Origin of the sequence: Ilumatobacter sp. (assembly GCF_046290335.1) — a bacterium.
In the GTDB taxonomy this organism is placed as follows: domain Bacteria; phylum Actinomycetota; class Acidimicrobiia; order Acidimicrobiales; family Ilumatobacteraceae; genus Ilumatobacter_A.
Genome location: NZ_JBKAGH010000002.1, coordinates 689088 through 745858 on the forward strand (window position 1 = coordinate 689088; position 56771 = coordinate 745858).

The window sequence follows — 56771 nt, forward strand, 5'->3', positions numbered from 1 at the left end:
ATACGGCCTTCTCCTTCGTGCTGACCTCGTCGACCTCGACGCCGAGCCACCTCATCCACGTCGCCACGATCGGCGAGGCTACAACGGCATCCAGAAAACGCCGGAAGGACCCGCAAACTGACCGCACCAGCCACCACGCCCTCGAAAACACGCATATCTACGCTCGACCCAAGAGTCGTGGACCGATCGAGAACGGCACTTCGCGCTTGGCTGCGGTCGCTCAGTATCGCGCGTCCTCGATCCGGCCTTCGTGGGCAGTCCCGGCGAGTGTTCCGCCGAACAGTCGGTGGCAGCTACAGACGCCGTGGGCGGGCATGGCCCGTGCTGCAGGCGTGTCGAGTGGTCAAGCCACGGGCGTTGCATGGGCATCGATGCGAAGTGCTGGGATCTGGTTCCAACCGGGCGGTACAACACCGGCTACATGCATGTTGCTGGACTCAGGAACGGCGTCGTTCCCTGCGCAAGAGGGAGCGGAGTGTCTCGGCGTTCGCGTAGCCGACCCGCAGCGCGATCTCGGCGGAGTTGAGGTCGGTGGTTGCCGAGAGATGCCGAGCCCGTTCGATGCGAAGACGTTGGACGAAGCCCAGCGGAGTGAGGTTGAGCGCCGAACGAACTCGTCGTTCGAGGGTGCGCCGGCTGGTGCCGAGCGACTGCGCGACGAACGCGACGTCGAGCGGTTCGTCAAGGCGGGCGCGCACGAAGCGTTCGAACTCGACGACGATCGGGTCATCGTGGCGGAGGTGGTCGTAGGCGACGAAGGCCGCCTGCGACGGGCGCTCGTCGATGAGGAGCAGCTTGGCGACGTGCTGGGCCAGGTCGGGGCTGACCGTTCGCACGAGTGAGAGTGCGAGGTCGATGTGGGCGAAGGCCGCGCCGGCGGTGACGAGGTTTCCGTCGACCACGACCATGGTGTCGAGATCGAGGTCGACGGTCGGATAGCGCTTTCGGAACTCCGGCCCCAGGAACCAGCTGGTCGTCGCCCGCCGATGGTGCATACGTCCGGTCTCGGCGACGGTGAACACACCGGTACACGCCGCCGCGATCTGGGTGGTCGCGTCGTCGAGACGCTCGAGTGACTCGATGACCGACCGGGCACCTCGGCTCTGCAAGGCGTCGTTGGTGGCGGCGGCGGTGAGGGTTCCAAGCGCAGGGACGACGACCACGTCGAAGTCGCCGGACTCCGACAGCGGGTGGTCCACCGACAGGGTCATCGATGTCGTCGTGGCCACCCGCCGCTTCGGTCCGACGATGGCGAGCTCGATCGGGTCGATACGCGGATCGACATCGCCGCGGGCTCCGTCAGCCACCCGCACGATGTCGATCACCGACGCGACCGCCGAACCAAAGCAACCGTCGAGAACGATCAGTCCGATCCGCATGGCGTGAACGGTAGCAATACCGTCGTATACGCCACTCGCCATCGGCCCTGGACCGTCGTACGTTGGACTTGTCACACCAGCAACCCCGAACCGAGGAGACCACCATGTCCACACCCGCATCACTCCCGTACGCCTTCGTCGCCAAGATCGTCGCGGCCGACGGCCAGCACGACGCGCTCGGCGATCTGCTCGCAGGCGCCGTCGAACTCGCCAACGAAGAGGAAGGCACCATGGTCTGGTTCGCGGTCAGGACCCACCCCGACACCTTCTGGATCTTCGACGCGTTTGCCGACGAGGCCGCACGCGACGCCCACGCCAACGGCGCCATCGTCGAAGCCCTGATGGCGAACCAGCAGCTCCTCGGCGCAGAGCCCGAGATCATGCCGGCCGACGTCCTCGCTTCCAAACTCCCGTAGCCCTCCACCGCTCGAGGCGGTCGAGCCCCGCCGAACGGCAGGGCCGATCGAGCGGAAATGACCGCTCGATCGCACGCATGCACTTGCGTCAAACGCGTCTCGAACGTGCCGTTCGAATGCACGCATAACGTTCACCGCCGGCCCCCGCCGAGACCACTCGATAGCGGCACTTATGTGGGTAATCGGTGTCAAGGGGAATCTGAGATTTCTGGCGGTTGAGGTCACGGCTGCTCGGTGCGGGCGCGTTCGAGGAGCGTGTCGAACAGGTCGACTCGGTGGTGCTGGTCGCGTTCGGCGGCATGGTCGCGTTGGGTTTCGAGGACCGGAACGAACGACGTGTTGGTCGAGAAGTAGGCGCAGGATTCGCAGATCGATTCGAACTGGCAGTCGAGCTGGGAGGGCCGGTTGCAGTGGCCGTTGCCGAGCAGTTTCTGGTCGAACTCGGCAGCGAGGTGCGCCATCGCGGCGGTGCCGCCTGGCGCTGATCTGAGCCCGTTCGGTTTGGTGTAGAGGGCGTCGACTTCGCTGGTGACGCGGTCGTAGGCGTCGGCGACGGTGCGGTCCGCGATGCGCGCGTAGACGAGCGTCATCCGCAACGTCTTGTGGCCGAGCATGGCTGCGATTGCTTCGAGGCTCATCCCGCGGTTGATGGCCTGAGTCGCGAGCGTGTGGCGGAGTTGGTGGGGGTGGACGTGGCCGATTCCGGCGGCCTTGGCGACGCGTCGGACCATGCGCGAAACGATGTGCCTGTCGAGGCGGCGTCCGTTGAACACGATGAGTCGGTCGAGGTCGTCGGACCGGCTCCGGGCGTGGTGGTCGAGTTGCTCGACGAGTTGTGGGTGGAGTGGGACGTAGCGGTCGTTGTGTAGTTTGCCGATCGGGACGCGCAGCCAGTGGCGGCCGCTCATCTCGACGACGGCGTCGGCGGTGAGTTCGCAGAACTCGCCGACTCGCAGGCCAGTTCGGGCGAGCATCTCGATCACCAACCGTCGGACCGGATCAGCGTCGGCCGCCGCGCGCATCAGCTTCGCGGCGTCGGGATCGGACAGGAATTTGGGGAGTGGGTCGTCGGGTGTGGGGAGGTCTCCGTTGAAGATCAACACCCGTTTGGGGGCGTCTGGGTAGTCCCATTCCGACACGCGTTCGAAGAACGTTCGCAGCGTGCCGAGCGTGATCCTGATCGTCGTTGGTGACAGTGTGCGCCCGGTGTCGTTCTGGCTGAGCCGGGTGCCGAGGTGACGTTTGAACCCCTCGACATGCACGCGCTCGACGTCGACAAGGCGAACGATCTCCGGGAACTCGCCGGTCACGAAACCGGCGAACTGGCGCAGCATGCGATCCGCGGCGCGCACGCTCGCGGGACGAAGCGAAACCGCGATCTGAGCGAGGTAGCGCTGCATCGTCCCAGCGAGAACGGGTGCAACAGCGGCGATCTCGGGCCAGTCGATGTGTCGAGCCCGTGGCCTTCCCGGCCCGACAGTGACCTCGCCCGCCGCGACAACGTGGGCGACTGCGGCGCTCATTTGCCGATCCCGTCGGCTGCGGCGAGGAACATGTCGGCGTCGATCAACGCAGACGCTTTGTCGTATTCCTCGGCGAGCCAGCCGTTCGCGAGGTGAATGTAGAGGCGGGTCGTGTCGAGCGATCGGTGACCGGCCTGAGCCTGCAACGCCTCCAACTCCATCCCGGCTTCGCGCAGTCGGGTGAAGCACGTGTGGCGAAGTTCGTGGCACGTGACCCGCCGGACGCCGGAGCGTTGGCGGACCGACTTGAACACCTGGCCGAGCCCGTCGTCGGAGAGTGGCCGTCCGCGCCGTTGGCCTTTCAACACAACGAACAACCGGTCCGTGTTCGAGTCGGTCGGGCGCTCCGCTCGGAGGTAGTCGCCGACCGTCGCGAAGAACCTCGCCGAGATCGGGATCTGTCGTTGGTGACCGCCCTTGCCCTCGACAATGAACACCTGTCGACGTGCTCCGTCCAAGTCTGCGAGGCGCAGACCGAGGACCTCGCAGCGGCGTAGTCCGCCGAGCACCATTGCTTCGATCATCGCCCGATCCCGCCACCTTCGACACGCTTCGAGCAGCGCGTCGACCTCGCTCGGCTCCGCCACACGCGGCAACGTTCGCGGTGTTCGGATCAACGGCACACCGCGCTGGCCGCGATCACGAGAGCGCCGTGTCGACAGGCCGCGCGGGACCGGGTTCTGATCGACGTCACCGCGCACGATCAGGTAGGAGAACATCGATGACAACGACGACAGGCGGCGTTGGATCGTGCGCGCCGACAACCCCGACTCGCCATCAACCAGTCGCACGACCGTGTCGTCACCCGACGCGCGTTGGGCGGTGATGAACGCCAACACATCCGCCGTTGTCACCTCGGCCGGCTCGACCGGAACGAGCGTGAAGAACACCTTCAGATCGAACCCGGCAGCGAGCACCGTGTTCGGCCGGCACCTCACTGAAAGGAACTCGAGATACCGGTCGACGACCGGGTGACCGAGGCGAACCTCGACCCCTCCGTCGGCGCGATCGGCGCGTTGAAATTCAGGTGACCAAGACATGGGATGGGTTCCTTTCGAGCCCCGGCGGGGCAGTCACCCAGAGTCCCTCACCACCACTGAAAGCGGCGAGGATTACCCACATATCCTCACATCTTCCGCACCCCGATGCGCTCATAATGCCAACCGGCTGAGCGTCAAGGGGCACCAGCTGTCGCCGGTGATTCGCTTCTGACCAACTGACCAACTGACCAAGCAGGCGCTCTCAGGGCGTCGCGAGGGAATCTTCGTCACGGAGGTAGGCGAGCAGCTTCTCTCGCGCAGCGTCGACGGAGGCGACGAGGTCGTCGTCGCCGCATGCCTCGGCGTACTCCTCTTCTTTCTGACGGAAGGGGAACTCCGAAACCGGGTTGTCGAGAACTTGACCGGCTGCGGCAGTCGTCCGAGCAACCAGCGCGAAGTCGTCGACCTCGACCGCCAAGTCGATCAGCATGAGTGCGTAGTTAGTGATGACCGTGGTCATTGCAACCACGACGCCTTCGCTCTGCGGCCAGCCGTCGAAACCCTTCTGTGCTCGGAACAGTGGGCCTTCCATCAAGTCCAGGCCAGCCGAGAGCACCCTGCGCGCGTCGTTGGAACCCAGCTCGTGAGCGCTGTGTAAACGGTGCTCGAGCAGGTCAACATCGCTGACCACCAATCGGCTCAGCTCAAAGAACCGGGCCGCCGGGCCGGTTGCCGGCAGAAGGTCCTCGCCGTTCGAGCCGACTCCGAGTCGACGGCGCAACGTGGACACGCGGTTCTCGACGGTCTTGCGCTCGCGATTCGGCGCAATGGCTTCATGGACCAATCCGAGGTCGACCGAGGCATGGCCTCGCAGGCACGCAAGCACACCGAGCAGCTCGGTGTCGTTGGCGCTGAGGTCGATGCCCTCGGTCCGAACGTTGCCCATGACCCGGAGCAGAACGTCGAACGTTGGAGCCACGTACTCGAACTCGGGCACTTCATCGTCGACGTCGATCTCGTCAGCCAGTTCCACATCAGCGACATCGAGCGGCTCCACTTCGACGCTGTGATCTGCGGCTGCTTCCGTCTCGGCAAGCATCACGGACATGATCTGCGACGGCTTCATCGGCTCGCTCTCGGCGTTGAGCGCATGATCCAACATCACTGCAGCTTCTGCCGCAGCTTGCAGCGACACCATTGGTGCGGTCAGTGCCACGTGCGACCACACGGCCTTCGATGCGTCATCGATGACGATCTGCTCGTTCGCATTCGCATGACCGCCGACCACGACGACCGCAACGCCCATCGACGGCACGCAGATGTCGACCAACTCGTCCAACAGAACCCGATCGCAGTCGGCGACCGAGCCGGCGTTCACGATGAAGACGATCGGATCGTGGCGTCCGTCGTCCTCGGCCAGTTCAGACCGGGCCGACACCATCGAGGCCGCGCCGGACGCGGCCATTGCATCGACGTGCTCGCGCGTTGTTCGAACTGCACGTTGCAGCGTCGTGTCCTGCCACACCCGGTCACACACCTCGGTCCCGTCGACGTGGAGCCCGATCAGGCACAGATCCATCGGGACACCCAAGGGGTAGGTGGCCAACTCGAGCGCCATCGACCGGGCGAGGCCCATGGCAGCGTCGGTGTCACCGCTGATCGCAACACTCGCAGCCGTCTCCAAGTCCAACAGCACTTCCTGGTCGCCGTCGTCGTCGCTGCGCCTGCCAATCGTGACCAACGCTGGCGTCAACAACTGCCGCGACGCCACCGGGTCATCGTCGAACCGATGAGTCCACGAGTGGGAGCCATCGATCGTCGACCAACCCTTCGGCGGCAGCGGAGCGGGTGAAGCGAACAGCACCTCGACTCGGTCTTCTCCGATCTGCACAGCGCGCACGGCAGGCGGATCTGACTGCTCAGCGGCATACGGCGTCAGGCTCTGCATGAGACCACGCAATGTCGTCAGATGGGCAATCGACTCAGGGGATCGCGTGATGGCCAGCTCGGTCCCCGATGCCACCGATGGCGGATCAGTGATCCGCTCGCCGGGCCCCAACCGGGCCAAGCGACGTAGACGGAACCGGCGGACCGCCAGACCGAGACCGGCGAGCAGTAGCGAACCGGCAGCGACATTGGCCCACACTGACCGGTGCCACTCGTTGACAACATCGGCACCGTCAATCGCTACCTCGCCAGACCTCGAAACAACGACGGCGGGGGTCACCGAAGTAGCAGGGACATCGGTCGGCACCGGTGCAAGCGGACTATCCGTAGGCGGTGGGAACGACCTGGACTCGACCTCGGACGCATCGACCTCAGCCTCGGCGACCGGCTCCACGACATCCACCGCAACAGCCTCAAAGTCTTCGACAGGCGCATCCCCGAACTCGGGGATCACCTCATCGACGACGTCTGGAACCTCGATCGGCGCGCGCGGCGCAGGCGGTGTCACCTGGTCGGTGATCAGCATTCCGTCTTCGTCCATGGGTGGCAGAACCAGTTGCATGCCAATCGCGATTTCGCTTGGGTTGTCCAGCTGATTGAGTTCCGAGACCGTCCACACCATGTCGGCGTTCACAGCCCCGTACTGCACCTCGATGATCTCCCACAGCGTGTCGCCTCGAGCCGTCGTGTAGGTCGTCCACGAGGCATCGGTCGCAACCGGAGGTGGCGGGGTTTGCGAGCCCAATGGGGGGAACTTCAGCTGCTGCCCAGGAAAGATCAGGTTCGCGTCAGCAAGGTCGTTGACGTCAGCCAGCCAGTCCACTGTCGTCCGGTCGGTTACCTCGCCGTACTGGACGCGAGCGAGCTTCACCAGCGTGTCGCCGCGCTTCACGGTCACTACGACGACGTCGGCGTCCTCGACGCCTGAGACCGCGCCTTCTACGTCGATCGTCGACTGTTCACTCGTCGAGTCGATCGACTGTGCCGTCGTGTTCGTGGGGACAGATCCGGTTGCGCTCACAAGACCGCCCGCAGACAGCGACACCAACGACGCCGTCATTGCGGTCGCTGCCGACGCTTCAACCAGCCGCTTGCGAATGATCGGCACCGCGCACGCATGGCTCGTCCTCGACAAGAGTCGCGACACCGACACCAGACGTGCCGCTGCTGCGGCCTCGCTTGCCAAGACGAGCAGCGACACAGCGACGACGTAGCCGGCCAGCACGATGCCGATCCATCTTGCGACCTCGACGAACGCGTCGATTGGTTCGGTCCCGTCCAGCCAGGTCCCGACTTGCGGGAAATCGAGTGGGCTGATCGACCACCGGCCTGCCACGACGAATGCCGCGAGGAACGCTGCGCTCACCGCCAGCCAGATCAGCGCTCGTGTGAAGCTCCGTGACTCGTTCATTCCGACAGCACTCCAACGAACTCGTCAACGTCATAGTCGATCGCCGGCGACGGAAAATCGAGCGGCCCGAGCGGGAAGGTCTCGGCCGGGAAACCGTCATAAGTCAGAGTCCACGTGCCAGCCCACGTCGAGACGAATTCGACTGCGTACGTCCCCTTCGTCTGCGGTTGCCATGTCACCGCTGGATCCTCTTCGGACCCGCAGGCGGTTCGCTGGAATCCATCCTCGGCGGTGCCTCCGATGTTCCAGGCCATACCGACCGGATCGACGGTCGCTGCTGCGGTCCAGCCTCGCAACGTCAGCCCGACCGGTGTCTGGCCGGGGTCGGCGCACCAGAACCAGGTGTCGAGTCCGGTGATCCCGCCGAACGCGACACGAGGGTTCAGCTCCGTCTCGAATGTCAACACCGGTTCGGCCGCATTCCGGAACTCCTCCTCGGTCGGCGGGGGTGGTGGCGGATCCGGCACAGGGTCGCCCGGGTACACGCACACGAAGTCGAAGATCACGGTTTCGTTGGTGTCGATCCGTATCAGGATGATGTTGTAGTAGACGCCGAGCTCCGTCGTTGTCGTCTCTGTGCCATCGGCAGCGACTGATGTAGACGTCCGAGGAGTGCAGAAGAAGTCGACGAATGCAGGTCCTGGACCGCCGCGAGCGTCCGTGGTTCCCCAGGAGTACCGCTCCCAACGGAACACAACCGATCCGGTTCCAATGTTGACGGTCGTGTCGCCGGCGTCTGGCCCTTCAATCGTGATTTCGATCCGACACTTCTTGACCTTGGTGATCGGGTCGATGACGCACACAGCGTCTTGCGCCTGCGCGGGACTCGCGACTCCGCCGATCACTGTCGCGAGCACCAACGAGAGGCAGGTGACTGCTAGCCCAAGAGTCCTTCGGCTCATTGCTGCGTCACGATCCGCCACGGCAAACCAGGCTCGTTGTTCCGCACCAAGTTCATCTGCCCGTCGACTGGGTCGTTCGGGTTCTCGACGACCAGCTGTGTCACGACGTCGCCATTCGAATCAACGATGGCGCCCAGATTCTCGCCCACCGGAGCGATGGTGTAGCGGATCACGACTGCAGCTGATTCCTCGAGCGTTTCTTCGTCGAACCCGACGATCTCGAAGTCAGTGACGTCGTTCGCCGATTCGCCCTCTGTTCGTTCTCCTCTGTCGATGAAGTCACTCATCTGCGCTGTGTAGAGCTCTTCGCAGGGGCTCTCTACTGCGCAGATGCCCGGGATTGCATCGAGGTTCGGGTCGGCGTACATGGCAACGATCCGGCGACTGAGTTCTTCGATCACAAACTCGAAGTCGTCGAGCGCCACCTCTGTTGGTGCCTCACCAGTCGTCGTCGGGGCTTCCGTCGTGGGCGCGGCTGCGGTTGTCGTGGTTGTTGTCTCGGCGACCGTCGATGATGTCGCCGTCGTGGACGACGTGGTGGTGTTGGCCGTTGCGGTGATCGGCGGAGACGACGCCACGGTCGTGTCTGATGCTTCGCTTCCACTGCAAGCAACGACTGTCATCGCAGCGATTGCTCCGAGCAGTACAACTCGTTGGGGTTGGATCATGGGGAGTCCTCTCTCGGCGTGCCTGTTGCGGTCACGCGAATGATCAGTGGTCCGTCGCCTTGGTCGAAGATCGAAATGAAGCTGTCGTTGACTTGCGCTTCGAGCACCACGGTCACTTCGTCAGCTGTGGCGTCGACTGATGAGTTGGCGATGTCAATGTCGAGATTCTGATTCTCGATGCTCTGCAGTGCTCGCTCGCGGGCGAGCACTGGATCGAGTTGGAGCACTCCGGTGCTGCGGAAGACGTCTTCGTCGAGTGCTGTTGCACCGGCTTGGGCTGCTTGGTCGGCGGCTCCTGCGAGTCCGCGCCGTTCGCTGAAGGGGACGTAGATCGCGAGGACGAGGAAGCCGAGCATGCCGATCATCACGGTCAGGCCCATGATCCACACCGTTACTGAGCCTTTGTCGGTTGGGCGCGGTGCGTTGCTCATAGCGTGTCCAGGCTTCGGTAGTCGTCGATTCGCGCCGTGGATGAGGCGGACCAGTCCACGGCTCCGGTTGTCCCGATTCCGGGGATCACGATCGCTGGGACGACGACGGTGACGGTGACGGTGATCTCGCATCCCCGGCACCATTCGCCGGTGACCGACATCGTCAGGTCCTGGTCGAGGTTCGTTGCCGCCCGATCCACCGCTTGTTGGGCGGCCTCGACACCGCTGGCTGCGTCGGACGCTCCGACGATCAGCGTTGCTGCTTCTTTCGCCGACGATCGTGCGGCGGTTTGGGACTCGGGCCATTGCGGGATGAGAAGGACGAGCATCGAGATCGGAATCAGGATGAACGCGACACCGAGGACCAGTTCGATCTCTGCTGACCCTCGGTCGTGTTTCGCGTTGCTCATTGGTCTTCCTTGGCTGCCGAGGCCGAGAAGCTGCCGTTGTAGTTCGCGAGTGAGGAGAGCCATCCGTTGAAGCTCACGTCGGCAGTGACAATGATCGATGTTCCGGCATCTGCGCAAGTGACGGTGACACCGTCGCGCATTCCGGGGATGAGGTCATCCAGCACCTCATCGACTCGTGTCTGGCATGCCGACGGCCCGCCGATCGCTCCCGCTCTCGCGCCTTCGTCGAGGGCGGATTGCACGACGCTCTTGCCGTAGTAGTGCACGCTGATGTTGGCGAGCTGAATGAACAACAGGAGCGCGAACGACACGGCAATGACGACCGACACCGTGATGGTGCCGGCGTCATCGCCACGCTCTCTCTGTTGGTCGGTCATCGGGTTCGATCAGAGACCGACAGCTGAGCGGATTGATCCGACGACGTCCTGGCCGAAGACCTGCAGCAGGCCGACGATTGCGACGACCGCCACCACTGCGACGGCGATGTAGCTCATGACTTCGGCGAGTGCTTGGCCGCTGTCTTGATGCTTCGGCGTGTACTCCTGTTCATCGGTGCGCTGCAGGTCGAGCACCGTGTGGTCGGGGCGGCGGTTGCGGCGGGTGGGTTGCATGGTGTGCTCCTTGTTTGGTGTGGGCTATCGGTTGAAGATGATGGATGGGATCGGCGCGACGATGAACAGCAAGATGATCGGCGCCAGGATCATCGTGAGCGGTAGGACCATTGCGACGCGGCGGCGCGCCATGGACCGTCGGAGTTCTTGACGCCGTGAAGCGCGGAGCACTTCGGACAGTTGCATGAGTGCGTCGGCGTCGCCGCCGTCGTCCCAGCTTGCGCCGACGAGCCGGTACAGGCGAGCTGATTGAGGCTCCGAGGATTCTTGGGCGGTCCGTTCGAACACTTCGCGTGCAACGGACCCGGACCGGATCAGACTGACTGCACGACCGAGGTCTTGGGAGACTTCGCCGCTGCTGCGTCGAACGAGGCGTTCGACTGCGGGTTGCGGGTTGTCGCCGGTGCGCAGGTACATCGCCAGGATCTGGCACATCACGTGTGTTTCGGCGCTCAGCCGCTCGCTGCGGAGCCGGATTGCTCGGTCGATTCGGGACCGCCAGTTCGAGTAGCCGCCCACGCCGGCGATGATCACGAGCAAGAGCGAGCCGGTTGCCCCGAGGCTGACGAAGAGCGCCATGACCACGCCAAGGCCGACGCCGGCCGCGGTGAATGCGAGCTGCTGTCGGTGAGCGTCGTCGACAGTCAAGTCGGCCATGCCGGCCTGACGAAGTCGTTGCTCGTCGATGCCGCCCCCGATGAGCCGGGCGAATCCCTCGGCGAGCGTTGTGATCATTGGGCCCCACACGGTGCGGGGCCCTTGAGCGCGTTCGGGTATGACGGTTCCGAGCTGGCTGCGTGTGCGTTGGGCGTACGGCTCGATGCGATCAGCGAGTTGCACGCGACTGCGCACCAGGGACGTGGCGACCAATGCCGCACCGACTGCAGCGAGCAGCGCAGGAAGAACTGCTTGCCCGGTCATGTTGCTGCCTCGATTGATTCGTCGCGCGAGATGAGCACACGCGGTTCGTCGGGCACGGTGCCGATCTTGTTCATGATCTTCCAGCCGAATAGCGCCATCCCTGCGCCGATGCTGATGACAATCCATCCGAGTGGCGTCGAGTAGAAGTCGGCGAACTCGCTGTTGCGCGTGACGAGCCACATCAGCAGCAGGAACGGGATCGCCATCACCAGCACGGCTTGGGCCCGAATGTCGGTTTGGTTCGAAATGATCTCTTCGTGGACTTCGAGGTCCGACGTGACGTTGTCCGCAAGGGACTTGAGCACCTCCATGTAGATCTTCTCGCCCTGGCTCAACGCGACGTCGATCGACTCCAGCACCCGATCCGAAACCGGGTCGGCAAGATCAGCACGCGCCACGGCAAGCGCAGCTGAACGGTCGAGGACCGCAGAGTTCTTCGCATACCGACGCCACGTCGGCCGAAGCGGCTCCGGCCCGGTCTGCCCCAGTCGCTTGAGTGCGTCGTGCAGGCTCATCGACGACAGCGCGCTGAGCACGTCGCGGATTGCTTCGGGCCATGCAGCGATTCGCTCTGCGAGTTCGATCCGTCGGCGCCGTCGGTAGAACGCTCGCGGGACCCCCGACACGGCGATTGCGAACAGCACCGCGATCGGTGGCGTCCGCGTGATGAGCAGCATCAGGATGAACGTGGCGATCGTCGACCCGATGACGGTGAGGCGGTACCTGCTCGTACTGATCGCTACACCGCTTTGGAGCAGACGTTCTTGCAGCGTGGGGCGCTTCCTGCGTGTCGAGACACGGCGCGGTTTCGCGGGCTTGTTCCAGTCGATGATCACCGACACCAAGCAGTACGCCGCTGCTGCGGCGGACAGAGCAGCGAGCAGGATCACAGCAGCGTGTCCGTTCCCTCGCACAGGCCTTGGGCAGTGATGCCGCCTTGCATGTTGCGGTCGATCATCGGGCCCAACTCACCGAGCGACCCAACACCCTGAAACTCGAGCGGAGCGCCGAGGCGTTCACGCTTGAAGATCGGATTGAGAACAAAGTCGTCGTTGGCGTCCAAGAAGCTCGGCACCGCCGAGATCTCCATCACCTGACGGCGCATCCCCTTCTCCGGGTCGACGAGATGCAGCGGTTCGGCTTCGCAGAACACCGAGACGTCGATGAGGCTTGAGAAGCGCCGGGACACAGCAGAGCGCTCAAGGTTGTTGCCAGCAAGGATGGCCAAGTCGCTCAGGGCGCCCATCGCGAGCGTTGCGGACTCCGAATGTACGGTCGTGAAGAATCCGCAGCCGGCGTTGCTGGCACGAAGCAACTCCACTGCCTCGGAGCCCCTCACTTCGCTCACGCCCAGCCAGTTCGGACCGGCCGTGAGCGCCAGGTTGACCAGTGACCGAATGGACTCGTCGCCGTCCGGCACCCAGTCGCCACCCGGATGCGCCGGTGCGGTGAGTTCGCGTGCCTCCTGCACAATTCGCACGTTGTTCGACTGATGGATCTGGCGGATCATCGCGGCCAGCAACGTTGTCTTTCCCGACCCCGGCGCACCGGAGATGACAATGCCGGCACGGGTCAGCATCAACGATGCCAACAGGTTCGCAGCGACGAGTGTGAGCGAGTTCCAATCCACCAGCTGACGAAGCCGCGCAGTCTGTTCTCGGTAGACCCGGAACGTCGCATCGAGCATCGTTGCCACGTTCGGGATCGACACGGTCGCCCGTACCGAGTTGTCCCAGATCATCTTCGTGACGACCTGACGTGACGCGTCGACGCCGGTGTGCGCATCGGCGAGCAACCGCGTGACGATGGCGAGCATCTCTTCTTCACCGATCGGGTCAGCATCGACTTCGAGCACACCGTTTGTCGTGACGATCGACGTCACCCCTCCCTTCACGACGACCTCGTAGACCGGTACTTCGTGGTTGAAGTACTTCGTGAGCGGTCCTGCTTCGAGGAACGTCAGCTCCAATTGCCGGCGAAGCTCGCCCAGGTTGGCGTGAACCGGGAGAAGCCCGCGGTTGGCTTCCTCTTCGTACCGGTTGATCTCTGCCTGGATGGCGACACGAACCTGATCGTCTTTCGGTGTCGCGGAGTCGTCCGCTCCCTCTTCGGTCAGCCGGTCGAGGATCCGTTGACGGATGAATTCACGTGCTGTCATGCCGGCGGGGATGCCGCCGTCTTCGGTCGTCTTCATCGAATCGCCCCTTCTGTCCGCCAGGCAGATTCCATTGCGTCAGTGGCGTGGAAGCTGATGTCGACCATTGCCCGGCTGAATGGGCCACGTGGAACCAGTTCGGCATTCCACGCCGCCTTGCCAACTCGAGTATCGACCGGCAACGACCCCACGATCTGGATCCGATCACCGCACAGCGACTGCAAACGCTGAGCAATGTCGCTCACCACCTTCGTCGACTTCGCTGGCGCGTTCGAGATGACCGTCAGCACGGGTGCTTTCGGATTCGCGTGCACGAGCCAAGAAGCGAACCGAACGATTCCGACGGGCGATGCGTCGCACAGACCGAGTACGTGATCAGCTGTCGACAACAGTCTGCGGCTCACTGCGAAGCGAGGGACCCAGCCGTCCAAGTCCTCGACCATCGGGCCGGTGATCGCCACTGCGGAGTTCCAGTTGCGATCGCATTCGGCGAGCAGGCGGACACTGTCGTGCTCGCCCAGCTTGTTCCAGTCGTCACCCGACGGCAACCCACAGATCACGTCGAAATCGAACTGCGGGAGACCTGGCTGCGGTCCGCTGAGATGCGCTGCGGCCTCGCCGTTCGAGCTGACTGCGGCAGCAGCGGTCGCCACGTTCGGTACGTCGCGGTATCCGAGTCGCATCGCGAGATGCGGGTCGGTTTCGTTGAAGTCGATCAGGATGCTCGACCCATCATTCGACATCACTGCAGCGAGCGCGACGCCAACCTCGGTCGCGTCGGTGCCAATCGGCCCACCAACGACCAGAGCTGCGCGGCCTTGGAGAGGAGCAGCGTGAAAGTCGACCGGGTCGCCGAGGCCAACGTCCTTGGCTGCCGGGTCAACCGTTGCGATCTGCTGCATCATCCGCGTCGGTGTCGTCGAGGCATCCATGCGCAACTCGATGCCGAGCCCGATGGCCTCGTGCTCGGTGTCGATCGAGTCGTACACCCCGATGATCGGCAGCCCCTCAGCGTCACAGGCTGCGATGAAGTGTCGATCCACCCACGGGTCACCGACCCGCACACAGACGACACTCAAACCACGATCGGTCACGGCGCGCCGGTCGCGAACCAGCACGACCTGAACGTCAGCGACATGGTCGCTCGCGTAGCCCTTCAACCGAAGGCCCCAGTCCGACAAAGCAACACCGACCTGGCGGGCCATCACTCGCCGACTTCCGTGGGCGTCGCGGGGTCAACCGTTGTGTCGTTGAGCCCCGTCGAGCGAACGATCAGGAACTCGTCGGCCTCGATCACCTCGGCGAGTTGCAACGCGTCGTCGCTCGTCACTTCGATGGCGACCCACAACTCGTCGCGCGTCGCTGTCAATCCGCCGCTGTCACCACCGCCCGATGACCGATCGATCACTACCGCACCAGTCATGACATAGCTCGCCCCCTCATCGCGCGTATCAATGACGTCAATCTCGTCACCAACTTCGAGTTCGCCGCCGGTGAGACCCCACGACGAGATCGGGATAGCCATCGAGCGCCCGACCGGACGCGACGACCCTTCACCAATCGCAGACGCACCGATCGGCTCGCCAACTTCGAGTGTGCGTCCGGCAACGAGATCCTCGGCGAGCCGGTTCCGTCCGAGCAGGTCGTCCGAGAACGACACCGACGCGGGCATCTCGATGATGTCGACGTTGTCCGCTGAGATCACCGCGCCAGCCGGAATCCGTTCGGACGGAACGATGACTTCGACCATCTCACGACGATCGCTCAAGACCGCGATGACGCTGACGAACGCGAGCAGCAGGGCGAGCGTGCCGACGATCATCGTCAACGTGATCCGCTCGGACAACTTGCCGCGCCGTTTCGTCATCGCACGACGCCGACGCTTCACCGACGTCTTCGAAGGTGGAGCGGCACGACGCACGGGCTCAGCCGCTTCTGTCGGCGGCGGCGGAATCGATTCGGCCTCGATACTCACGTACGTCTGCCTTTCGTCGGGTTGCCCGCCCGCTTCAAACCACAACGTATGCTAATTAGCCATGACCCGCAAGGGGTCTCATCAATATTCGCTCTGACTGACCATTCTCGCTACCCACCGCTTGGCGGCTGGGCAACCGTGCTCCCACTTCGATTCACGAGTTGCTGGCGTCAACGCGCAGCGGTGGGTTCACCCGAATGATCGTTGGTCGATGCTGCGTGTTGCTTCGGTGCTGCTCGATCAAACCCACCTCGCTGAGGAGTTTGCGGTACTGCAGCCACCCCGCCCGACTCACCGAGAACATCACTGCGATCTCTTCGGCGGTGGCGGTGACCACACGGTCCTCGTCGAGGATCTGGAACAGGCCAACCCACAGCGCGAACGCACGCGCGCGTGTCGTCGCCGGATAGCCGTCAGCTGACTCCACCGTCGCCCACGCCGCGAAGAAATCCGTTCGCTCAGCCAACTCGTGTGGCACGGTGCGACCACTCGCTTCACCACTCATCGCCCCACGACCGTAGCCACACCCCGACGGATCAGCGCGCTTCGACGGCTCACAGCAGGCCGTGTTCTCACACAGCGGGCCGACCTGGCGGGCCAGGGCGTCGCTATCTCCTCATGCGTCGCTCGTGAGCCTGTTCAATTCCCAAGCGGTCGAGGTGGCGTCTGCAGGAACAACGCATCGTGGCGGTCGTGACGACTCGCGTGGGGTCCTCAGTCAGCGAGAGCATTCACGGTTGCAGTGAGCGTCCTGACCGCCGCACGCGCTTGGTGTCACGGGTTTCTGTGCAGCACTGCGCCGCTGTGCACAGGTGTACCGCTTGATCGAATTTGCGAACGCCACGCTGTTCGGCTCAGCCCAACGGCGCGATCGCCAATGCTGCACAGATGACGGTTGCCCGCCGTGCGCTCGCGAGCCGATGGTCAGATCGGCGGACCGCATCGGCCGTAGTCGAGGCGCGACCTGGTCGGAGTACCGTGCTCACGGTCGACGATTGGAGCATCTAGCAGTGTGTAATTTCAGATGAGCAGCGATTCGCCGACCCCGAACTTTCGACGCGGATGGCCTCTAAACCGGGGAACGGATTTCCTGGTCGGCACCGACGACTTCGCAGACCTCGAGATTCGCCCAGCGGGCAACGGAACGAGCTTCTACTATTTCTTTCATCGCGGACGGGGGTCTCTGATCACGGACTTCATCCTCGAGACCAAGCCGCAGACGCTGAAGCTGTGCTCGGTGAAACTCATCGCCAAGGGAAACGGGCGTTTTTCGCCTCGGCTCGACTTCGCCGTGCGCAACAAGACGAATCGAGCGATCGAGGAAGCCGATCTACCCGTCACAACTGGTGAGGTTCGGTTGGTGAAGGCCCACGTGGACCTGTCCGACTGTCCGGATCAGTTGTGGGCTCTGATTCGGTTCCTGCTCGAGCTGCCCGAACTGGACATTCCAGATGGCGAGATGCTGAAAGTCGTGTCGTCCTCACAGGCGAGCGCTCTTGATCGGCTCACGCCGGAGGTGGTGGCGGCGCTCGGCGCAGGTGAAATCAATGGCGACGATGCGAACCTGATCTTCGATGCCCTGTTGAATCAGTCGGATGCGGTGGACGCGATCGTCGCGGCCGGCGGTGGAGCGAAGCTCCGGACGGTTGTTCAAGCCACTGAACTTGGTGAGATCGTGGAGCAGCTCCAGTCGCTCGTGGACGACCCGAGTACAAGCGAGGGGCAGCTTCAACACTTGCTGAAGGAGCAGTGGTGGATCTTCGGAGGCCGGTTCGTGGACCTCGCTGACCGAAGATCGCTCACCGTCCGGGATCAGCTGGACATTCCACTGATCCAAGTTGATGGCTCGCTTCACGTCGTGGAACTCAAGACGGCAAACGTGTCGGACCTTGTGGTCAAGTACCGAAGCCACCACGCCGTGGGTCCGGGTGTCAACGAGGCAGTCGGGCAGGCGGCGAACTATCTCCGATCGCTCGACGAGGAACGAGCCACGATCAAGGCCAACCTCGGATTCGATGTCCGCCGCGGACAGGCGACCGTTGTTATCGGTCATCCAACCCACTGCTCGGTGGACCGCGAGCAGGTCTACGACACCCTGCGCACGTACAACAGTCATCTGGCCCGAATCCAGGTAATCACTTATGAGGAGTTGCTTGTAGGCGCCAGGAATATGGCTCAGCTTGCTCGTCGGACGGATGGCTGACAGCGAGGGATGCCGGCTTCACCGCCACCGCCACGCTGAACCTGGGGGAGTTGCGTGTTCTGCAGATTGTCGGCATCGTGGATGGATGCCGAGTGACAGCGTCCGAGATGGCGAGGTGCTGTTCAGGGCCTACATCAATCAACGGCCGGATCTGTCTGCGGAGTTCGAGGCGAGCAGTGGCTCGCGCAAACCCGACTTCACCGTCGATGGTCCGGACGGCCCGGCGATCTGCGAGATCTACAGCCCGGAGCTCATCCTGCGAAATCGATCGGGTTCGTTCGATGCGTTCAAGCCGGTCAACGGAGCGTTCAAGAGTAGGAAGCGAGCACAGGGCGCAAAGGCGAAGAACGAGGGCGTTCCGTACGTCGTGGTGGTGTCGAGTGCGAACAGCGACGTTGCGCTGGCCGAATTCGAGTTATTCGTCGGAGCCTTCGGCCGGAAGCGTCCTCTTCGTAACGGCCAGAACACCCGATTCAGCGCGATCGCTGCAATCCGGCGATTCAACCCAACGCTCCACCGACTGCAACGGGAGACGCGGCAGCGGCTCCCACCCAAACCTTCTCTCGAACAGGCCTGGAGCGTGGTGACGGATGTCGAAGGTGAGCTGACAAAGGCGGGAGACTTCGACCCGTCGGCGGCTGTCGCTCGCCTTCAGGTGATTCACAATCCGTGGGCGGCGAATCCCCTTCCGGAGGGCTACTTCGGTGGGCCGCACGATGAGCAGTTCCGGCTTCGTCTCGACACGGAGCCGACCACGATGGAACGATTCTGGACCGGCTGGCGAATTCATGAGGTTCCGGACGACGATCAGTACGGCTGACGTCGGCTCAACATAGGCACCGAATGTTCAGGTACATCTATGCTCGCCGCAGATGTTTGAGTGGCGGCGACGGACCAACGAGAGCGTGCTGAAGCGAGCGTCGACGTGAAGTCGCCAACTTCGACAGCGGAACTCAAGTCGGCGCTCTGGGATGCCGCCAACATCCTGCGCGGGTCGGCCGTCGACCGGACCGACTGGAAGGGGTACATCCTCCCGTTGCTGTTCTTCAAGCGGATCTCCGACGTGTGGGACGAGGAGACGGCCGATGCCGCCGAGCTCTACGGCGAGGCCGACCCGACTCACTTCCCTGAGGTCCACCGGTTCCAGGTACCCGAGGGCTGTCGGTGGCGCGACGTCAGGGAGACGCCCAGCAACGTCGGTGCCTCGCTCCAGCACGCGATGCAGGAGATCGAGCGCACCAACCCCGACACGCTTTACCGCATCTTCGGCACAGCCGACTGGGGCAACAAAGAGAAGTTCACCGACGAGCTGCTCAAGGACATGATCGAGGGCTTTTCCTCGATCGCTCTCGGCAACCACGATGTCGACACCGACATCCTTGGAGATGCGTACGAGTATCTCGTCAGCAAGTTCGCCGACGTGAACCGGCGCAACAAGGCCGGCGAGTTCTATACACCGCGCAGCGTCGTGCGGATGATGGTCGACATCCTCGACCCCCAAGAGGGCGAATCGATCTACGACCCGGCTTGCGGCACGGGCGGCATGCTTCTCGCTGCCATCGATCACGTGAAAGAAGCCGGCGGCGACCCCCGCACCTTCTACGGCAAGATCTATGGCCAGGAGAAGAACCTCACCACCTCCTCGGTCGCTCGCATGAACCTTGTGCTACACGGCATTGAGGACTTCCAGATCGCCCGAGAAGATACCCTCCGAAACCCGGCTTTCACCAACGGCGTTGGCGGCCTCGCCACCTTCGACTGCGTGATTGCCAACCCTCCCTTCTCCCTCAAGGAATGGGGCCGGGAGACCTGGGAGAACGACCCCTGGAACCGAGTGGAGTATGGACTTCCGCCCAAGAAGTACGGAGACTTTGCCTTCGTTCAGCATATGGTCGCGTCGATGGCGGAGGGCGACGGCAGCCGCATGGCCGTCGTCCTGCCGCAGGGTGCACTGGCGCGTCGCGGAGCCGAACGAGACATCCGCAAGTCCATCCTCGAAGACGGCCTCGTCGAGGCCATCATTGGCCTTGCCCCGAATCTCTTCTACGGAACGCCATTGGCGGCGTGCGTGGTGGTCCTCCGGCGGAGGACGCCCGCCGAACGAGGCCATAAGGTGCTCATCGTCGATGCTTCGCGGCTCTTTCGGCGGGGACGAGCCCAGAACTTTCTCGACCCAGAGCACGCCGAGCAGATTGTCGAGTGGTTCGAATCGTTCGAGGACGTGCAGGACCGAGCCAAGGTCGTCACCTTAGAGAAGATCGAGGAGGAGGGCTGGACCCTCAACATCTCGAGGTATGTGCTGCCCGTACCTGGCGATGACGTCCCAGCCCTTTCGGAATCGGTCGGGGCGTTCAGGGCAGCGCTCGCCGAGACTCGAGCCGCTGAGGCGGATCTCCGAACTGTATTGGCGGATGGCGGTTGGCTCGAGTGAGCGACCAGTTGACGCAGAAGGAACTCGAGTCGTTCCTGTGGGGAGCGGCGATTCTGCTGCGCGGCCTAATCGATGCCAGCGACTATAAGCAGTACGTCTTTCCGCTCCTATTCTTCAAGCGGTTGTCCGACGTCTGGGATGCGGACTTCCGAGAAGCATTCGAGGAGACCGACGACGAGGGCTACGCCACCGCGACGGCGAACGACCGGTTCATCATTCCCGCTGGCGCGCATTGGACGAGCGCTCGAGATGCGTCGAGGGATGTCGGTAGGGCGCTGCTGGGTGCGTTTCAGGCCATCGAGGGGGCCAATCCAGAGCGGCTGAAGGGAGTCTTCGGCAACGCTGCGTGGACGGATAAGGCCCAGATGCCGGATGAGACCCTGAAGAATCTCATCGAGCACTTTTCGAAGCACACCCTGAGCCTTCAGAACGTCCCTGAGGACGAGCTGGGGAACGGCTACGAGTACCTGATTAAACAGTTTGCCGACGACAGCGGTCATACCGCGCAGGAGTTCTACACGAACCGCACACTTGTCCACTTAATGGCGCAGATGCTGGAGCCTCAACCTGGCGAGACGGTCTACGACCCGACGTGTGGCACTGGCGGAATGCTGATCTCGTGCCTCGCAGAAGTGAAGCGGAAGGGTGGCGACATCCGCACAATTGGACTTTACGGACAGGAGCTAATCAACATCACTGCAGCCATTGCCCGAATGAACCTTGTGCTTCATGGTGTATCCGACTTCGATATCCGCAGCGGCAACACATTACACGAGCCCGCCCTGTTGGACCGTGACCGGCTGAAGACCTTCGACGTTGTCCTCGCAAATCCGCCCTACTCGATCAAGAAGTGGAATCGCGAGGCCTGGCTAAGCGATTCATGGGGCCGGAACTTCCTTGGCACCCCGCCGCAAGGGCGGGCCGACTACGCCTTCTTCCAGCACATTCTGAAGAGCATGGATCCGACGACGGGGCGCTGTGCGATCCTCTTCCCGCAGGGCGTGCTTGGCCGGAACGAAGAAACCGAGATGCGGCGCAAGCTGCTTGAGCTTGACTTGATCGAGTGTGTGCTGGGGTTGGGCCCCAACCTGTTCTACAACTCGCCGATGGAAGCATTCGTACTGGTCTGCCGCTCCGTCAAACCGGCGAATCGTCAGGGCAAAATCCTCTTCATCGACGCAGTGAAGGAAGTGTCGCGCGAGCGGGCTCAGAGCTTTCTGAGCGAAGAGCACCAGTCTAAGATTCTCAACGCCTACGAGGCCTTTGCCGACCAACGTGGATTCGCTGCGGTGGTCTCGAATGCCGATCTCCTCGCCGAAGGCGGGAACCTCTCGATCCCAAGGCATGTCAAGAAGACGGCAGCGACCGAATCAGATGGCGAGGCAGCGAGTCTCTCGACTGCGTGGACGTCCTTCGACAACTCGGGTCGTGAGTTCTGGGCTGACATGGATGCACTGTTGGACACTCTTGAGAGCGTCGCGGCCGAGGAGGTCAGCGATGCCTGAGACGATCAGCGGCAAGGTCGGAACCGTTGTCGCATTCGGGGATGTCGTTCAGCGGTCGAAAGAACGGTCGGACGATCCCGAGGCCGATGGTTTCGAGCGGTACCTTGGGCTTGAGCACCTGGAGAAGCGCGAGATAAGCATTCGAAGCTGGGGTGACATCGCTGACGGCACGACCTTCACGACCGTATTCAGAAATGGCCAGGTCTTGTTCGGGAAGCGGCGCGCTTATCAGCGGAAGGTCGCCGTGGCCGATTTTAGCGGAGTGTGCTCCGGGGACATTTACGTCCTCGAACCCAAGGGCGATCGCCTGCTGGCCGAGCTCCTTCCATTCATCTGCCAGAGCGAGTCGTTCTACGACTACGTGATCAGCATGTCGCAGGGTGGGCTTTCACCGCGTGTGAACTGGAAAGCGCTTGCGAAGTACGAGTTCGAACTGCCTCCACTTGAGGAGCAGCGACGAATCGTGCATGTGCTACAAGCGGCTCATCGCGTTTCTGAGACCTACAGGATTGCGGCCGAAAGCGGGCTTGAGGTTCTCGATGCTCATGTCGCTCGACTAATGAGTGGCCAGAGGTGCCGAGGTGCCCGGGAAGTTCCACTTGCCGAAGCTTGCGACCGGGTCATCGTCGGGATCGCGTCCTCGGCGACTCATGCGTATCGAGAATCAGGGGTCGCGATGGTTCGCAACACCAACATCAAGAAGGGGACCCTGGAACTCGACGAGCTCCTCTATCTCGATCCTGCCTTCGATGCGCAGAACAAGAGCAAGCGACTACGAGTGGGTGATGTGGTCACTGCACGCACCGGAAACCCAGGCGAGTCTGCGGTCGTGCCCGCGTCGCTGGCCGGATGCCAGACGTTCACCACGCTCATCTCATCACCTGACCCATCGATGCTGGATTCCGAGTATCTCTGTTGGTGGATCAACGGACCTCTCGGAAAGTCCTTCATCCGTACGAGGCAGTTCGGAGGTGTCCAACAGAATATGAACGCGACACTGCTCAAGCAGATGCCGATTCGCATACCTCCCTTACAGGTCCAGCGCGATTTAGTGAAGGAGATCCGGTCGCTGAGCGACAACGTGACCTCGATCAATGAGCGAAGGAGCTATCTGGCGAGCGTCCAGCGAACGCTGCTGGCCGAGGTGCTTCGATCACCTAGAGGCGGGACCAAATGACATTCAACGAAGCGAACACCGTCGAGGCGTTCGTCTGTGACCTGCTCTGCGGCGGCGTTAGCCACCACACCGCCGTCGGCCCCGGCTTGGCGCGTCGGACTGGCCAGGTCTCCGGCCTTGGCTGGCACTTTCTCGCGCACGAGAACCTCCCTCGTCAGCTCCATGAACCACTCGTCGAGGAGCATCTGCGTGAAGCCCTAACCCGCCTGAATCCCACGATCGCCACCCAGCCGGATCGCGTCGACGACGTTCTCTACCGGCTGCGGGCGATCGTAATGGGCGTTCGTAGCGACGGTCTGGTCAAAGCCAACGAGGAATTCGCTGCGTGGATCTCGGGCGAGAAGTCGATGCCGTTCGGGGAGAACGGCGAGCACGTGACGATCAAGCTGGTCGACTTCGACGATCCCGAACAGAACCAGTACGTCGTGACACAGCAATACGTGTTCCGGGCCGGTAAGGCGGAGAAGCGAGCCGACGTCGTGTTGCTCGTCAACGGGCTGCCGCTCGTCGTGATCGAAGCCAAGACGCCGGTCCGGTCGAGTCAGAGTTGGCTGGACGGCGCACTACAGGTGCACGAGGACTACGAACGCAACGTTCCAGAGATGTTCGTGCCCAACGTGTTCTCGATCGCCACCGAAGGCAAGGAGCTGCGCTACGGCGCCGTCCGAATGCCGGTTGAGTTCTGGGGGCCATGGCGGCTGGAGGACGAGTCGGTGCTGCCCGCCATGCTCGAGGTCGAGAAGGCGGTCACGTCGATGCTCCGGCCCGAGGTGCTGCTCGACTTGCTGGCGAACTTCACGTCGTATGCCACGCACAAGGGCAAACAGCGGATCAAGATCATCGCCCGCTACCAACAATACGAAGGAGCGAACAAGCTCGTCGAGCGGGTAGTCGAGGGGCAGACGAAGAAGGGTCTGATCTGGCACTTCCAGGGTTCGGGCAAGTCGCTGCTGATGCTGTTCGCCACCCGCAAGCTCCGGCTCCATCCGGCACTGCGCAACCCGACCGTGATCGTGGTGGTCGACCGCATCGACCTCGACAGCCAGATCACCGGAACCTTCTTCGCCAACGACGCCCAGAATCTCGTCAAGGCCGAGACCCGCAAGGACCTCCAGGACCTTCTAGCGAATGACGTTCGCAAAGTTCTCATCACCACGATTCACAAGTTTGGTGAAGCCGAGGGAGTGCTGAACGACCGCGACAACATCATCGTGCTGGTCGACGAGGCCCACCGCTCGCAGGAGGGCGACCTCGGCCGGAAGATGCGCCAGGCACTGCCAAACGCCTTCTTGTTCGGGTTGACCGGCACGCCGATCAACCGAGCTGACAAGAACACCTTCTACGCGTTCGGCGCAGAGGAAGACGCCAACGGGTACCTGAGCCGTTATGGCTTCGAAGACTCGATCCGAGATGGCGCCACCAAGGAGTTGCACTTCGAACCCAGGCTCGTCGACCTGCACGTCGACCAAGACGCCATTGAGGAGGCATACCGTGCGCTGACCTCAGGCCTGACAGACGAAGACCGAGACCAGCTCGGCAAGCACGCCGCCAAGATGGCGGTGCTCGTGAAAGCACCCGAGCGGGTGCAAGCGGTGTGCGCCGACATCGCACAGCACTTCCAGGAGAAGGTGGCGCCGAACGGATTTGGAGCGCAGGTCGTCACGTTCGATCGTGAGAGCTGCGCCCTTTACAAGCAGGCCCTCGACCAGCATCTCCCGCCGGAGATGTCCGACATCGTGATGTCGGTGAACAGCGGTGAGGACGACTACGCCGCCTATCGGCGCGACCGCGATGCCGAGGAAAAGTTGCTCGACCGCTTCCGCGATCCGAGCGACCCGCTCAAGATCCTCATCGTCACGTCGAAGCTGCTCACCGGGTTCGACGCGCCGATCCTGCAGACGATGTACCTCGACCGGCCGCTGCGCGACCACACGCTGCTGCAGGCGATCTGCCGCACGAACCGGCCCTATACCCAGGAGAAGACCCACGGTCTGATCGTCGACTACCTCGGCATTTTCGACGATGTCGCCCAGGCGCTTGAGTTCGACGAGGAGGGCATCGCCCGAGTGGTGACGAACATCTCTGAGCTCAAGGATCAGCTCGCCGAAGCCATCCAGAACTGTCTCGACTACTTCCCCGATGTCGACAGAACCGTCGCCGGCTACGAGGGGCTGATGGCGGCACAGGACTGCCTCCCCGACAACGAGACCCGCGACCGCTTCGCCGCCGACCTCAGCTACCTGATGCGACTCTGGGAGGCGATCTCGCCCGACCCGTTCCTCAGTACCTTCGAGACCGACTACCGCTGGCTAGTCCAGGTCTACGAATCGGTGAAGCCTGTGTCCGTGACGGGGCAACTGCTCTGGCACCGGCTGGGCGCCAAGACCGTCGAGCTAATCCACGAGAATGTGCACGTCATCAAGGTGGACGACGACCTCGAGACCCTGGTCGTCGACGCCGACCTGCTGGAGGCGATCCTCGGCACTCCCGACCCGAAGAAGAAGGCCAAGGAGATCGAGATCAAGGTCGTCAAACGCCTTCGCAATCACCTACACGATCCTCGGTTCAAGGCGCTGGCTGAACGGCTCGAAGACTTACGTCGCCGCCACGAGCAAGGTCTGCTCCTGAGCGTCGAGTTCCTGAAGGAGCTCCTCGACCTAGCGCGTGACGTCGTGGAGACCGAACGTGCGGTGCCGCCGATCGAAGAAGAAGAGCGCGGCAAGCAAGCCCTGACCGAGCTGTTCGAAGAGGCGAAGACCGACGACACCCCGATTATCGTCGATCGCGTCGTCGCCGACATCGACGAGATCGTTCACGTTGTTCGCTTCGACGGCTGGCAAGCCACCCACGCCGGCGAGCGCGCCGTGAAGATGGCGCTCCGCAAGACGCTGTTCAAGTACAAGCTCCACCAGGACCAAGACCTCTTCGACCGCGCCTACGGCTACATCCGCGAGTTTTACTGAGGTGGGCACGAGGCCGAGCGACTCGAGCAGCGGACAGGCGTGGCTCGCAAACTTCACTCCTGAGGACCGGGTGCGGGCGGCGCAGCTACTCAACAGTCTCCGCATAGTTGGGGAGACGACGTTTCGGTCGAGCCTGGCGGATCTGGTGCTGGCCGCGGTCGACCGCTCGGAAGGCCCAGTCGGCCTGTATGCGGTCACCGATGTACCGAAGGTGGTGCTGCCAGGAGAGGAATTTCCTCCACCCATCGGTGAACCCGACAGCTCAAGCTTGGTGGCCAACCTTCTCCGATCCATCGAGGCGATGCGTCCGGACAAGACGCTCTTCAATGTCGACGTTGAAACGCTTCACACGAAACGCGCACGCACGATTCTATTGGTCGACGACTACACCGGGTCCGGGGGCCAAGCGTCGCGCTACATCGCTCGGTGGATGTCGCATCCCAGAATTCGAAGCTGGATGTCGTTCAAGTGGACCCGGGTTGAGTACGTCACGTACGCATGCTCGCGGTCGGCCTTCGAAAAGCTGTCGATGGTTCCAGCATTGGCGTCGATAGACCGGGTCTGGGCCGGGCTCACGTTCGATGCCGCGGCGTGGACCGCCAGCGAACGTTTGGACATTCGCGACGTATGTGAGCGCTACGCCTTCAAGCGGCGGTACGCACATGGCTACGAAGACTCAGAAGGCCTGTTCCTAAGTCAGCACACGGTGCCAAACAACCTTCCTGCGATCCTCTGGCAGCGGAATCGAGGTAGGAAGGCTTGGACACCGATGTTCAAGAACCGGCAGCTCTCTCCATCTCAGGCTGACGAACTGCTGGACTACGCCCCCGACATTGACGCTTCGCGCCTAGCCAACGAACTCGGCCAGCGAGCCTTGCGTGAGACAAAATCCGAATCGGCGCAATCACTGCTCCTCCTGCTCGCCCTTCTTGCAGCGGGAAAACGTGACGACGATCGACTGGCCTCCTCGCTCGGAATGCCGGTGCAACGAGTCACTGCTTTGGTTGGTGCAGCTACCCAGTTGGGCCTTTGCGACTCCAGGAGGCGGCTGTCGAACGAGGGTAGGGCGGAACTTCGCGCTGCAAAGACGCAGCCACGGCCGGAACCTTTTGCTCTCGTGGAGAACGACGAGCCCTACTACCCCCAGTACAAGCTATTCTCCAGTGCGAGGGGATCCGGGAGGGTCTAGAGAGCCAACCCAGTTGGCGCGGTCGAGTGGCTTCGGCTGCTCGACAGTGTGGGACGTCGTCCCATGCGTTGTACAAGCCCACGCCGGCGGCTGGCAGGTCCGAAGACTTGCGATTCCGGCGAGGACTTGGGCAAGCCTTCGCACCCGTCGAGGAATCGACCAAAGGTAGACATTGACCGGATCCCCTCACCAATACCGTCAGATGGCGAAATCGCTTGGCCGCGAAGATTCGCAGATCGAAAGGGCCCGTCGAGAAACTAGTTCGCTGGAGGGGCGCGGGTTGCCCTCGATCCTGACGCTGAATCACTTGAGCCGCCGAACGGGAGTTTCTTACCGCTATCTGAGATCGATTGTTGGGCGGCGCCACGACCCCTACCGAACTTTCACCGTCTCTCGCCGCAACAGCCGCAAGGGCCGACCGATTGCGGTCCCAGAGCCCGTCCTGATGGAGGTGCAACGCTGGCTTCTACGGCGAGTGCTCCACCGTCTGTCTCCGCACCGGGCTAGCTACGCGTACCATCCGGGCAGCTCGATCAAGTCGTGTGCGCAAGAGCACTGTGGCGCAAGGTGGCTCGTCAAGGTTGACCTTCACGACTTCTACACCAACATCAAAGAGCCTGATGTCTATGACGTCTTCGTAGCGGCCGGCTATTCACCCCTCGTCTCGCTAGAGCTGGCGCGACTCTGCACAAGAGACGGCGCCTTCGTCACACACATTGACCGTGAACGACTTCAGATTCGAAACTACGATGATCGAGGGGTCCGTGCCTACCGAACTGGTCATCTCGGCTACTTGCCACAAGGAGCTCCAACCAGTGGAGCCATTTCGAATCTCGTCGCAGAGAAGCTCGATATCGGCCTCGATTCGCTCGCACAGGACGCATCGCTCGTCTACACGCGCTACGCCGACGACATCACGCTCTCGACCACGGAAGCGTTCACTCGCTCCAACGCTCTCGCTGTCGTACGACAAGTAGGCGATATCTGCCGGCTCCACGGCTTCGAGCTTCACCGCGCCAAGACCAGGATCGTCCCTCCGGGGGCCCGGCACATTGTGCTCGGATTGCTGGTCGACGATGAGACGCCCCGGTTGACCCGCCAGTTCAAGAGCCGAATCGCAACGCACACCTACGGTGTGGAGCGCTTCGGCTTGAGCGCGCACGCTAGGTCAAGGAACTTCTCGTCGCTGCAGGGGTTGGTCAATCACGTCAACGGGCTCATCCGATTCGCTCTAGACATCGAGCCGAAGTGGTCGGTCGATGCATTGGCGAAGTGGCGGGCGGCGCTGCTTGGTGGCGGATGGCCTTTAGGCCAGCTGGGCTAGATGAAGTGGTAGTGCAGGTTTGCCAGGCCCGAAGAGCGACCGTTGACTTCTCACGATTCCTCGGCGACTGGATTAACGTTGCCTGCCAGGCGGCACTGCTCCGCCAAAACCGTTCGCTGCCAGTCAGCCGAAGTACCACGGCATGTTCGGGCGCAGTTGCGCGGCCAAACTTCCACGACGTCGAGCGAGGACGGAGTTAGCGAGGCAGCCCGGTCTCTATATTCCGCCAGCCAAGTCCGTTGCCAAGCCAGTTTGGACTATCCGCTCCCGACGTGGGTCTCTACGGTACGTTTGCTCTGCGATCAGAGCTGGAGAACTGCGATGAAACTAACTTCTGACAACCAAGCGGTCTCGCTGACACGCAGCGTGCTGTTGCGCCACAGGAGCTACCAGTCCTCGGGCAATTCGTCGCTCGGTCGCCAGATCAACCGGACAAGGCAGGCCGAAGTAGCCTCCTATGAGCTTGGCGGTGAGGTCGATCATCGTGCTGAACGATGGGAGAAACTCATTGCCGGTGCCAACGAGCGATCAATAGCGGACCTCCGAGCTTTCCTCTCGAAAGTCGGATCCGTGAACGAACGGTTCGGTTGGTGTTGCACCGAGGCGAAGGAAAGCTTCGAACTACTGTCCACCGACAAGAAGGCGCAGCAATGCCGGATGGACCAGCTCGAAGACTTTTTGAACGAAGCCTGCCGTGAGTTTCGAGCACAAATCGATGCTTCTGTCGGTTTCTCTCGAACACCAAAGAAGCTGCACCGGAAAGAGGCGCGACGCGACCTAGCAGCCGTGCTCGTAGCGGTAAGACTTCTTGCCGCCGCCGAGCGAAACTCGTCTACGGCCGACGAACTCCTCGGCACGGCGCAGTCACTGCTCCGCCGGTGAGTGCGGCTGACCCGAGCTCCGGCCAAAAGAGTCTGTCTCTACGGCGGCGAATATGGAACTTCCTATTCTCAAGCCCAGAGGAGCCGCCAATTGACGGAACAGAGCCCCCCGTCCACAGCGAGGGCAACGACCGATCAAGAAAGCCGCGGGTCCGGCGCCTATTCTTGCTGTTAGGAGTTGCGTCCGCAGCGTTCGCGTTGGGCGCTTTCGTCCTCACGCTCTTACCGATCGACCCCAGCAACTTCAGAGTCTGCTCTGAAACTCGAACCGTGGTCGAGGATGAATCCGATGAGACCCCCGATGTCACCACGGAAAGAGCTTGCCAGCCGATTTCTGTCTCGACGGGCGCGCCACTAGCTGCCCTGGTCGTTGCGCTCGCTCTAGCGACGCCTCTGCTCCTTGGATTGGTTCCTCCCGGTGGCGAGATCAAGGGCCCCGGGGGTTTGTCGTACAAGCGTGCGCTTGAGACAGCCGTCAGTTCTGAAGATCAGCTCTGGGAGTCAACCGAATAGGAGCCCAGCTCGCGCTCCAAATCGATCACCGGGACTTACGGTCGGCCCGAACAAAGAGCGATTCGAGAATGTGCGTTGATGCATCTGCGACCTCGCGCAGATCTTCGTCACTCGGACGAGTAGCACCGTGGACAAGCTCGTTTCTTGCCTGCTGGACCAACCCGATGGTCGAAGCGAAAGCAGCAAACCACTTACCCACCATCTCTCTTCCTTCGTCCGAGGACAGGTAGTCAAACGCACCCGGGCTCACTTTGTTAGAGATGTCGGAAGGCAACTCCGTGGCACCCAGCAGATGTCCTCGCAGCCCGTTGATCACGTCGACGTTCCGAATCACCGACTCGCGGTCACTAAATGACGGGTCGTGTGCAGGAGATGGGAAGTCAGAGCGCTTCGTCTTGCTCATACGTACTCCTCCATGTCGGCGAGAAAGCGATGGCCACCCGGGACCGACGAGAGTAGTACAACGACGTGGCGGCTTCGCCTTGTGATTCTCATCGCGCCTCACTGTATTTCAGACGCGCAGCTCGTGCGCGGATACGATCATCTTCTGAACGAGAGGATCGAATCATGGCATCGCACACCGACTTCGGGTATTCGGGGTTCGTGCCGGATCCACCCAGCACCGACGAGGTTGTCATCGCTAGTGCGACGAAGTGGCTTCAGCACCGCGTCGTTCTGCAGGTTCGTAAGGAGCATGCGGCCAGCGCTGCGAGCTTCGACGAACTCGCAGCAGCGGTATCGAACTCCCCTGGCAACCTAAGGAAGAAGATGAACGGAACAGTCAATCTCGGCCTAGAAGACATCGTGGCGCTGACGACTCTCTTCGGTCCGTCAATATTTCCGCAGGTCGAGACTCTTGAGGATCTCTTCGCACCCTCGTATCGAAACCACCTAACGTGGACGAATATCAACGGCCTGGGGTCGTTCAGCGTTGACGGAGCCTGACCTCCGGGGCAACTCCCCAACGTTCGGTTCTCCAGCAGTCGCGGACGCGACGGAGCTGGCCGACTCGCCGACAGACGACTGCGTCGAGGCGCACGGGTCCTCCCGTCGAGACGCTCGAATCGCCGTGCCTAAATCGTGCCTAGAAGAATGCGCAACAGGGTGCGATACGGCACAACAACGCACAGTACCGAAGACAACGAAAACCACCTCCGATCAGGACAAATACCCCACACGCAGGCACGATGCGATCAGCTTGGAAGCGCTTCCCAAGCTGAGAACGCGGGTTCGATTCCCGTCATCCGCTCCATATAACGCCTGGTCAAATCCTATTTAGTCACTGCTAGTGACGACTTTCGTGCCTTGTCCGCACCTTGACACCGCTTGTGAAATCGGGCCGGTGTCGCTCCGTTCGGCTTGCATTGATCCCGGCAGCGCCCTGGTCCTGGGACTCACCCACGCCGGCTGGGACGCCGCCGTGTAATCAGGCGGAAAGACTGATGTTTCGGTGAGTCAACGCGGCGACAGCAGACCATCGTGCTGAGCGATCCGCTGCCGGCAGTCGAGAGCGTCGTCGACGCGCCTGCTGAGCGCGAGACCCCCGTCACCACTTGCGATGCTTGCCCGACCGGCATCAGCAACGCTGATGTGCCCCGGGACGCAGCTCGATCTCGATGGACCACTCCCGTTCCATCGATGCTCGGAGACCGAGACCGGTTCGGTAGAAGACAACGACTTCGGTCCAGCCCCTGCGGCATACATGATCGGAAATAACGACGTATCATACGACTCATGCCTGACGAGCCCGCCACGACCGACAGAATGCAACAGATCGAAGTAGACCCAGAGGTGTATCGCGCCCTCGAGGCGGAAGCGAAGAGGACAGGTGTCGGCATGAACCTCGTGCTGCGGCGCTCTCTGGGTCTCGTCGACTCGTCACATGGCGGCCATGGCTAGCGCGAGCCGCGACGCCGACAACCGTTGACTCGCCGTCTGGTCACCGTCGGGGCGCTCACCGAAGATTCGCCGCTCGCCGAGCGTGATCTCTACATCGTTGATGCTCGCTTCGCACCGTCGCACAAGCCGAAACTCGTCGAACTCCCAGTTCTCGTTCCACACGAGCGCCACTACCGGCCATCGACGTCGAGCGACTCGTACTGGAAGCGGGATCCGGTCGCCGACGAAGGTCCAGAGATCCTTACGGAGGGCGTACTCAGTCTCGTGAGCCCACTTGCTGGCCAAGAATTCGCGAATCTCGCCACGCCTCCTGCGTGAACGGTGAGAGCGGAAGCCGCCTGTCGATCGCTACATCACTCATGACCATTTCACCCCGTCAAACCGCTTGTTCGATGTCAGATCGGTCCAACAACGCCGAGGGGCCGGCCACGATGGCCGGCCCCTCGATCGATTCCTTCACCCCTGAGGGGTCGTCTGGATCAGACGGTCCAGGTGGTGATGATCAGCGCCTTGTCGCGCCACGCCTGAATCGTGGCGTCGAGCACGTCGAGCGGACTGAACGGCATCACGCCGGGCATCACGTCGTCTTCTCGCATGCCGTACAGGGCACCCATCGCAAAACGGCAGGCATAGACCTTCGCGCCCTCGTCCATGAGTACCTGCAACTGCCGGTTCATGCTCAGGTTGCCGGGAAAGCCCTCCGAGCCGACCGCCGGGTAACCACGAGCGGCCGACGCCATGAGCACGCCGGGCCCATAGAGGACGAAGGTCAGCTCGAAACCCTTGCGCTGGAGGCGCGTGGCGGTGAGCATGTTGACAAGGCCAACCGAGCCTTCGAACGGCACGGTGTGCATGAACACGTACGCCTTGTCGCCGGGCTCTGCCTGATGGTCGGGGAACACCTTCTCTTCGACGTTGTAGAGAACGTCGCCTTCTTTGGGAGGGTCGATGGTGACTGTCTTGGGCATGTCATTTCCTCATTCTTGGTTGTTGATGGTGTTGCGATGGAAGAGATCCGGCACCAGCGATGACGTGGGAACGTCAGATCGCGGGCTTCTGGGGTTCGTGTTCGAGCGGCGGCCATTCCTGGCGGTGACTGCCGGGGAGCGCATGGATCAGCCGCCGCCTCACCGACCACGGGATCCGCCGATAGATCGGCGCGAACACCTGGCGGAAGAAGCGGTCTTTCATGCCCTTGGGCTTTTTCGGTCCGGCTATGCCCTGACGGTCAGCGATGCGGGCCTGGCTGTCCTGGAGGAGGTAGTGCTCGGAGTTCGAGCGCAGCCACTGTGGGAACGACGACTTGGGCACCGGCGGTTTCGGGAACGGCATCAGCGCGTCACAGCTTCGAGACGAGGTTCTGGGCGGCGACGGCCATCGGCTCGTTCAGCGCACCGATCGCCGGCGAGTACACGTTCTCCATGTTCGCGATCTGGTCGACCGTGATGCCGGTTCGGGTCATCATCGCGAGGAAGTCGGCGCGTTCCTTGATGCCTTCGCCGCCGACCATCTGAGCGCCGAGCAGCTTGCGCGATGCCGGGTCTGCAATGAGCTTCACGGTGATCGGCTTGACGCCGGGGTAGTAGCGCGCCCGAGTGATGCCGTTGGCCACACCGGTCACGAACTCCATGCCGAGCGCCGTTGCGGTCACTTCACCGAATGACACACCGCCGAGCATCCACTCCCCTGCCAACATGCCCCACGGCACGTAGACCGAGCGGTACTCACGATCTGCTCCACCGGCGTTGATGCCGGCGGTCTTGCCCTGCGCGTACGCATGACTGCCCGACAAGCCTTGCAGCGGGACGTTCGAAACGCCGTGCGGAATCTCGGTACAGTCACCCGCTGCGAAGATGCCGTCGACCGAGGTGCGCATGTGCGAGTCGACGATGATCCCGCCTGTCGTGCCCATCTTGATGCCTGCGGTCTTGGCAACTCTGTTGTTCGGGACCTTATGTGTGCCGATGATCGCGATGTCGGCGGTGACGTCGCCTTTCTCGGTCTCGACGTGGGTCAACTTGCCGTTACCACGGAAGGCGGTGACGTTGTTGCCCCACTGCATTTCCACGCCCATCTCTTCCCACTGAGCACGGACGGGTTCAACAATCTCGGGGTCGGCCACATCGGACATCGGGTAGGGACCCGGGTCGACGAGGGTGACCTCGAGGCCGCGGTGGCGCAGCGCCGAGGTCATCTCCATTGCAATGAATCCGGACTCGACGATGACCGCCGACTTGGACTCGTCGATGACCTTGTCCCACTCCATTGCCCGGCGGATGTCCTTCACCCGGTAGAGACCCTCGAGGTCACTACCCGGCAGACCCGGATCGGCGTAGAGCCATCCGGTCGCCAGGATCAATCGGTCGTAGCTGACGTTGCCTTCGCCTTCGACCGCAATGGTCTTGGCGGCAGCGTCGATCGAGGTGACCGTGGTTTCGTAGTGGACGTCGATGCCCGACTTGACGTACTGCTCCTTGGTGGCGAGGAAGAGGGTCTCGAAGGACTCGATCTCCTTGCCGTGGACGAACGGGATGCCGCACGGGCTGTACGCCACGTCCTCGAACTCGGTGTAGACGACGATGTCAGCGCTCGGGTTCGCACCCTTCGCTGCTCCTGCTGCTCCGAGGCCGGCTGCCCCTCCGCCGATGACGACGATCTTCACGTTGTGCTCCTTTGTGCCGGGAAGCTGTTCGCGCCCCGACGTTGCGTTCGAATGGCATCGGAACCGGACGGCCCGATGCGCTGACCGGTAGCCCGGCCAGTGGTGACCTCAGTGATGGTGATGGCCGTCGTCGTGGGAGTGGTCATGGCCAGCCGGCCGAGTCAAGAACTCCGCTGACCGTGCGTCGACATCGGCAACACCCACGGCGGTGCTGCGCTCGACGAGCCGCTCGAGAGCCACCAGCCAGCACTCGTAGTAGCGGTATTCCTCGTTGGACTGGCCGAGGGCTTCCCACTCCGCAATCGCGACGATCAGTTCCGCCTGGAAGTCATCGAGCGTGAAGAACCCCTTCTCGACCATGGCGAGAGCGAGCCCGAATGCTCGGCCCTCCCATGGCGACTCGAAGACGAGCTCTCCGTTCGATCGCGGGGCTGCTGCCGGTCCGTCGAGAACCAGATCATCGATCATCGTGTCATTCGACGAGGAGTTGTCGGTCATGACGGGGATCCGACGACAGCGACGCCGACCATGGCTTCGCGTGTGACGATCGCAGCGAGTTCCGTTTCACTCATGTCCTCGGTGCCGCTGGGGCGCGCCGGGAGAATGAAGTAGCGGTTTTCGGCGCTCGAATCCCAGACCGTAATCTTGACGTCGTCACCGAGTTCGAGACCCATCTCGCCGAGCACGGTGCGCGGTTCGCGCACGATGCGCGACCGGTACGCCGGGTCCTTGTACCAGTCCGGCGGCAGGCCGAGCAGGGGCCACGGGTAGCACGAGCAGAGTGTGCAGACCACGACGTTGTGGTGTTCGGCGTCGTTGGGCACGACGACGATGTGTTCGCCCTGTGGACCGGAGAATCCGAACTCACCGACCGCTGCAGTGCCATCAGCGAGGAGACGCTCGCGGTACTCCGGGTCGGTCCAGGCACGGGCCACGACGGTGGCCCCGTTCATCGGGCCGACGTCGTTGACGAAGCGGTTGATCAACCCGTCGAGGCCTCCTGCGTTCACGAGGCCCTTCTCGGTGAGCAGTGCTTCGAGCGCTTCGGTGCGGACCGAAGCGGGCGCCCGATCAGCGGCGTGTGGTGTTGCGGTCATGATGCTTGCTCCATGTAGGTCTCGAACATGTCGATGTTCAGTGCATAGGACTCGGCGTCGGGGCCCCACAGATCGGTCGAATCGAAGGTGACGGTGTAGACGTGCTGTGCGTCTTCGCCGGTGAAGTGGGCGGTGGCGTCGGGAAGAACGGCGGCGGGGCGCAGCGCGGTGACCGTGCCGACGTGGCCACGTACGTAGGCCGGCATCCGGTGGTGGCCGCGGCGGTGCATGTCGCGTGCGAGCACACGGTCGCCGACGGCGAAAGCGTGCGGGTCGTCGATCGAGCGGATCGAGCCACCGCCGTTGCGTTCATACTGCGGCTTCTCGCCGGCGGTCTCGGTCGGCTCGGGCACGGCGTTGCCGAGCAGGTTCTGGGCTCGTGCCTCGACCGCACCGGCGGGAAGGATGCCGTGATCGACGAGCAGCAGCTCGGCGCAGGCGAGCCAGCGGCCGTAGTAGCCGTCAACCAGGTAGTCGAGCGGGTGGAGCCGTTCGAGTGCGTGGCGGAATGCGTCGAGGTTGGTGCCCGACAGTCCAGCAGACATCGCTCCCATCGCGAAGGCTCGACCCTCCCATTCGGTGGGAAAGACCTTCTCGTCGGGGTCGATCGCGACGGAACCCCATCCGTCCTGACCGCCCATGTCGTGGATTCCGTCCATTGTCGTCCTTCGTTCGTGGTGCCCGGCGGTTCTTGAACTACTCGTCGGAGCGTCGAGCGACAGTCTGGCTCGGCGTCGGTCACGCTGTCAACTATGAGAGATGATTGAATCGTAAAGTGTACGATTCCGTGCATGGCGACCCGACCACAACGACGCTCGAGCGAACGGCGACCTCACCCGCCCACCGCGGTCGAGGAATTCGCCGTCGGTATGCTCCGTTCACGATGAGACACGGTGTGCTGGCGATGAACGCGGGCTCGTCACCGAGATCAGAGGAATCCCACGATGAACCAGCCAGCACGTACCCGCTCCGGCGACTCGGCGCAAGCCGATCGGTCGACTCGCCAGGCAGTCGACGGCCCCATGCCTGAGGCCGAACTCGAAGAGATCGTGAGTTCGATCGGCCCGAAGGTCAAGGAGCTACGTGACATGCGCGGGTTGTCGTTGCAACAGTTGTCAGACCGTTCCGACGTGTCCCCTGCGGCGATCCACAAGGTCGAACAAGGGAACATGGTCCCGACCATCACGACGCTGCTCAAGTTGGCCGCCGCGCTCGAACGTCCCGTGTCCTACTTCGTGGATGAGGATGAGTCTGCGCCGTCATACGTCGTCCACACGCCGGCCAAGGAGCGACGAGCGGTCTACACATCACACTCCGGCATCGACCTGCAGGGGATCTCGGGCCCCTACGGCCAGTACTTCGTGGCCGGTGCCGTGGCCGAGATCGAGCCGGGTGCATCCAGCGGTGACAAGGCCCTTCGTCACCCGGGCGAAGAACTGATCTTCGTGTTGTCCGGGTCGATGGAGGTCGATGTCGGTGAGCGCACCGTCACACTCGGCGTCGGCGACTCGGTGCACTTCCGAACCGACCGCGACCATCGCTGGCGCAACCCGAACAAGAAGCTCGCCCGCGCTGTGTGGATGGCGTTGCGGCCTGCCTGACGAAGGGTCGGGCGTCTGGATTCAGGCGCTCTGTTCGGCTGAGCGCCGGTTCCGAGCCGTTTCGATCTCGGTGACCGACCCGGCGATTTGAGTGGATCCCGCGCCTCTCGCTCGCGCCACGTCGTGCGAGCACGGCAGGGTCACGGACCACAGACTGAGCATCATCTCATGCACCTGGTCGGGCTGTTCCCACTCGTGCCGCTCGACGAAGGCCAGCCAGTCGGACGGCTCGATGACCGGTTCATCGACACCATGTTCGACCTCGCCCCAGGTGGCAGCCGTCTCGATCAGTTCGCCGATGATCGCGAACGGCTCGCGTTCGAGCAGCAGCAGCCGTGCATGGTGCGCCGGCGCTGCCTGGGCGAAGTCGCAGCCGCAATCGAAGGGTGAGGTGACCTGCATCACGTCACTCTCCCCCGACGCGTTGCACACGCGTTGCACGAGATCGACCAGACCGCGCAACAGACGTCGTCGGCCGCTTCCGGCGCAGCCGAGACGATCCGCGGGACGGCCTCAGTGCCGCATCAGTCGCCGCCGTACGCTGAGACGAGCGACCGAGCTCGCGCCACGAGGGCCTTCTCCGTCGCCGCGAAATGGTCGAGATGGCGTTCGCCCTCAGCACGCACGCCATCGGCGCGGCGTTGGAATCGTTCGGCCATGGCGTGCACCACCTCGGGAGCAGCGCCGCCTATCGCCGTGCGCGTGTCGACGATGCTTCGTGGGTCGAGCACGGCCGCCAACTGGTCTGGATCGATCGAGAGTTCGATGTCGCAGATCTCGCGTGCTGCCTCGTCGATCATCGCAGAGGTGATGTCGAGGCCGCGCAGCTTTGCGCTGCTCGCTGCGCGCACCGCCTGGCCGACGATCCGGTACGCACTGCGGTAGTCGATGCCGGTGCTCGACATGATGAACTCGGCCAGATCCGTCGCCTGGCTGAAGCCGCCCTGTAACTCTTCCCACATGCGATCGGAGTTGACGGTCAGTGTGCGCACGACGCCTGACATCAGCGCACTGATCCTGGTCGACAGTTCGAGCGCTCGGGGGATCTCGCCATACGCGAAGATCAAGTTGTCGCTGCGCGCCGAGGGGCTCTTGACCACGGCGAGGAACCCGCTGAGCCGGCCGATCAACACGCCACTGGCCCCGCGCACGATCGTCAGCGCATACGGGTTGCGCTTCTGTGGCATCAGCACCGACGATCGCGTGTACGGCCCCGCGAGGTCGACGTAGTCGAACTCCTGGCTCGCCCAAATCTCGAGGTCTTCGGCCAGCTTCGACTGGTTCGAGATCAGGCTCGTGCTGGTTGCCAGCAGGTCGATGAACGTGTCGGTCTGCCACATGGCGTCCCGCGTGTGTTCGATCACGTCGCCGAACCCGAGCAGCTCGGCGATCGTCGCCCGGTCCTCGAGCAGTCGGCTGCCGTTCACGCAGCCCGCCCCGCCAGGACTCTGGTTGACCTCATCGAGCGCGGACACCAGCCGTTCACCGTCGCGCAGCGCAGGTGGCACGAACGCCAACAGGTAGTGGCCGAACGTCGAGGGTTGGGCCTGCTGCAGGTAGGTCTGATCGGGCATAAGTACCTCGTTGTGCGCTGAAGCAACCGTCGCGGTGTCGCTTGCGAATCGACCGGCCTCGACGACGAGGCACGCCGCCTGTTCGCGCAACAGGATCCTAAACGCGACGCGTGCCGCCTCGCGACGCGGTCGCCCGGCATGTAGCCAGCCCGCTGTGTTGCCGAGGCGTTCGGCGAACAGCCGCTCCCGCGAGTTGTACGGCTCACCGAACTGAGCGTCGTACGGGAACTCCTCTGCGGGGGTGGCGTGGGCCACCAACAACTCGGACAGCAGGTCTGCAGCGGCACGGTCAGGGATGACGCCTCGCTGGTGCAGGTCGATTACGTGGCCGAGGTCGGCCAGGTTCAAACCAGCATGCAGCAACGGCGCGTCGGCGATCTCCCATGCGAACCCGGCGTCGATCAGTTCCTGGGCTGGACCATCCGACGATGCGCCGGCGATCCGCGACGTGAGCGCCTCGGCATCGACGGGGTCACCCACCGACTCACCGTCGACGTCATCAGCGAGGTCTGTGTTCGGATCGGGGTCATGTGAGGTCATGGCGTTGGGTTCCTTTCGAGGACGCGGGAATGGTCGAACGCGCCGAGTGCTCCACCGGTGTGCCAGTAGATGGCGGGCTGCCCGCCGAGCGTGTCGCGGCGGTTTGCATCTCTCATCCAGGCCATTGCCTTGGCGTTGTACGTCGGATCGACGAGCAGGCCGGTCGCTCCAGTGACCTCGCCCATCAATGCTTGTTGTGCCGCAGACACCTCGCCGAAGCCGGGTGCTCGGCCGTCGTGAATCTGTAGCCGGGCGAAGATTTCGTCGGGCCGAAGGGTCACGCCGACGAGCGCCGCACAGCGAATCGAGGTGTTGACGATGGGCTCGGTTATCGACTCGGGGTCACGCGACACCGACACGGCGTGCACCAGCCACTCGCGTGTCGAGAGGCACAGGCCAGCGACCAATCCGGCCACGCTGCCACCCGATCCCAGCGGAATCACGACAGCCGACGGCACGCGTCCGACCCCACTTGTGCCGGCAGCGCTCTGCTCGGCGACGACCTGGGCTTCCAGTTCTCGTGCCGCAGCGAAGAAGCCGAGTGCACCGACGTCGGAGGCTCCCCCGCGCGGGACCAGGTAGGGGACCTGCCCGGCGCGTGAGCGATCAGCGGCGTGGCGCTCGGCTACGTCCTCCATCGCCGATCTGTCGGGCGATCCGGTGAACACGACGTTGGTGCCGAGCCGGCGTCCTTCGACCAGCGCGGCGACGTCGTGATCGGGTTCGCGCCCGTAGCTGATCTGATGGACGCCAAGGCCGACAGAACGCGCTCCCGCCGCCATCAACGCCGCGAAGTTGGACGAGGGTCCGCCTGCGAGCACGATCTCGGTCGCACCGCGGGCAAGGGCGTCGCCGAGGAGGTACTCGACAGTGCGGACCTTGTTGCCTCCCCAGGAGAACCCGGACAGGTCGTCGCGCTTCAACCACAGCTCGTCACAGTCGAGCACGGTCCCGAGGCGAGACGCACGCTCCAGCACGGTCGGCCACGAACCGAGGTCGACCCGCGGGAGGGCGTCGAGTGCCGTGGCTGCTTGCACGCCGGCTCAGCTCCAGTGGATCGACTCGGTCGAGCGGCGCACCCGAGCAGCGGCAACCACCTGCTGGGCCATCGCAGCGCATGCACCCGTGTCGGGCACTTCCGTCACGGGCAGGTCGATGTCGGCGATGTCGTCGGGAAGGAGCGCTCGCACCGCAGCGGCGAGATCGCCCGGTTCGCGGAACGCACGGTGCAGGAGATCCTGAGCGCGGTGTTTGCCGAGATGCGGTGCAAGTCGCTTGACGAACTGCTCGGAGTTCGTGGCGGAGTAGGTGGCCAGGTTCTCTGCCATCCGGCCAGCGTCGACGACGAGCCCGTCGACGAGCGATACCGACATCGCCGCCGCTGCGCACGCGTAGTGACCCAACTCGGGGAACACGGCCCATTCAGCCTTCCAACCGCGAGCGTCGCGCTCGTGTTCCTGGAGCATGGTGTCAGCGAGGGTCGAAGCGTGCGACCGCACGAGCCGAGCGAGGACGACGATCTGCTCACTGGATTCGGGGTTGCGCTTGTGCGGCATGGTGATGCTGCCGACGACCGAGTCGTTCGTTGCTTCGCTCACCTCGCCGATCTCGGCGCGCTGCAACGAGTAGACCTCGTTTGCGATGCGGGCGAGCCCGGTCGTGGCCGACCCGAGGATCGCGGCGAACTCAGCCACGCGGTCGCGTGCGGTGAGCCAGGAGATCCCGGGTTCGCCGAGCCCGATTTCGGTTGCGAATGCCGCCCTGAGTCGCAGCGCATCGGGCCCAAAGAACGCGAGCGAACCAACGGCGCCACCGAGCTGGCACACGAGCAGGCGATCGCGTGACTGGCGGAGCCGTTCGATCGACCGGCCGACCTCGTCGAGCCATGAAGCGGCTTTGAATCCGAACGTGATCGGCGCTCCCGGCTGACCGTGGGTGCGCCCCACCATCGGCGTGGCCGCGTGCTCCTCGGAAATCGAACACAGGAGATCTTCGACGACGCGAAGATCTGCCCAGACCCGCTCCCCCACGTCACGCAGCTCCAAGGCCATGGCCGTGTCGGTGATGTCCTGCACCGTCGCTCCGACATAGATGTGCTCGCGCGCCGACTCGGACAGCATCGTTTGGAGCACGCGGATCAGGCCGAGCGTGGAGTGCGATGTCAGACGGGTTTGTTCGCCAACCGCAACCAGATCGACGTCTCGGTCCACGAGCGTCGATATCTCGTCAGCGGCCGCAACCGGGATGATGCCGACCGAGGCCTGCGCCCGCGCCAGCGCCGCGATCACAGCAACCCATCGTCGGACCCGTCGCGACTCGGCGAAGATCGCTCGCGACTCCTCGGTGGCCCACTGGTGCCCGAAGACGACCGAGTCGATCATGTGCGCTCCCGCGACGTTCGGGTCGCTCACACCGGCGTCCAGCAGAACTGTTCCGCTTCGACGATCGCGTCGATACCCGCCCGGACCTCTGCCAGCGTGGCACCCCACGGCACGATCAGCGTGCGCCCCTCCTTCTCCATACCCTCCTGCAGCAGGCAGCAGCGGGTCAGCGTGACGCCGTCGGCATCGCGTTCTGCCGACAGGAACCGCTTGGGGCAGGTGTCGACAGATGGGGCTTGGTCGCCATAGAACCAGCCGTGGATCTGGCGAGTGCGATCACAGCCGAGCACGGTCCAGTCGGTACGTTCCGGTCGCTGGTCGAGGAATGACACCTCTGCCGCACCGAAGTCGGCACCGGTGGTCCGACACGGCAGCAACACCCGCTCGGCTTTCGATGCCTCGTCATCGAGCAGCACGCGGCTGTCGACCACGTCGAGCGTGAGCGCTATCGGGGGCAGGTCTTCGCCGACGTCGAGGATGCGACGGGACTGGTCCATCAGCTTCGACGGTTCGGGGGGCACGATGTCGAGCACGGTGATGCGCAGCGGCTGTGGGTTCGCGATGAAACTGACGTGAGAGTACAGCCCTTCGACCACCACACACTTCGCGCTCGGATACTCGCTGGCGATTCGTGCCAACTCCGACGGGATGCCGACGTCCACGAGCGGGTCCTCGACATAGACGCAGTCGTCGGGCCCGGCGAACAGGCGGACCTCGACGATGTCGGAGAACAGTGCTTCCGACGACGGCCGCGCCACCTCGACGAGCGCCGTCGAGCCTGCGTTGCGCACCACGACGAACCGGGTGCGCATGTACGCCTCCTTGCCGGCGAAATACGTGCGCAGGCTGCCCTCGTCGAGGGCCACGTCGACGAACGCCAAGGCGACCTGTCGGTACTTGATCGGGACGATGTTCGGCGAAGCGATGTCGAGGGGGAAAGCCGTACCGGTCATGCGAGCGCCGACCCGATCGTGGTGGAGATGCCCATCGTGTCGGTCCGGAGCCCGGCGCGCAGCGACTCGACGCTCGCCACATCGGACGTGGTGATGTTGCCGAGATTCACGGACGGGCCGAACCGACGCAACAACGCTGCCTGCTGGCGACGGCGTGGCGCCTCGTAGATGATGCGGTCGGCTGCGACCTCGGCGTCGATCGCGTCGACGACGTCGTGGCGCACCTCGCCGTCGGCGTCGTACATGCCGACAGTGCCGCTCTCGCGGCCTTCGGCAACGACCCAGGTCGCGCCCGCCGCGAGGTCACCGACGATCTCTTCGACCCATTCGTCGGCGTCGACCTCGGCATCGGGATCCTTGCTCCCGACCTCGGAGAGCACCGTCAGCCCGCGATCGAGTGCTGTCGCCATCAGTTCCCGTTTGGCAGTGACCGGCAGCCCAGTCGCTCCGTTACTGACTTCGACACAATCCATCCCGACCTCGACCACCCAGTCGAAGAAGCCCGCGGTCCGCTCTTGAACCCAGGCAATCTCGAGCAACGTGCCGCCCGTGCACGACAGGACCGAGGCCCCTCGCAGCGCATCGAGCTTGTCCGCGAGCTGTCGGTCGAGATACGCGGTCCCCCAGCCGAACTTCCAGATGTCCACCAGTGGGGCGACGGCGTCGAGCGCTGCGCGGGTGCTCAGCAGGTCGAGGCCGCCGTCCAGAACGTGCGTGACACCACTCGACCTCGGCTTGGCCGGGCGGGCCGGGACGGCCAGGAAGCTCGGGTGTTGGGTCTGAGAATCCACCACTGTGTCCTTCCTGAGTTCTCGCTCACCGCTGTGGGCGTCGACGGCGTAACCGTACGAGTTCTGTACGATCGATGACCAAGCGTATCGTATCCGACACGACAACATCGTGGGAGGAGAGGCTGTGGCGCGTCACACTGGAGCAATGACCACCGACACGACGAGACCGCGCCAGCGCGTCGTGCATCTCCTCGGACCTCTCGCCATCACGGCAGGGTCCGAGACCGTCACCACGACAATTCCGGCCGGGCGCGCATCGGCACTCCTCGTTCGCCTCGGCGCAGCAGGCGGGTCGAGTGTTTCCGCAGACGCGCTCATCGATGCCCTCTGGCCAGACGAACCGCCGGCGAGTGCTGGCCGGACCGTCGCCTCGCTCGTGAGCCGGCTCCGTTCATCGCTCGGCCTGTCGTCGATCGACGGCACCACCTCATCGGGGTACCGATTCGGGGTCGGACAGGCGTGGACGACCGACGTGATCCTGGCCGAACGCCTCATCGCCGAGGCACAGGATCGGTCAGACAGCGCCCCGGCACTGGCCGCTGCGTCAGCCCGCAGCGGACTCGATCTGCTCGATCGAGGGCCGCCGTTCGACAACGCGTACGGTCGCGACGCGACCTGGGCCGACGAACTCATCCGCCACGTCCACGGACTTCGTCGACGCCTCCAGCGATGCCTGTGGGAGGCGGACGCCCGGCTCGGACGCTGGGCCGAACTGATCGACTCGACCGAAGCGGCTCTCGCTGCGGAACCGCACGACGAAGCGGCCGGCCGGGCACTGATGCTGGCGCACTGGAACAGCGGCGATCGTGGCGCTGCGCTCGTGACCCACGACCAGATCCGGGCGCGCCTCCGTGACGAATTGGGTGTCGAACCGGGCCCGGAGACCGACGCGTTGTACAGCGCGATCGTTCGCAACGAGAACGTCGCAGCTCGCGTCAAACGGGTCCGCCCGATCGCGACGGTCGGCGACGTGCACCTCGCGGGACGCGACGAAGAACTCGCTCAACTCGTGGACCTGTGGAACGAGGCGGCCGGCAACCGACTCGTTTCCGTCGTCGTGACCGGCTCCATCGGCTCGGGCCAGACCAATCTCGGTTTGACGCTCGACGACATCGCGGAGCGCACGGGCGGACGCGTCCTGCGGGCGCAGAGCACCAAGGGCGAACGATCGCTCTTCCTGCATCCGATCCTCACGATGGTCACGAGCGCCATACTGTCCACGCCGGCCGATGAGATCCCCGACCTCGTCGGCCCCTTCCTCGGCACCGTCGCCGAACTGATTCCCGAGCTGCGACGGGTCTGCTCCGTCGAGCCGTACCAGAGAGCCTCAGCCGACCTCGAACATCGGCGAGCGTTCCAGGCCATCGGCCACATCGTGTCCGGGTTGTCGCGGAAGCATCCCGTGCTGTTGATCTTCGATGACCTCCACCATGCCGGCGCCTCCACGGTCGAGGCGCTCCAGTGGTTGCAGCACGAGCTCCGGGACCGCCCGATCCTGATCCTCTCGACGGTGCAAGCCGACCACCACGATCGACACCTCGATGACTTCGTCGCCAGCTCGAAGGTCATCGAACTCCGCCCGGTCACCCACGCAGCGGTCACCGAAATCTCCGCCGACGCAGGGTTCCCCGAAGCCGCCGACTTCGTCTGGGAACTGACGCACGGGCACCTGTTCTTCGTGCACTCCGTGCTCGATGCGCTGGGTCGAGGGGTGGCAATCGAACAGATCGCAGGGTCGGTCGGTTCGGTTGTGCTCGACGCCGCCCGACGCGCCGGCGCCGACGTGCACTCAGCCCTCCAGATCGCCGCAGTGATCGGTAACGCATTCGACCTCGACACGCTCGAACACGTGAGTGCCCTGCCTCGTGCGCAGCTGATCGCCACCCTGGAGTCGGCGGTGACCGCAAGCCTGGTGGAGGCGCGTGACGACGGTTTCGTGTTCAGCAATCCGCTCATCCAGCAGGTGATGTACGAGTCGATGGTCCGACCGATCCGGCGAGAACGGCACCGGCGCGTCGCCGACGTGTCCGATGACAACGCCGAGCGCCGTGCCTGGCACCTGGCCGAGGCCGGGGCGCTCGCCGAGTCGGCTGCAGCCTGGTTAGATGCTGCTCGCCTCGCTCAGCGGGCGTTCTCGAACGCCGACGCCGACCGATTGCTCACCGAGGCGATCGCCTGTGCCGAGCAGTGCGGCGACGATGCGTGCCTCGGCGAGGCCCTGATCGCGCGCGGGATCGTGCGGACCGAACTCGGGGAGTACGCGTCGGCCACCGAAGATCACCTGCGGTCGGAACGTCTGGCGATCAGCATCGGCGATCGCGAGATGCGTGCACGATCCGTTGAACGACTCGGCTGGGTCGCCTATTACGAACGCGATGTCGGCGCGGCCACCGCCCGCGCCGAGGAAGCCACTGCGATTCCGGGTGCGCATCCGAGCGCCCGAGTTCTCCTCGGGCGCACCCTCCACTGGGCCGGAGACTTCGCCGGTGCCACCGATGCCTACAACCGGGCACTGGAGGAACTGGACGACGAAGATGCTGCGGTCAAGGCGTCGGCGTTGAGCTGTCTCGGGGCCCTGCTCGCACACAACGATCGCTACGACGAGGCGATCGAGATCCTCGACGAGTCGGTGGCGTTGTGTCGCCAGATCGGTGCGTTCCGTCCGCTGCTGCGGTCGCTGTTCTTCGAAGGGCTCGCCCGAGCCAACCTCGGCGACCTGTCGGGCGCGCTGACCACATTCGAGACGAAGAGCACGCTGCTGGAACGCTACGACGTGCCCTTCTACCGTGCCCGGACCAACACTTGCCTCGCTTGGATCTGGCGGGAACTCGGTGACCACGGCCGGTCCCACGAACTGTCCGAGCGCGCACTCGACGAGTCCCGCGAGGTCGACGAGGGCGAATTGCAGGTGGAGCAGGAGCTCCACGCACTGTGCTCGCTCGCCGAATGCGCGATCGTCACCGGCCACCATGACGATGCAGCCGCTCGGCTCGTCGATGCTCAGGCGTTGCTCGATCAGTGGCTGCCGTTTCGCGGGCGGGCCGAACTGCGGGTCGTCGAATTGCGGAGCCGCATCGGAGCTGCGTCCGCCGAGCAATTGTTGGAAGACGCCCGAGCCGCCGGTTCGCCCAAGTATCAGGCACTCGCTTTCCACCTGCTCGGGCGAACGGAGGAAGCCGGCGCGGCAGCAGCGACCACCGGATCGATGCTGCTCATGGCCGAAGTCGCCTCGCCCGAATTGGCCGCTTCGGCGTCGGCGCGCCTCGTCGCTCGCCTCCCGCGTCAGCTCCGGCCGGGGTTCGAAGTCGACGGTCGACTTGCCCGACTCACCGCACGGTGATGTCCTGGGCTCAGGTCGAGTCCGGCGATTCGCCGTGGGCGGTCCCGGAGACGGAAAGGTCCGCGCCGCCACGGATCGTGTTGGTGACGTAGCAGAATTCTTCGGCTTCGGCGATCAACACGTCGACCATGTCGAGCGGGCAGCCGATCTCGGCGTCGATGTGGATGGCACCGAACTTCTTGCCGTCGTAGGTCCCGGTGGCATCGACGAGAAGGTGTTCGAGCTCGACGTTCTTGCGCTTCGCCGCCCAGCTGAGTGCCAGCGTGAAGCAGGACGCCACTGACCCGAGCAGCATCTCGGTGGGGTTGGGGCCGAGGTTCGTGCCACCGGGAACCGATTCCGGTTCGTCGATTCGCAGGCCGAACTCGCCCATGGCCACGTCGCAGACCCATCCCTTGTCCCACACCGCATGCACGGTCTTCTGGTCGGCCATCGTCACTCGTTTCGTGTGGGTCGTTCGGCAGTTTCACGCCGTCGTCTGCTGGAACTCATCATCGCCGATGATGCGACATCTGTCTACTTTCGGAAAGCGCAGGCTGTTGCTGCCCGGTACTCAGAACGCCAGAACGTCGGTAAGGCCAGCCGCAAGGCCGGCGAGCAACGCTCGGCCCGACGAACCACCGATGGCTGCGACCGCTTCGGTCGCAGCCGCAAAGCGCTCCGGGTCCCTCGAGGCCGCCGCAACGACGAGACGATGGACCGGTTCGATGCTCTGACCAACAGCCGCCCAGCGAAGAAACGACAGACTCAGGCTCGTGGTGCGCACCGCTCCGGCCAGTTCGATGCGACGTTCCTCGGCGATTCTGTCGGGCCGAGTCCATGCGCCGGCGAGGAGCAGCCCCGCGATCACGTCATCGCCGGTCGGCGTGAGCCCCGCTCCGCGACCCTGCAGTTGCTCGACGGCGCGCTGCGCGTCGCCCGCCCGGATCGATGCGCACGCCGAATCCCACACATCAGCCAAATCCGAAGCGACGAGCGCATCCACGTCGAGCGAGGAACACGACGCGCTCAGCGCCGCCAACTCGTCGCCTCGAGGTGGTGACGGGGCCCACAGACGCGCTCGGCTCAGGTCGATCACCAGCGCATTCGCGATTGCTGTTTCGGCGATTGTGGCGGGCGGCCCACCGGCACGCAGCATGACGCTGCGACCGCTGCCGAGGTCACGCTGCGCACCGTCGACAACGACGTGGAGCGGGCCCCGAGGAACGTTGCCGACTGCCACCAGTTCGTCACCGAATCGCACATAGCAACCCGACGAGAAACGTTCGACGACGTCGCCGACCACGCCAATCGCGCCGTCACGACACGAGCGGGCGACAAGGTTCTGCGCGACCGCACCGAACGACGTTGCGCACACGGTTCGGCGCGTTGCGTTCACGAGAGGCGGGCATCGAGGTCGAGGAGTGCCTCGACGAAACACTCCATCGGTGCATGCGCTACGCCAGCACCCACCTGGCCTGAGCCATCGAACGCGTGGATGATGCCCGTGTTCACCGCCGGGGTGATACCGAGTTCGACGACCCGGCGGATGTCCACGCCGACGGGCGTGCCCACGTTGTCGAGGATCGGCAGCCGGAACCGGCCGCTCTCCCCGGCGCAGATCCGCTGCATGTTGCGCGTGGCTGCGATCGCGTCCGACATGCGTCCACCGAGGAATCCTGCGACCGCAGGCGAGTTCGCCGCTGCCGGCCCGCCCAGGCCGATGAGTTCGAGCACGGCGCTGTCGCCGATGTCGGGCGCGCTCGTCTCGGGTCCTTGCCCCGGGTAGAAGAGCGCGTCTTGCACCGGCGGAGAATCTGTGATGAACCAACGATCGTCCTGGCCCGGAAGCCGGATCCCGTACGTCGCGCCGTTGCGCGACATCGTGGTGACGATGCTCGAATTCGGAACCTCACCGGCCCACATCACGAGCGACTTCGCGGCCGCCATCGCGATGTTCAAGAACATCAGGTGGTTGCCGCTCAGGAAGTCGGCGACCGGAACCGCATCGTCACGGGTCGATCGCACGAGGTGGCCGAGCAGGTCACGCAGCAACAGGTTGGTCGTGGCCTGCACACGCATGTGCACGTCGTCACCCATCGGTACGCCTTGGCTTGCGAGGCCGAGCACGTCGATCGGCCCCTTCGATTCCAGCGCACCGGCAAGGACCGGGCCGACCGAGTCGCGTACGAAGCGGAGCCGTTCGATTGCTTCGTCGCTGTCCACGCCGAACCAGGCGACCTGACCGGCCCCCTGGTTGATCGACGAGAACGCCGTGGTCGATCCTGCTTCGTTGCCGACCACGTAGACCGGCGCCGACGGCCCGATCGCAGTGGCCATCGGCACCACTGTCGCGTGCTCGTTCGCCGGCTCCAGCACCACGTCGCCGGCCGCGATCATGTCGGCTGCGGCGCTCACGTCGTCGGCCCAACCCTCGGCCACGACCGCAGCATGCACCGAACGCTGGAGAGGGTTCGGCATGTCTGCCCAGGCAATGGCCGGGCCGCAGTGCAGCACGGTGCGCTCGCCCATGCCGGGGATCACGGCGCCCGCCCGCTCGATGCCCTGCAGCATCGGGACGCCCTGGTCCAACCGGCGCACGACTTCGGCGTTGGCCTCGTCGACGATCGCGGCCTGCGGGCCGAACAGGCGGGCGAGCGCAGCGACGGCTACGGGGTCGCCACCGCCGGGGATGCGCCATTCGACGCCGACCGCGGTGCCGCCCTGATTGCGGATCGAATCCTCGAACAGCGGCAGCCCGATGTTGACGACGGTGACCTCGGTGGGCAATCGGACAGTCGGAGTCGCTGCTGCGGAGGTCGCTGTGGTCGTCATCGGTGAATGCGTTTCCTTCGGTCGGGAGGTTGGGATGGGTGGAGGCCGGGCCTGTTTCGCTCCGGACAAGAACGTTTACTATACGATACGTCGATGGCCAGCAGTCCCGAAATCCACGGCTACTCACTCGATTCGATCGTCCGCGAGGTCCGCCGTTACGGCGGCTTCACCAACAAGGCTCCGATCTCGTCAGTCAGCCGACACATCGACACGTCCGACCCGGTCCACGGGCCCGGCGACGATGGCGCCATCGTCCACGCCGACGGCCGCAACGTCGTGGTGTGCGGCGAAGCACTGTCACCGCCATTCGTCGGTGGCGATCCATACGGCGCAGGCATTGCCGCCGTGTTGGCCAACGTCAACGACGTCGCTGCGATGGGCGGGGTGCCGCTCGGCATCGTCAACACCATCGTCGGGCCGGCTGAGATCACCGACGAGGTGATGCGGGGTATGGCCGATGCATCCAAGATGTACGACGTGCCGATCGTCGGCGGCCACCTCACCCAGCAGGACGGGCCCACGTCGGTGTCGGCATTCGCCGTCGGCCACGCCGACGAGGTGCTGTCGATGGCGCACGTCGCCCCCGGCCAGACCGTGCTTTTCGCCTGTTTCCTCGACGGCCACATGCGCCCTGACTTCCCGTTCTTCACGTCGATCGACAAACAGGCCGAACGTTTCGCCACCGACATCCGCGTCCCTGCGAAGGTCGCCGCCGCAGGTGCCGCTGTGTCCGCCAAGGACGTGTCGATGGCGGGCGCGTTGGGCTCTCTCGCGATGCTGCTCGAGTTCCGCAAGTTCGGCGCCGACATCGACCTCGGACTCATGCCCACACCGATCGACACCGACTTCCTCGCGTGGATGTTGTCGTTCCCGAGTTTCGCTTTTTGGCTCACCGCCGAGCCCGACCAGGCACAGGAGTGCATACGGATCTTCGAAGCCAACGACCTCACATGCGCGGCGGTCGGCACAGTGACCGCCGGCTCGACGATCGACATCGGGTTCGACGGCGACAGCGCCCGACTCATCGACTTCGCCTCCGAAGCAGTCACCGGTCTCTGGAACGACTGACTGCAGGAAATATGTCAGGCGGTGACGAGCAGGGAACTCCGTGATGTGCCGACGCTGTCGAGGCGGAGCACGGCGTCGCTCACCGGTGCCGATGCGATCGGCGCGACACCTTCGAGGTCGATGACCATGGGCTGGTGCGGCAGACCGAAGTAGGGCCCGACCTCGCCATCGCACCGCCAGCCGAGTCGCTCGAAGAACGAGACATTGGCGACCTGCACCGACGCGTCCATCGACGTGCCGCCCGCAGCGGCTGCGGTCGCAACGGCGTAGCGCACCAAGCACGCACCGACCATCGATGCACGGTGAGCCGGGAGCACGGCGAGACGGTCGCCCTTCCAGCGGCCCTCACCGAGGTCGTAGAGTCGGACCGTGCCGGCGACCTCGCGACCGTGAGCGGCCAGCACGTTGATCGTGGTGATGTCCCGATCCCAGGCGTCGATGTCAGTGAGGACCATCACGCCCTGTTCCTCGACGAAGACACGGTGGCGGATCGCGAGGTGACTCGACGTCGTTGCGGTGTCGACGTCCCAGCACGCGACTGCTGTCGACATGGATCCAGCCATCGGCTCCGACGCCATGTTCAGGCTCCCGACACCGGGATGAGCTTGCGGCCCGACGCACTGGAGAGCTGCAGGGACTGTTCGATGGCGCCGAGCGGCGAGCACGCCTGGCAGCGGGCGCAACCCGCCAGCACCTTGTCGGCGGTGAGGCCGCGTTCGACGAGGTACGGGGCGACTTGGCGAGCGATCCGGTCGGTGTACTCCGATGTGGGCGGCGTGACGTCGGCCATCAGGCTGCCGGGCACCGGCCGCAGCGGCACGATGAACGGGTACACGCCGATGTCGATCGCCCGCTTGCATCCGGCAATGGTGAGTTCGGGGTCCTCACCCATGCCGAGGATCACGTAGGTGGTGACCTGGCCTTCACCGAAGCGTTTCACGGCATGTTCCCACGCCTCGAAATACCGCTCGATGCCGGTACGTGCCTTCGGTGGCGCAATGCGTTCGAGCACCGCCGGGTCGAAGGTCTCGACGTGGATGCCGAGCGAGTCGGCGCCCATGTCGTGCACCTTGTCGATCACGCTGAGGTCCTCGGGCGGTTCGAACTGGATCTCGACCGGCAGGCCCGATGCGTCCTTGACCGCCTTGGCGCACTTGCCGACGTAGAGGGCGCCGCGGTCGCGGCCGTACGTGGATCCGGTGGTGAGCGTGACGTCGAGGGCTCCGTCGTACTGCTTCGCCGCAACGGCGACTTCGGCGAGGTGCTCGGGTCGCTTGACCTTGATCGTGCTTCCGGAGTCGAGCGAGACGCCGATGCCACAGAACTTGCATTGATCGTCGTTGCCCCAGTACGCACAGGTCTGCAGCACGGTGCTCGCGAGTGAGTCGAGGTGCATCAGGGCGATGTGCCAGTAGGGCGTGCCGTCCGCCGTGGTCATGTCGTAGTAGGTCGGCCGGTTCGACGGTGCCGCTGATGCCACGCGGGTCCCGTCGTTGTAGATGCCGAAGCCGACATCCTCGGCTTCGAGCGTGAAGGGCGTGTTCGCGACGAAGTCGGCATCGACGGGGACGGTGAGGGGGGTGCCTTCGATCCAGATCATCCCGGCGTCCGATGGGCCGGCGCCTCCGGGGCGACGCTCGAACTCGGTGTTGATCTTCAAGCCCTTCGCCTGCAGTTCGACGATCAGTCCGGCGATTCGTTCGCCGTCCTCGGCACTCGGGATTGGTGATCGGACTTCGTCAGCAGTCGGCATTCTTCGGTCTCTCCATTCGTGGCGTCATCCGTGTCGCGTCGTATTCGACTATTTACTATCAGACACAGCGCGGCGCCGTCTACTAACAGGGTGCTGAAATTCTTCTGATTGGTGCTCGCGTTCTGCGGCGGGATCGAAAAGAATGGGGGCATGCGTGGAAGCCCTGATCGCCAGTTGTCGATGTTGTCGTCGTTGTCCACCGAGGATCTGATCCCGGAGGATCATCCGATCCGGCGGATCCGGGCCGTGGTCGACACCGTGCCTGCTGGTCTCGATGACGACTTCGAGGCGATGTACGCGACGTCGGGTCGCCGCTCGGTGCCACCGGAGCAGTTGTTGAAAGCAACGGTGTTGATGGCGATGTACTCGATGAGATCCGAGCGAGCGTTCTGCGAACGCCTGAACTACGACATGTTGTTCAAGTGGTTCCTCGACCTCCCCATCGATGGCCGAGCGTTCGACGCGACAACGTTCACGAAGAACCGTCAACGCCTGTTGGATCATGAGATCGCGGATCGGTTCTTCGCAGCCGTGGTCGCGCAAGCGAAGCTACGCCGCTACATGTCACCGGATCACTTCAGCGTGGATGGGACGTTGTTGCAGGCGTGGGCCTCGAACAAGAGCTTCAAACCAGACACCGCCGACGGCGACGACTCCGGCGACTCCGGTGACAGCAACGGGTTCAAGGGCCGCAACGCCGAGGTCGATTTCAAAGGTCAGAAACGGTCGAACAAGACACACACCTCGACCACTGATCCCGACGCAATGCTGTTCCGCAAGAGCAACAACGCCGCAGCCGAGTTGTCCTACATGGGCCACCTGCTGATCGAGAACCGGTCCGCGTTGATCGTCGACGCCGACCTCACCCAAGCAACCGGGTTCGCAGAACGGGACTGCGCGACCGACATGTTGAGACGACTCCCGAAGCGGGCCCGACGACGCACCGTTGCCGGCGACAAGAACTACGACACCAAAGACTTCGTTGCTGACGTGCGTGGTCTCGGCTTCACGCCTCACGTCGCGCAGAACAACACGAACCGACGGTCCGCGATCGACGGGCGAACCACTCGACACGCTGGTCATGTTGTGTCGCAGCGGATCCGAAAACGGGTCGAGGAACCCTTCGGTTGGATCAAGACCGTCGGAGCCGGTCGCAAGCTCCGCTACATCGGCCCACAACGAAACCGGGCCTGGTTCAAGATGGAAGCAGCGGTCTACAACCTGATCAGAATCTGTTCCCTCGACGCCACCGCAGCCGGATAGACCGCCGGAGCCGCCTGGTCGAGGCGCGGTCCGGGCGATCAACCCGACCCGAACCCACCGAACCCACCGAACCGGAACGGCACAACGAGCCAATCAGACCCGCTCAGCATCCACTCGAGATCACGACCCCGATTTTCCGCACCCTGCTAAAGGAAATGACCTTCGCTGATCGGACGAGCGTCACATCGACTCGACGAGGGCGTACAGCTGGCCCTGCGCCGTGGTGAAGCTGTCGACATCGTTCAGTTCCTGGACGTCAACGATCCCCGGATCGATGTCGGTCGGCACAGCGGTGACCGGGTCCATCCGAATCACCGTGAGCACGTAGTTCGGCAGCATCGTCGCCGGATTCGATTCCACCGCCGACACGATCGCCACGCCCGTTGCGAGATGCAGTTCGATCGATTGATAGGGGTCGGCCAAGCCAACCGACAGGTCTCCCGTTTCGTGCAGCTTTGCCCAAGCGGCGCCACTGGAACGAGCCTCGGCCACGATCTGGATCTGATCGCCCTGGTGAGCGCTGGCGCGCAGTTCGGCGTCGCGCAGCGCGAACCCGACGCCGGCAACGTGCACAGCCGGCAGGTCGCCGAGCGTCACACCCGCCTCCGCTGCCGCCTGCTGGAGCAGCAACCCGTAGCCCGACCATGCAGCGGTCAACTGGGCCTTGTCGCCGACGGTCGACAGGTCATCGGCGAGACGGCGGGCGATGTGGACGAGCCGCTGGTACTGGTCCGGCGATGTCGTTGCGAGCGGGTACATGCGGCGCTCCGACTCCGTCCACTGCACTCGAAGGTCCGCACCGTTCTGATCGTCTGTTGCCATCTCACCGGTCTCCCGCCTCGTCGATCGACACCAACCGGTGCCGCGTCGCTGATTGTGTATTTTCGGCCCACGCTCGTCTACTATCGGAGACAACGCATTGCCTATCCGATCGGATCTTACGTGGCCCACACAGCCGTCCTCGCCCTCGGCGGAAATGCCCTCACACGCGAGAGCGAACGAGGAACCATCGAGGAGCAATATCAGAACGCGCTCGCCATGGCGAAATCGGTTCGGTCCTTGATCCGCAAGAAATGGGGCATCGTGATCGTCCACGGCAACGGCCCTCAGGTGGGCAACCTCGCCATCCAACACGCCGAGAGTTCTGCGCTCGTTCCGGCCCAGCCGCTGTTCGCGCTGGGAGCGATGACGCAGGGAGCACTCGGCAGCCTGATCTGCTTGGCGCTCCACGAGGTGTGTGCCGACGAGATCAGCGGTGCCGTCTCGGTGGTCACCCACGTCGAGGTCGACGCTGCCGACCCTGCGTTCCAAAATCCGACGAAGCCGATCGGCCCGTTCTACACAGCCGAGCAGGCCGAGGAGATGACCGAGTCGAGGGGCTGGTCCATGATCGAGGACTCCGGGCGCGGTTACCGGCGCGTCGTGGCGTCACCATCACCCAAGGCGCCGGTGGAGGCCGATGCGATCCGAACACTGATCGACGCTGGCTTCGTGGTGGTGGCTGCCGGTGGCGGGGGGATTCCCGTCGTGAAGGAGGGCTCCACCTATCGCGGCATCGATGCGGTCATCGACAAGGACTTCGCTGCCGAACGTCTCGCCGACGCCTCGGACGCGGAGGCCTTGGTGATGGTCACGGGCGTGGCCAACGTCAAGCTCGACTTCGGCACGCCGAACGAACGCACGGTGTACAACCTCACCCCCGACGAGGTCGCACAGCACATGAGCGACGGTCAGTTCCCACCCGGGAGCATGGGCCCCAAGATGAAGGCGGCATCGCACTTCGTCGAAGGCTCCACTCCAGAGCGTCGCCGTATCGCTGCGGTCACCACCCCCGAAATGGTCTACGCCACGCTCGACAATGCCCACGGTGCCATCCAGGGTCATCGCGGAACGCTCATCAAACACCCGAAGGCCGTGCCGGCCGACGACCCGAAAGAAGCCGAACATGCTGCATGAGGTCACCGTCCTCAAAGACTCGTACAAGGACAGTGTTCGCCTGCTCGAAGCAACGCGTGCGATCCAGACCGCCGACGGCGTGGACTACGGCTGGTCGGTCATGGCCACCGATGCCAACCTCGAGACACTGACCGGCGAAGGCTTCGACGGCTTCGGCACCGTCACGGCGAACGATCTCGTCATCGCCATCCGCTCCGACAACGAGCGCACCGCCGCCGAGGCGCTGGAACTCGCCAAGAGCATCCTGTTCAGTGTGACCACCGGCTCGGACGACGACACGACCGCATCGGTCGACAGCCTGCGCGAAGCAATCGCCGCGCAGCCCGACGCGAACCTCGCGATCGTGTCGGTGCCCGGACCGTACGCGACCCTCGAAACACACAAGGCGCTCACCGCCGGACTGGACGTGCTGTTGTTCAGCGACAACGTTCCGCTCGCGGACGAGATCGAGCTCAAGCAGCGCGCTCGCTCGCTCGGACGACTCGTGATGGGTCCCGGTGCGGGCACCGCGATGCTCGCTGGCACCGGGTTGGCCTTCGCCAACCGGGTCACACCAGGTCCGGTCGGCATCGTCGCCGCCGCAGGTACCGGTGCCCAAGAAGTGATGAGCCTGCTCGACCGCTGGGGCATCGGCATCACCCACGTGATCGGCGTCGGAGGGCGAGACCTGAGCGCCGAAGTCGGCGGGTTGATGGCGCTCTCCGCAATCGACGCACTCGAAGCTCACGAGGAGACCAAGGCGATCCTCTTCGTCTCCAAGCCCCCGTCGCCAGAGGTCGCCGAACGGCTGCTTGGCACATCGAGGTCCAAGCCGATGATCGCCGCGATGATCGGGCTACGCGAAGAACTCGACGGCGTCGCCGACGGCATCTCGGTCTGCAACACGCTGGAGGCCGGAGCGGCCCTGACGGCGCGGGCGTTGAACCGCGAGGTGCCCGACCTCATCGGGGATTGCGCTGATGCCGTGGCCACCGCGATGATGTCGCTCGATCAGAGCCGACGCCGACTCGTCGGTCTGTTCAGCGGCGGCACCCTCTGCTACGAGGCGATGACGATCGCCGTTCCCCACATCGGCCCGATCCATTCCAACACACCGCTCGACGCGGCCTGGACGGTCCCAGCGCCGGACGGCGTCCACGTCTGCCTCGACCTCGGCGAGGAGGA

55 protein-coding genes (2 of these 55 cut by a window edge) are annotated in these 56771 nt (G+C 63.9%); 17 read left to right on the forward strand and 38 right to left on the reverse strand.

Features of this window, described 5'->3' with window-relative positions; genetic code table 11:
• Positions 1 to 67 carry the 5' end (the start) of an HPP family protein gene (locus ACE37B_RS11675; RefSeq protein WP_409923483.1) on the reverse strand. It extends 641 nt beyond the left edge of the window, so 67 of the gene's 708 nt are visible here — the first part of the coding sequence; the start codon lies at positions 65 to 67; its stop codon lies beyond the left edge, outside the window.
• 370 nt (positions 68 to 437) lie between these two features.
• Entirely contained in the window at positions 438 to 1379 is a 942-nt protein-coding gene (locus tag ACE37B_RS11680) for a GlxA family transcriptional regulator (protein ID WP_409923484.1), read from the reverse strand.
• A gap of 104 nt (positions 1380 to 1483) precedes the next feature.
• Between ACE37B_RS11680 and ACE37B_RS11685 the strand changes: the two genes are divergently transcribed.
• On the forward strand, positions 1484 to 1795 hold the full coding sequence (locus tag ACE37B_RS11685; protein WP_409923485.1) for a putative quinol monooxygenase: 312 nt from the start codon (positions 1484 to 1486) through the stop codon (positions 1793 to 1795).
• A gap of 221 nt (positions 1796 to 2016) precedes the next feature.
• Here the strand turns inward: ACE37B_RS11685 and ACE37B_RS11690 are convergent, their stop codons facing one another.
• The 16 genes from ACE37B_RS11690 to ACE37B_RS11765 form a co-directional block, all read right to left on the reverse strand.
• Complete coding sequence (locus ACE37B_RS11690) at positions 2017 to 3318, reverse strand: tyrosine-type recombinase/integrase (protein WP_409923486.1); 1302 nt, start codon at positions 3316 to 3318, stop codon at positions 2017 to 2019.
• Entirely contained in the window at positions 3315 to 4358 is a 1044-nt protein-coding gene (locus ACE37B_RS11695; RefSeq protein WP_409923487.1) for a tyrosine-type recombinase/integrase, read from the reverse strand. Before ACE37B_RS11695 ends, ACE37B_RS11690 begins: the two co-directional genes overlap by 4 nt.
• A gap of 202 nt (positions 4359 to 4560) precedes the next feature.
• The gene (locus tag ACE37B_RS11700; RefSeq protein ID WP_409923488.1) at positions 4561 to 7656 is read right to left on the reverse strand and encodes a LysM peptidoglycan-binding domain-containing protein; all 3096 of its coding nucleotides are present in this window, start codon (positions 7654 to 7656) and stop codon (positions 4561 to 4563) included.
• Positions 7653 to 8513 (reverse strand): hypothetical protein, encoded by an 861-nt coding sequence (locus ACE37B_RS11705; protein WP_409923489.1) that lies wholly within the window; start codon positions 8511 to 8513, stop codon positions 7653 to 7655. The genes ACE37B_RS11700 and ACE37B_RS11705 overlap by 4 nt, the downstream gene beginning before the upstream one ends.
• Before the next feature lie 41 nt (positions 8514 to 8554).
• A complete protein-coding gene (locus ACE37B_RS11710) occupies positions 8555 to 8983 on the reverse strand; it encodes a hypothetical protein (RefSeq protein WP_409923490.1) in 429 nt (142 codons plus the stop codon).
• Positions 8984 to 8996: 13 nt separating this feature from the next.
• Entirely contained in the window at positions 8997 to 9167 is a 171-nt protein-coding gene (locus ACE37B_RS11715) for a hypothetical protein (RefSeq protein ID WP_409923491.1), read from the reverse strand.
• 55 nt (positions 9168 to 9222) lie between these two features.
• Positions 9223 to 9657 carry a pilus assembly protein TadG-related protein gene (locus ACE37B_RS11720; protein ID WP_409923492.1) on the reverse strand — a complete coding sequence of 145 codons (435 nt, stop codon included), beginning with the start codon at positions 9655 to 9657 and terminating at the stop codon, positions 9223 to 9225.
• On the reverse strand, positions 9654 to 10067 hold the full coding sequence (locus tag ACE37B_RS11725) for a hypothetical protein (protein ID WP_409923493.1): 414 nt from the start codon (positions 10065 to 10067) through the stop codon (positions 9654 to 9656). The genes ACE37B_RS11720 and ACE37B_RS11725 overlap by 4 nt, the downstream gene beginning before the upstream one ends.
• Positions 10064 to 10444, reverse strand: a complete 381-nt coding sequence (locus ACE37B_RS11730) for a hypothetical protein (RefSeq protein ID WP_409923494.1) — start codon at positions 10442 to 10444, stop codon at positions 10064 to 10066. Before ACE37B_RS11730 ends, ACE37B_RS11725 begins: the two co-directional genes overlap by 4 nt.
• Before the next feature lie 9 nt (positions 10445 to 10453).
• Positions 10454 to 10678: a hypothetical protein gene (locus ACE37B_RS11735; protein WP_409923495.1), complete on the reverse strand. Its 225-nt coding sequence runs from the start codon at positions 10676 to 10678 to the stop codon at positions 10454 to 10456.
• Positions 10679 to 10702: 24 nt separating this feature from the next.
• Positions 10703 to 11599, reverse strand: a complete 897-nt coding sequence (locus tag ACE37B_RS11740) for a type II secretion system F family protein (RefSeq protein WP_409923496.1) — start codon at positions 11597 to 11599, stop codon at positions 10703 to 10705.
• Positions 11596 to 12489, reverse strand: a complete 894-nt coding sequence (locus ACE37B_RS11745) for a type II secretion system F family protein (RefSeq protein ID WP_409923497.1) — start codon at positions 12487 to 12489, stop codon at positions 11596 to 11598. The genes ACE37B_RS11740 and ACE37B_RS11745 overlap by 4 nt, the downstream gene beginning before the upstream one ends.
• A complete protein-coding gene (locus ACE37B_RS11750) occupies positions 12486 to 13793 on the reverse strand; it encodes an ATPase, T2SS/T4P/T4SS family (RefSeq protein WP_409923498.1) in 1308 nt (435 codons plus the stop codon). The genes ACE37B_RS11745 and ACE37B_RS11750 overlap by 4 nt, the downstream gene beginning before the upstream one ends.
• A complete protein-coding gene (locus ACE37B_RS11755) occupies positions 13790 to 14959 on the reverse strand; it encodes a hypothetical protein (protein WP_409923499.1) in 1170 nt (389 codons plus the stop codon). Before ACE37B_RS11755 ends, ACE37B_RS11750 begins: the two co-directional genes overlap by 4 nt.
• Positions 14959 to 15621 (reverse strand): SAF domain-containing protein, encoded by a 663-nt coding sequence (locus ACE37B_RS11760; RefSeq protein ID WP_409923500.1) that lies wholly within the window; start codon positions 15619 to 15621, stop codon positions 14959 to 14961. Before ACE37B_RS11760 ends, ACE37B_RS11755 begins: the two co-directional genes overlap by 1 nt.
• A gap of 262 nt (positions 15622 to 15883) precedes the next feature.
• A complete protein-coding gene (locus ACE37B_RS11765; protein ID WP_409923501.1) occupies positions 15884 to 16234 on the reverse strand; it encodes a hypothetical protein in 351 nt (116 codons plus the stop codon).
• Between the two features lie 519 nt (positions 16235 to 16753).
• Here ACE37B_RS11765 and ACE37B_RS11770 point away from each other — a divergent pair.
• The 9 genes from ACE37B_RS11770 to ACE37B_RS11810 all read left to right on the forward strand — a co-directional run bounded on the left by ACE37B_RS11770 (position 16754) and on the right by ACE37B_RS11810 (position 29403).
• Positions 16754 to 17932, forward strand: a complete 1179-nt coding sequence (locus tag ACE37B_RS11770; RefSeq protein ID WP_409923502.1) for a Shedu anti-phage system protein SduA domain-containing protein — start codon at positions 16754 to 16756, stop codon at positions 17930 to 17932.
• 85 nt (positions 17933 to 18017) lie between these two features.
• Positions 18018 to 18752: a hypothetical protein gene (locus ACE37B_RS11775; protein ID WP_409923503.1), complete on the forward strand. Its 735-nt coding sequence runs from the start codon at positions 18018 to 18020 to the stop codon at positions 18750 to 18752.
• Positions 18753 to 18857: 105 nt separating this feature from the next.
• Positions 18858 to 20363, forward strand: a complete 1506-nt coding sequence (locus tag ACE37B_RS11780) for an N-6 DNA methylase (protein WP_409923671.1) — start codon at positions 18858 to 18860, stop codon at positions 20361 to 20363.
• A complete protein-coding gene (locus ACE37B_RS11785) occupies positions 20351 to 21868 on the forward strand; it encodes an N-6 DNA methylase (RefSeq protein WP_409923504.1) in 1518 nt (505 codons plus the stop codon). The genes ACE37B_RS11780 and ACE37B_RS11785 overlap by 13 nt, the downstream gene beginning before the upstream one ends.
• Positions 21861 to 23045, forward strand: a complete 1185-nt coding sequence (locus tag ACE37B_RS11790) for a restriction endonuclease subunit S (protein WP_409923505.1) — start codon at positions 21861 to 21863, stop codon at positions 23043 to 23045. Before ACE37B_RS11785 ends, ACE37B_RS11790 begins: the two co-directional genes overlap by 8 nt.
• Complete coding sequence (locus ACE37B_RS11795; RefSeq protein ID WP_409923506.1) at positions 23042 to 26008, forward strand: type I restriction endonuclease subunit R; 2967 nt, start codon at positions 23042 to 23044, stop codon at positions 26006 to 26008. Before ACE37B_RS11790 ends, ACE37B_RS11795 begins: the two co-directional genes overlap by 4 nt.
• 1 nt (position 26009) lies before the next feature.
• Positions 26010 to 27197, forward strand: a complete 1188-nt coding sequence (locus ACE37B_RS11800) for a hypothetical protein (protein WP_409923507.1) — start codon at positions 26010 to 26012, stop codon at positions 27195 to 27197.
• Between the two features lie 202 nt (positions 27198 to 27399).
• Complete coding sequence (locus ACE37B_RS11805) at positions 27400 to 28521, forward strand: reverse transcriptase family protein (RefSeq protein ID WP_409923508.1); 1122 nt, start codon at positions 27400 to 27402, stop codon at positions 28519 to 28521.
• Positions 28522 to 28842: 321 nt separating this feature from the next.
• Complete coding sequence (locus tag ACE37B_RS11810) at positions 28843 to 29403, forward strand: hypothetical protein (protein WP_409923509.1); 561 nt, start codon at positions 28843 to 28845, stop codon at positions 29401 to 29403.
• A 537-nt stretch (positions 29404 to 29940) separates the two neighbouring features.
• On the opposite strand, the gene ACE37B_RS11815 is transcribed toward ACE37B_RS11810, so the two are convergent.
• A complete protein-coding gene (locus tag ACE37B_RS11815; protein WP_409923510.1) occupies positions 29941 to 30318 on the reverse strand; it encodes a hypothetical protein in 378 nt (125 codons plus the stop codon).
• A gap of 164 nt (positions 30319 to 30482) precedes the next feature.
• Between ACE37B_RS11815 and ACE37B_RS11820 the strand changes: the two genes are divergently transcribed.
• Positions 30483 to 30860: a hypothetical protein gene (locus ACE37B_RS11820; protein WP_409923511.1), complete on the forward strand. Its 378-nt coding sequence runs from the start codon at positions 30483 to 30485 to the stop codon at positions 30858 to 30860.
• 933 nt (positions 30861 to 31793) lie between these two features.
• On the opposite strand, the gene ACE37B_RS11825 is transcribed toward ACE37B_RS11820, so the two are convergent.
• The 7 genes from ACE37B_RS11825 to nthB form a co-directional block, all read right to left on the reverse strand.
• Positions 31794 to 32099, reverse strand: a complete 306-nt coding sequence (locus tag ACE37B_RS11825) for a DUF1348 family protein (protein ID WP_409923512.1) — start codon at positions 32097 to 32099, stop codon at positions 31794 to 31796.
• Positions 32100 to 32293: 194 nt separating this feature from the next.
• Entirely contained in the window at positions 32294 to 32782 is a 489-nt protein-coding gene (locus tag ACE37B_RS11830) for an MSMEG_0572/Sll0783 family nitrogen starvation response protein (protein WP_409923513.1), read from the reverse strand.
• Positions 32783 to 32855: 73 nt separating this feature from the next.
• A complete protein-coding gene (locus tag ACE37B_RS11835; protein ID WP_409923514.1) occupies positions 32856 to 33146 on the reverse strand; it encodes a hypothetical protein in 291 nt (96 codons plus the stop codon).
• 7 nt (positions 33147 to 33153) lie between these two features.
• Positions 33154 to 34476, reverse strand: coding sequence for an FAD-dependent oxidoreductase (locus tag ACE37B_RS11840; protein WP_409923515.1), 1323 nt, complete (start codon positions 34474 to 34476; stop codon positions 33154 to 33156).
• Between the two features lie 108 nt (positions 34477 to 34584).
• Positions 34585 to 34974, reverse strand: a complete 390-nt coding sequence (locus tag ACE37B_RS11845) for a nitrile hydratase accessory protein (RefSeq protein ID WP_409923516.1) — start codon at positions 34972 to 34974, stop codon at positions 34585 to 34587.
• Positions 34971 to 35573 carry a nitrile hydratase subunit alpha gene (gene nthA / locus ACE37B_RS11850; RefSeq protein ID WP_409923517.1) on the reverse strand — a complete coding sequence of 201 codons (603 nt, stop codon included), beginning with the start codon at positions 35571 to 35573 and terminating at the stop codon, positions 34971 to 34973. The genes ACE37B_RS11845 and nthA overlap by 4 nt, the downstream gene beginning before the upstream one ends.
• Positions 35570 to 36232 (reverse strand): nitrile hydratase subunit beta, encoded by a 663-nt coding sequence (gene nthB, locus ACE37B_RS11855; RefSeq protein WP_409923518.1) that lies wholly within the window; start codon positions 36230 to 36232, stop codon positions 35570 to 35572. The genes nthA and nthB overlap by 4 nt, the downstream gene beginning before the upstream one ends.
• 285 nt (positions 36233 to 36517) lie before the next feature.
• Here nthB and ACE37B_RS11860 point away from each other — a divergent pair, with 285 nt between their 5' ends.
• Positions 36518 to 37174 carry a helix-turn-helix domain-containing protein gene (locus ACE37B_RS11860; protein WP_409923519.1) on the forward strand — a complete coding sequence of 219 codons (657 nt, stop codon included), beginning with the start codon at positions 36518 to 36520 and terminating at the stop codon, positions 37172 to 37174.
• A 21-nt stretch (positions 37175 to 37195) separates the two neighbouring features.
• On the opposite strand, the gene ACE37B_RS11865 is transcribed toward ACE37B_RS11860, so the two are convergent.
• From ACE37B_RS11865 to ACE37B_RS11890, 6 genes are all read right to left on the reverse strand, one after another.
• Positions 37196 to 37576 (reverse strand): hypothetical protein, encoded by a 381-nt coding sequence (locus tag ACE37B_RS11865; RefSeq protein WP_409923520.1) that lies wholly within the window; start codon positions 37574 to 37576, stop codon positions 37196 to 37198.
• A 122-nt stretch (positions 37577 to 37698) separates the two neighbouring features.
• Complete coding sequence (locus ACE37B_RS11870) at positions 37699 to 39288, reverse strand: argininosuccinate lyase (protein ID WP_409923521.1); 1590 nt, start codon at positions 39286 to 39288, stop codon at positions 37699 to 37701.
• The gene (locus tag ACE37B_RS11875; RefSeq protein WP_409923522.1) at positions 39285 to 40325 is read right to left on the reverse strand and encodes a 1-aminocyclopropane-1-carboxylate deaminase/D-cysteine desulfhydrase; all 1041 of its coding nucleotides are present in this window, start codon (positions 40323 to 40325) and stop codon (positions 39285 to 39287) included. The genes ACE37B_RS11870 and ACE37B_RS11875 overlap by 4 nt, the downstream gene beginning before the upstream one ends.
• A gap of 6 nt (positions 40326 to 40331) precedes the next feature.
• Positions 40332 to 41669 (reverse strand): adenylosuccinate lyase family protein, encoded by a 1338-nt coding sequence (locus tag ACE37B_RS11880; protein WP_409923523.1) that lies wholly within the window; start codon positions 41667 to 41669, stop codon positions 40332 to 40334.
• Between the two features lie 26 nt (positions 41670 to 41695).
• Complete coding sequence (locus ACE37B_RS11885; RefSeq protein ID WP_409923524.1) at positions 41696 to 42622, reverse strand: hypothetical protein; 927 nt, start codon at positions 42620 to 42622, stop codon at positions 41696 to 41698.
• Entirely contained in the window at positions 42619 to 43413 is a 795-nt protein-coding gene (locus ACE37B_RS11890; protein WP_409923525.1) for a phosphosulfolactate synthase, read from the reverse strand. Before ACE37B_RS11890 ends, ACE37B_RS11885 begins: the two co-directional genes overlap by 4 nt.
• A gap of 145 nt (positions 43414 to 43558) precedes the next feature.
• Here ACE37B_RS11890 and ACE37B_RS11895 point away from each other — a divergent pair, with 145 nt between their 5' ends.
• Positions 43559 to 46753, forward strand: a complete 3195-nt coding sequence (locus ACE37B_RS11895; protein WP_409923526.1) for a BTAD domain-containing putative transcriptional regulator — start codon at positions 43559 to 43561, stop codon at positions 46751 to 46753.
• Between the two features lie 10 nt (positions 46754 to 46763).
• On the opposite strand, the gene ACE37B_RS11900 is transcribed toward ACE37B_RS11895, so the two are convergent.
• The 3 genes from ACE37B_RS11900 to ACE37B_RS11910 form a co-directional block, all read right to left on the reverse strand.
• Complete coding sequence (locus ACE37B_RS11900) at positions 46764 to 47186, reverse strand: OsmC family protein (RefSeq protein ID WP_409923527.1); 423 nt, start codon at positions 47184 to 47186, stop codon at positions 46764 to 46766.
• A gap of 120 nt (positions 47187 to 47306) precedes the next feature.
• Positions 47307 to 48131: a DUF2877 domain-containing protein gene (locus ACE37B_RS11905; protein WP_409923528.1), complete on the reverse strand. Its 825-nt coding sequence runs from the start codon at positions 48129 to 48131 to the stop codon at positions 47307 to 47309.
• Positions 48128 to 49567, reverse strand: coding sequence for a DUF1116 domain-containing protein (locus ACE37B_RS11910; protein ID WP_409923529.1), 1440 nt, complete (start codon positions 49565 to 49567; stop codon positions 48128 to 48130). The genes ACE37B_RS11905 and ACE37B_RS11910 overlap by 4 nt, the downstream gene beginning before the upstream one ends.
• A 93-nt stretch (positions 49568 to 49660) precedes the next feature.
• On the opposite strand from ACE37B_RS11910, the gene ACE37B_RS11915 reads away from it, so the two are divergent.
• Positions 49661 to 50635 (forward strand): AIR synthase related protein, encoded by a 975-nt coding sequence (locus tag ACE37B_RS11915; protein ID WP_409923530.1) that lies wholly within the window; start codon positions 49661 to 49663, stop codon positions 50633 to 50635.
• Between the two features lie 14 nt (positions 50636 to 50649).
• On the opposite strand, the gene ACE37B_RS11920 is transcribed toward ACE37B_RS11915, so the two are convergent.
• Both ACE37B_RS11920 and ACE37B_RS11925 read right to left on the reverse strand, forming a co-directional pair.
• A complete protein-coding gene (locus ACE37B_RS11920) occupies positions 50650 to 51186 on the reverse strand; it encodes an MSMEG_0567/Sll0786 family nitrogen starvation N-acetyltransferase (RefSeq protein ID WP_409923531.1) in 537 nt (178 codons plus the stop codon).
• Positions 51187 to 51215: 29 nt separating this feature from the next.
• The gene (locus ACE37B_RS11925; protein WP_409923532.1) at positions 51216 to 52388 is read right to left on the reverse strand and encodes an MSMEG_0568 family radical SAM protein; all 1173 of its coding nucleotides are present in this window, start codon (positions 52386 to 52388) and stop codon (positions 51216 to 51218) included.
• Positions 52389 to 52538: 150 nt separating this feature from the next.
• Between ACE37B_RS11925 and ACE37B_RS11930 the strand changes: the two genes are divergently transcribed.
• Complete coding sequence (locus ACE37B_RS11930) at positions 52539 to 53651, forward strand: IS5 family transposase (protein WP_409923533.1); 1113 nt, start codon at positions 52539 to 52541, stop codon at positions 53649 to 53651.
• Between the two features lie 180 nt (positions 53652 to 53831).
• Here the strand turns inward: ACE37B_RS11930 and ACE37B_RS11935 are convergent, their stop codons facing one another.
• Positions 53832 to 54473 (reverse strand): hypothetical protein, encoded by a 642-nt coding sequence (locus tag ACE37B_RS11935; protein WP_409923534.1) that lies wholly within the window; start codon positions 54471 to 54473, stop codon positions 53832 to 53834.
• Positions 54474 to 54593: 120 nt separating this feature from the next.
• Here ACE37B_RS11935 and ACE37B_RS11940 point away from each other — a divergent pair, with 120 nt between their 5' ends.
• Positions 54594 to 55607 carry a carbamate kinase gene (locus tag ACE37B_RS11940; protein ID WP_409923535.1) on the forward strand — a complete coding sequence of 338 codons (1014 nt, stop codon included), beginning with the start codon at positions 54594 to 54596 and terminating at the stop codon, positions 55605 to 55607.
• Positions 55597 to 56771 carry the 5' portion of a protein FdrA gene (locus tag ACE37B_RS11945; protein ID WP_409923536.1) on the forward strand. Its footprint extends 361 nt past the window's final position, so only the first 1175 of its 1536 coding nucleotides appear in the window; the start codon lies at positions 55597 to 55599; the stop codon falls past the right edge of the window. The genes ACE37B_RS11940 and ACE37B_RS11945 overlap by 11 nt, the downstream gene beginning before the upstream one ends.

Excerpts from the sequence above, each read along its gene's own strand:
- ACE37B_RS11925 (WP_409923532.1), bottom strand. The coding sequence starts at position 52,388 with ATGCCGACTGCTGACGAAGTCCGATCACCAATCCCGAGTGCCGAGGAC.
- ACE37B_RS11830 (WP_409923513.1), bottom strand. The coding sequence starts at position 32,782 with ATGCCCAAGACAGTCACCATCGACCCTCCCAAAGAAGGCGACGTTCTC.
- ACE37B_RS11870 (WP_409923521.1), bottom strand. The coding sequence starts at position 39,288 with ATGACCTCACATGACCCCGATCCGAACACAGACCTCGCTGATGACGTC.
- ACE37B_RS11765 (WP_409923501.1), bottom strand. The coding sequence starts at position 16,234 with ATGAGTGGTGAAGCGAGTGGTCGCACCGTGCCACACGAGTTGGCTGAG.
- ACE37B_RS11750 (WP_409923498.1), bottom strand. The coding sequence starts at position 13,793 with ATGAAGACGACCGAAGACGGCGGCATCCCCGCCGGCATGACAGCACGT.
- ACE37B_RS11735 (WP_409923495.1), bottom strand. The coding sequence starts at position 10,678 with ATGCAACCCACCCGCCGCAACCGCCGCCCCGACCACACGGTGCTCGAC.
- ACE37B_RS11690 (WP_409923486.1), bottom strand. The coding sequence starts at position 3,318 with ATGAGCGCCGCAGTCGCCCACGTTGTCGCGGCGGGCGAGGTCACTGTC.
- ACE37B_RS11695 (WP_409923487.1), bottom strand. The coding sequence starts at position 4,358 with ATGTCTTGGTCACCTGAATTTCAACGCGCCGATCGCGCCGACGGAGGG.
- ACE37B_RS11910 (WP_409923529.1), bottom strand. The coding sequence starts at position 49,567 with ATGACGACCACAGCGACCTCCGCAGCAGCGACTCCGACTGTCCGATTG.
- ACE37B_RS11790 (WP_409923505.1), top strand. The coding sequence starts at position 21,861 with ATGCCTGAGACGATCAGCGGCAAGGTCGGAACCGTTGTCGCATTCGGG.
- ACE37B_RS11700 (WP_409923488.1), bottom strand. The coding sequence starts at position 7,656 with ATGAACGAGTCACGGAGCTTCACACGAGCGCTGATCTGGCTGGCGGTG.
- ACE37B_RS11740 (WP_409923496.1), bottom strand. The coding sequence starts at position 11,599 with ATGACCGGGCAAGCAGTTCTTCCTGCGCTGCTCGCTGCAGTCGGTGCG.
- ACE37B_RS11835 (WP_409923514.1), bottom strand. The coding sequence starts at position 33,146 with ATGCCGTTCCCGAAACCGCCGGTGCCCAAGTCGTCGTTCCCACAGTGG.
- ACE37B_RS11770 (WP_409923502.1), top strand. The coding sequence starts at position 16,754 with ATGAGCAGCGATTCGCCGACCCCGAACTTTCGACGCGGATGGCCTCTA.
- ACE37B_RS11845 (WP_409923516.1), bottom strand. The coding sequence starts at position 34,974 with ATGACCGACAACTCCTCGTCGAATGACACGATGATCGATGATCTGGTT.
- ACE37B_RS11820 (WP_409923511.1), top strand. The coding sequence starts at position 30,483 with ATGGCATCGCACACCGACTTCGGGTATTCGGGGTTCGTGCCGGATCCA.
- ACE37B_RS11865 (WP_409923520.1), bottom strand. The coding sequence starts at position 37,576 with ATGCAGGTCACCTCACCCTTCGATTGCGGCTGCGACTTCGCCCAGGCA.
- ACE37B_RS11810 (WP_409923509.1), top strand. The coding sequence starts at position 28,843 with ATGAAACTAACTTCTGACAACCAAGCGGTCTCGCTGACACGCAGCGTG.
- ACE37B_RS11900 (WP_409923527.1), bottom strand. The coding sequence starts at position 47,186 with ATGGCCGACCAGAAGACCGTGCATGCGGTGTGGGACAAGGGATGGGTC.
- ACE37B_RS11935 (WP_409923534.1), bottom strand. The coding sequence starts at position 54,473 with ATGGCAACAGACGATCAGAACGGTGCGGACCTTCGAGTGCAGTGGACG.
- ACE37B_RS11725 (WP_409923493.1), bottom strand. The coding sequence starts at position 10,067 with ATGAGCAACGCGAAACACGACCGAGGGTCAGCAGAGATCGAACTGGTC.
- ACE37B_RS11730 (WP_409923494.1), bottom strand. The coding sequence starts at position 10,444 with ATGACCGACCAACAGAGAGAGCGTGGCGATGACGCCGGCACCATCACG.
- ACE37B_RS11880 (WP_409923523.1), bottom strand. The coding sequence starts at position 41,669 with ATGATCGACTCGGTCGTCTTCGGGCACCAGTGGGCCACCGAGGAGTCG.
- ACE37B_RS11795 (WP_409923506.1), top strand. The coding sequence starts at position 23,042 with ATGACATTCAACGAAGCGAACACCGTCGAGGCGTTCGTCTGTGACCTG.
- ACE37B_RS11920 (WP_409923531.1), bottom strand. The coding sequence starts at position 51,186 with ATGTCGACAGCAGTCGCGTGCTGGGACGTCGACACCGCAACGACGTCG.
- ACE37B_RS11930 (WP_409923533.1), top strand. The coding sequence starts at position 52,539 with ATGCGTGGAAGCCCTGATCGCCAGTTGTCGATGTTGTCGTCGTTGTCC.
- ACE37B_RS11685 (WP_409923485.1), top strand. The coding sequence starts at position 1,484 with ATGTCCACACCCGCATCACTCCCGTACGCCTTCGTCGCCAAGATCGTC.
- ACE37B_RS11760 (WP_409923500.1), bottom strand. The coding sequence starts at position 15,621 with ATGACGAAACGGCGCGGCAAGTTGTCCGAGCGGATCACGTTGACGATG.
- ACE37B_RS11860 (WP_409923519.1), top strand. The coding sequence starts at position 36,518 with ATGAACCAGCCAGCACGTACCCGCTCCGGCGACTCGGCGCAAGCCGAT.
- ACE37B_RS11885 (WP_409923524.1), bottom strand. The coding sequence starts at position 42,622 with ATGACCGGTACGGCTTTCCCCCTCGACATCGCTTCGCCGAACATCGTC.
- nthA (WP_409923517.1), bottom strand. The coding sequence starts at position 35,573 with ATGACCGCAACACCACACGCCGCTGATCGGGCGCCCGCTTCGGTCCGC.
- ACE37B_RS11815 (WP_409923510.1), bottom strand. The coding sequence starts at position 30,318 with ATGAGCAAGACGAAGCGCTCTGACTTCCCATCTCCTGCACACGACCCG.
- ACE37B_RS11720 (WP_409923492.1), bottom strand. The coding sequence starts at position 9,657 with ATGAGCAACGCACCGCGCCCAACCGACAAAGGCTCAGTAACGGTGTGG.
- ACE37B_RS11775 (WP_409923503.1), top strand. The coding sequence starts at position 18,018 with ATGCCGAGTGACAGCGTCCGAGATGGCGAGGTGCTGTTCAGGGCCTAC.
- ACE37B_RS11915 (WP_409923530.1), top strand. The coding sequence starts at position 49,661 with ATGGCCAGCAGTCCCGAAATCCACGGCTACTCACTCGATTCGATCGTC.
- ACE37B_RS11680 (WP_409923484.1), bottom strand. The coding sequence starts at position 1,379 with ATGCGGATCGGACTGATCGTTCTCGACGGTTGCTTTGGTTCGGCGGTC.
- nthB (WP_409923518.1), bottom strand. The coding sequence starts at position 36,232 with ATGGACGGAATCCACGACATGGGCGGTCAGGACGGATGGGGTTCCGTC.
- ACE37B_RS11895 (WP_409923526.1), top strand. The coding sequence starts at position 43,559 with ATGACCACCGACACGACGAGACCGCGCCAGCGCGTCGTGCATCTCCTC.
- ACE37B_RS11805 (WP_409923508.1), top strand. The coding sequence starts at position 27,400 with ATGGCGAAATCGCTTGGCCGCGAAGATTCGCAGATCGAAAGGGCCCGT.
- ACE37B_RS11755 (WP_409923499.1), bottom strand. The coding sequence starts at position 14,959 with ATGGCCCGCCAGGTCGGTGTTGCTTTGTCGGACTGGGGCCTTCGGTTG.